This window comes from Roseimicrobium gellanilyticum (assembly GCF_003315205.1).
In the GTDB taxonomy this organism is placed as follows: domain Bacteria; phylum Verrucomicrobiota; class Verrucomicrobiia; order Verrucomicrobiales; family Verrucomicrobiaceae; genus Roseimicrobium; species Roseimicrobium gellanilyticum.
The window spans coordinates 346,029-403,699 of the sequence record NZ_QNRR01000003.1 but is presented as its reverse complement, the minus strand read 5'-3'; the positions used below and the strand labels follow the sequence as shown (position 1 = coordinate 403,699).

Below are 57,671 nucleotides of genomic sequence, written 5' to 3'. Positions count from 1 at the left end.
GCTGATCCAGCAGTGTAGCCACGGTGGGCGTGGGGCTGGGGAAATCCGTGGGAGTGCCGTTGACGGTAACTTGCATGAAGTGGGGATGAAGGTAGTTGCGCAAGATTCAGGAGAAGGTGTCTGAACGCAACGCAAGACTATCCCCGGGGCGCTTCTTTTGGATTGTAGCCCACGGCCAGGACGGTGAGGTCATCCGAGGCCTCGTGGCCCATGGCATGATGTTGCACGTCCGCGATGACGGTTTGCGTGAGCATCTCCACGGGGACATCCATGCTTCTTTCCAGCAGCGCTTCCAGACGGGCCGTGCTGTAGAGCTCGTTCTTCTGATTGAAGGCTTCAGTCACTCCGTCCGTGTAGAAGAAAACGCGGTCTTCGGGGTCGAGCTGTGTGGTGGCGGTTTTGAATTGGATGTCTTTCACCAGGCCCAGTGCCGGATTGCGTGCGCTTTCGATCTGCGTCGGCGGCTTCCCATGAGCGAGTCGGAAAGGAGGCAGGTGGCCCGCATTGCACATTTCCAACGTGCCGGTCTGCACATCGAGCATGGCGTACAGCAGCGTGACGAACATGCCGGTGTGCGTTTCCGCACAGAGTGCGTTGTTCACCCGTGCCATCACATCGGTCACCGTGCGTGTGGCATCCGCATGCGCCTGGAAGAGCGTCTGCGTCATCGCCATGAAGAGCGCAGCAGGCACACCCTTGCCCGAGACGTCGCCGATCAAAATGGAGAGCCTCCGGTCATCCAGAAACCGGTAGTCGTAGAAGTCGCCACCGACCTCGCGAGCCGGCTGGATGATGGCGTGCAAGGCCACTCGTGCGTGACCTTCCCACCCTGCTTTGTCCCGCCACTCACGCGGCAGCATGCTCATCTGGATGCTGCGGGCGGCATTGAGTTCCCCTGCCATGCGTTCCTTCAGCGTGGTGGTGTAGCGCAGCTCCTCCATGCGCATGCGGAGGTCCCGCGTCATCTTGTCGAAAGCTGAGGCCAGCTCCCGTACTTCGTCGATGTTGGAGCGCGCCTCAAGACGCTGGACCAGGTCGCCATCGGCAATTTTGCGGGCAGCACTGGCCAGCTCCGCCACAGGCTCGCTCACCGAGCGGGCCACGAGCCAGAGCACGGTGAAGAGGAACAGCAGACCCAGCACACCGATGATGAGCAGGTAGTTCAGCAGCCGGTGCGCATTCGCAAAAACCTCGCGCTCGGGGTAGACTAGGGCCAGCATGAAGTTGGCTGCGGGCACCGGAGAGTAGGCCACGCGTACAGGCCGCTTCTGCAAAGGATCGGTGGCGGCGATGAATCCCTCACTGCCAGGCATGAGCGCGGCTGCGAGCTCAGGATTGAGCTGCTCCAGCTTGGTGTTCATGATCTTGGCCCGGTCCGGACAGCCAAGAATGCGGCCCTCGGGACTGAGCAGAATGGCGTAGCCGGTCTCCGCGACCGTCAAAGCATTCAAATCTCCGAGCAGAGCCTCCAGGGAAATGTCGATCGTGGCCACACCCCAGAACTCGCCGGATGCGCCATCCGCGCTTGGCTTGCGAAAGGGGACACTGCGCGTGGTCATGATGACATTGCCGCCACCCGTATCGAAGTAGGGCTCTGTCCAGATCGCATGCCCGAGGCGTTTGGGATCATTGTACCAGGGCCAGTCGAAGTGATTGTAGCCAGGCGGGATCAGATTCTCGAATGTGGCCTGCCCATCCTTCCAGTAGGCGTAGGGACAGTAGTTCGTGACACCGGGGATGAACGTGTTGGGTTCAAAGGCCAGGCAGCTTCCGTAGATGCCCGGCGTCTTGGCCAGAGACTCGGTGATGTATTTCTGAACGGTCGCCTGATCCTTCATGGCACCGCTTTCGAAGAGGCGCGCGTGCATGTGAGGCACTTGGGCGGCCGTGGCCAGTACCTGGTCCAGCTTCGCGGCATGAATGCGCGCCATGCCCAGCGCCTCTGCCGTCGTGGACTGGATCGAATTGCTGAAGGTCAGGTACGTCACCAGCCCGAAGGCAAGGACGAGGAATGCCGCAGCTGGAATGCCAATCAGGCGGGTGAACCGCGACCTCAGCGAGCCTTTGAGCAGATTGGCAAACACCGTCGCGAGGGAGGATTAGGCAGCCGCTTGTGAGAGCGGCTGCATCTGGGCAAGAGCAGCGGCTCGTGACTCATACACCGTGAGGATGCGATCAAAGCCGATGGTCTCGAAAACCAGACGCACATTGGTCGTCAGTCCACAAAAAGCACACTTGCCACCAGTGGCTTCCTTGCGCTTCGCAACAAGGAGGAACACGCGCAGGCCGGCGCTGTTGATGTACTCCAGTGTGGTGCAGTCCACGAGGAGTTGGTTTTCGCCCGTGTCCGCAAGAGCCACGAGAGTGTTCTCCAATTCTCCGGCGTTCAGCGTGTCCACATGGCCACCAAGGCAGGCGATGGAAAGTCCAGGCTGGGTTTCAATGTTGAAGGTCATGGCAGGAGCGGGTGGGAGAATTCAGGCGACTTTTTTTGAGATCGTCAGGCGATTGCGTGTGCCAACGCGCTGGTAGTTCACAGAGTCCATCAGACTCCGGACCAGGTGAATGCCGAGCCCCCCGGGGTCGCGTTCATGGAGCGGCGCATCCACATCCGGGACAGGCATGGTCAGAGGGTTGAAGGCGCATCCGTCATCCTCCACCTCGGCGCGCACCTCGTCCTTCACGGTGCTGAGGCGCAGCACGATTTCCTTGGGGGGAGGGGGCTGCTTTTGGGAGTGGGTCACAATGTTCGTGACCAGTTCGTCCAGCGAAAGATTCACCACAAAGAGCGCATCTTCCGGAATGCCATGCCACTGGCCAAACTCACGCACAATCTTCCCGACGAGGACAGTCTCGCCAAGGTTCACATTGAGCCGGGTGCTGAGATTTCCGGGACGCATGGACAAGTAATAAACTCCCGTTGAATGATTCGCGCAAGCCTCTGTTTTTTGGCGGGAAGAATTGCTCAGAATTGCCCTCAGCCTTGAATGCCTTTCGGCCGACTGGGAATTCGAATATGGGTTGAGCAAATATTTACAACGGTGAACGCCAAACTTCCTTGTCGGAATTCGGGTTTCCTGATAGCACCGTAAAATTGCCATCGAAAAATTGGGAATCGGACCTTGCTGAAGTGTTCCTTCGCCTCGGCGGGCGCTTATCCAGAACTCAGTCACATCTAGCCCATATGACGAGCCATACCCCTCGCTCCCGTCCTCTCTTGGCCGCCTGTCGCCACCCGTGGACGGGTTGGCTCCAACTGGTAGCCTGGACCTTCCTGGTGCTCGCCCCGCTTCCTTCCACACTGGCCAGTTGGTCGGATACGGACACGGATGGCTACAATGACCTCTGGGTCGACCCAAACACCAACCAATACACCTACTTGGCAGACCTGAATAATCAGGGCACCGACGCCGACAACGATGGCGCCACGAATAATGAAGAAGCGACTGAAGGCACAGATCCCTTCAACATCGACACGGACTATGATGGCATCACGGATGGTGATGAGCTCCACCTCGTAAAGCCCATTCTGGGCGTATCCCTGACCAACTGGGACAGCGACGGGGACACCATCAGCGACTACGACGAGTGGTACAGTTTCTCAGGAGTCACCTATCCGGGTGGGCAGCTTCCTAGTCATCCCGGTGCCAGCTATTCAGACTATGATGGTGATGGATTCAAAAATCCCGTGGATCCCTATCCGACAGACCCTGCCAACTACTCACCAAACAATGGGGTTTACTGGTACGGAGATGTCTTCGGCGATGCGGACGGAGATATCATCCCGAACTGGGAGGATTACTATCCATATAACTCCAGCAATTTTCCAGATGCTGACAGTGACGGCATTGCTGACTCCTTTGATCCATTTCCATCGGACAGCAGCAATTACAGCTGGTACAACAGCACGTATTGGTACGGCGACGTTCTGAATGACTCTGATGTGGATGGCATACAGAACTGGCAGGACTACTACCCGACGGATCCGTACAACGGGGGGCCTGGTCCTGATTCCGACGGAGACGGATTTAGTGACAGCAACGATCCGTTTCCCAATGACAGCTCCAACTACAGCTATATCAACAGCATCAGTTGGTATGGCAGCATTCTTCAGGATGCTGACTATGACGGGACTTACAACTGGCAGGATCCCGAGCCCTATGGCCCCGATGTGGACGGGGATGGGATCCTCAATAGCCAGGACCCCTATCCAAACGACTACGGTAACTACAGCATATATAATGGGGTCTACTGGTACGGCTCTGTGTTGGGTGATTCGGACAATGACGGAATACCAAACTGGTCCGACCCGGAACCTTACTCGGTAGTATATAACTACGACTATGATGGTGACGGATTGCTCGATTCGGTTGACCCCTTCCCGTACGATTCAACGAACTACAGTTGGGTGAACTGGACTTCCTGGTACGGATACGTTCTCGATGACTGGGACTCCGACGGCATTGTAAACTGGAGTGATTCCTGGCCCTCCGACCCATACAACGGGGTGCCTCCTGATCCAGACAGCGATGGCGATGGTCTGACGTTGAGCCAGGAGAGCTTCTACGGCACGTATGACCACGACACCGACTGTGATGATGACGGGTTGACGGACTACGAGGAATTGATCGTCTACTCGACCGGTCCCACCAATGCCTATTCCATCAGTCAGGGACGAGGTTGGGGGGACCTCTACAATGACTATCAACTTGTCGATGCCACGGACTCAGATGCGGACGGCATCCCTGATCGCATTGAGGTCCACTATGGCATGCTGCCGTACGACGCTGCTGACGCAGCCGGCGACCTTGACGGCAACGGCGTCACCAACCTTGCGCAGTATAACGCAGGCCTGGCACTGAACGTCGACATGGCACTGTACGACGCTGATGGTGATGGAATGACTGACATTTTCGAAGACTACTACTGGCTGGCTAAAAACAACTTCGCTGATGCCGTCGAAGATGCCGACGGCGACGGAGTATTGAACTTTGAGGAGTGCAAACTGCTTCTTTCGCCTCAAGATGCAGATACCTTCAACGGCGGCCACAGTCTTGGGGATCTGGCCATCCTGATGGAGGCCATGCTCTACCCGGAGGGAGGGGCACCCACGACCGATGCCAACAGCAATGGCATCTATGACTGGATGGACGCGGCTCTGGTGGGGGCGAGCCCGAGGTTCACGCGCGTGGCGGTCGCAGATCTGGACGGAGATGGCATGCCTGATACGTGGGAACATCAGTACGGACGCTGGAGGTATCCCTCGGTGGGCCTGTACGTCCGGCATGATGATGCTACAGCTGACCCGGATGAGGATGATGTGAACAACCTGGCGGAGTATCAGCTCGGAACCCATCCCTTGATTGCGGACAGCGATCTGGATGGAGTGAGCGATGGCGATGAGGATGCTGATGGCGACGGTCTGACAAACAGCGAGGAATCCCAGCACGGAACCAACCCGCACCTCGCGGACACCGATGGCGACGGAATCTCGGACATTCAAGAGATCGAAGAGGGCTCTGATCCGACTGACGCTGAATCCAACAACCGCCTCTTGGGGCTTCGTATCTACACGCGTCTTGAATAACGCCCATGCTAAATGGGCGAATGCCATGACCTGGAACACCACCATGAAAAACGAGATGGGTAAATTCCAAACAATCGGATCCAAAAAAATAGGCGCACCGCGGCTTCTGCTGTGGTGTCTCGTTGTGTTCTCTGTCTTTGTGTGCAGTGCGCACAACCTGGCAGCGCAGTGCACTTGCGAGAGTATTCTCATCCAAGGGACGATATTCGAGGGTTCAGGCCAAGCCAACTTCGGTGGGCTCACCATCGCTTCTGGCGTAGAGATGCCCCCTAGTGAGACGCCTGGAACTCGATACGAGGCTTATCAGGTGAAGCGCGGGAAATACTCTCTTTCCCTGAGTGTCTCGGATGGCAGTGGTAGCGGCCCTTGTGAAGGAACCAGTGCCAGCGTGAGTCTGCATTCATGCCCGAACGTATTGCTGTTGAGCAAGCGCAGCACAGATCAGTTCTGGCAACCAGGTGTTTCTCTAAGTGCTTGGGCAAACTCCGACTACAACTCGGAGGCTTGTCCAGACACTCCCGGGGACCCTGGGCAGGAACCCACTTATGAGAAGCGGTATTACTACCTTGAGTACTACCGTTTCGGGATCCGCCAGGTGACCTTGAATGTCACAGAAGAGAACTACCAGAGTCAGGCTGACGAATTGCGCGCATCTCAGGACTACTTGGGGGAGGATATTCCGTCGGGCGACAGCCATACATTTCATCTGATCGACCGCAATGTTGAAGAAGCGGTGGCATATGACACTCGCGAGCCACACGATCCCCCGGGTCCTGAGCTTGATCCACGATTTAGTCGCTGGGGCCAACAGCATGAGGAAGATGTAATGACCAGCCCAGGCTATCCCCCCACCGATCCCCAGCCTCATTCCAGTAGTGCGTCGCCGCGAAGTGATTCCCTGGAGATGGTGGTTTGGATTCCTGATGCGTCAGACGACCATGATCCGGGCAATGGATCGCCGTCAGGGCCTGGCGACAGTGGTGGTGGTGGCGGCGGTGGCGGCGGTGGCGGCGGTGGTCCTCCCGAAGTCCCGGTGAATATTGCGTTTGGCGTAGGGCGCAATGAGACGGGCTACGCCAAGGGGATGTTCTCGTTTTCGGGTCGCTTGGATGATCCAAATTTGCTCGCCTCGGGCAATTTCGTGTTGAGCATGCCGTTTGACGTGTTCGGACAGCCTCCCTCCTTCACGGACATGGCAAATCCCGTGCCAGGCATTTCGCGACGCATTTCCGGGAATGGCATTGTGGTGGAAGAGCAGCGCAGTGGCGGTAGTCAGGTGATCATCACTGTCAAGAGCTCTACAGGGTTAGCTGGAGATCCACCCTTAGGTGTGCATGTGCTGCAGCAGGTGGCGGAGACCGGAACAATGCCGCCGGGCATCATCTATACCCAAACATACAATGGTGTCACGAGGACGTGGGAGTTTTACGGAAAAGCAGGTGGCGATGGAAGTCGCGTTTGGCGGGAAGTTGCTCCGGATGGAACCATCTCCACCGGAGTGGAAAGTCCATGGGACGGCGGCATTCGCAGTGTGCAACGCGAAAAACTCAAGCGTGAGGAGAATGAGGAAGTGCTGCTGTCTAGCGAAACGCTGACCTACCGCATGTATTCTTGGGGCCAAGGTCTGATCCAGACTTCGGTCAAAGCAGATGCGCAAACAACACTGACCAGTTCCACCGAATACTTCGACACGGGTAGCCCGACCACTATTGGGAAGGTGAAGTGGAGAATTCAGGCAGATGGGTCTTGGATTGCCTACGAGTATCATCCTGAAACCGGGAATCTCCTTCGGACTTTGCACCCTTGGATGAATGAAGTTCTCCACCCATCAGAAGCAAACTACGGGAACAGCCGAGCGGTAACTTATCAGCGTATCAGTGCCACGGAGGCTTGGGAGATGGAAAGTATCAAGGCGATTGTCGTTTCACGCCAATGGAGGCGCGAATGGAACGACCAGATTGATCCCCTTGCGCACGCTACGCGATGGGCTTCTGACCGGAGACGTTCCGCTAATCCCGACACCTATGTGTACGAAATATTTGATCTATACAACCTTGGACCTTGGCGACAGGCAACACTCAGCCAGCAGATCCCATTCCTAACTGGTGATCAAGCTCCGCCGGGATGCGAAATGGCCGTAAGTTATGTGGATCCGGAAAATCCAGAAAATACATACAAGCAATCTTTGACCTCTTTTGGCGGGAGCTTTGGCCAGGCGCTCGCTGCGCTCATGGGTGCCGCCGGCGGTGCCCACCTTGATTATTCCAGCAATACGTGGCGTATGCGCAGCCATCAAATGCCCCCAGGATTCAATGTGGAGTATCGTTCGGACATACCGGGCCAGCCAGCACGCGTACATATCGAGTGCGGTCAGGCGGGAGAGGGGGACACTCTGACCTTGGCGGTAAATGGCACTGCCTATACCATCACCGTTGGGATCCAGACCGGAGCCGGCCTTTATCCAGCGGACTTGGCAACGGCGGTGTGTGACGCTCTCGTGACGGATCCCAACAGTCCCTATACTAATACAGGCGTGCTTTATGCATACCCGTCAGGCACCCAGGTGGTTTTGTACACGGCTGCGACGGGAGTTAATCAGGCGATTGATGTCTCGTACACGGGTATTTCCTTCAGCCTCAACTCCCAAAGCCAAGGTTCTGACTTCGTGGAAGGCACTTGGGAGACAATCGCTACCGGGACATGGAGCGACGTGCCCAACTCCACCCCGCCTTCACCGAACGATCCCCCTCACACTCCGCCGAACCTCGACCTGTTCAATGGTGTCTTCAAAATCACCATGAATCAACGGTTCACGGCGGATTACAGCAGGTGGGATGGAACCATGAACCTGCATGATGCCAGCCAGGCTCATTTTGGTCTGGGAGATCTGCGTCGCACGGTGGATGCCACGGGAAAAGTTACCGCCTACAGCTATGACCGGGGCACTTGGGATGAAACGGCCAAAACGTTCGATTGGAGTCCTCCTGCTGCAGGCCATCTTCCAGGGAATGCCCGTCGGATAACTGAACGGCACTACGCAGCGGACCCGGTTTCGTTTGAACTCTTGGATACGTCCCCAACTGTGCGGGTAACAGAGATGGACTACCAGGGACTAATCCGAAATGAGCGCGTCATGCACGGGGCCACTCCAATCTCCACGACCGTGCATGACTATCATTCAGAAAGCCGGGACAGGCTGAGCAGCATGCAAGATGGGGTCGCGATTTATCGGGCCACACAAGTCGATGCGACGACCTTGGATGAGACGGATGAGATGGGGATCACTACTCGCACGGTGTCAGATGCAGTGACGGGTGAAGTGTTGAGTACCGCAAAACTGGGACACAACGGAGCTCCCGACATTCTACAGACTGAGGTAGAGAGTGGGTTAACGCATACGAGCACCGTGACGGCAGGCCCTCTAAAGCGTATTCGCACCTCGGTTTCTGACCTTGCCGGACGCCTCGTGTCAATGATGAACGATGGAGCGCCAACTTCGACAATATCATACGAATTGGGCGGGCGTCGAATCATTGAAACCTATCCGGATGGCAGCTCACGAATCACTGAGAAGTATCTGGACGGACGAGTGAAGAGCATTACGGGTTCATCAGGAGTGGCGGAATACCACGCCTTTGCGATCAATGGAGATGGATCGGTCACGGAAACCATTCGCTACGGTTCTGTGGACAGCCCGAGATGGAGAAGTGCTACCAGCAATGGCTTGGGTTGGTTGCTGAATGAGCGACGGCCCAGCCCTGCAGGCGGAGGCGCGATCCTGCTTACCACTCACCACTACAACACGAAGGGACAGCGGATACGCACCGAAATATCCGGGCAAGCGCCGCAGCTTTTTGTTTATGACGCTTTCGGGAGGTTGTCGGCCAATGGTATGGACTTCAACGGCAATGGTGTTTTGGAAGCTAATCTCGCCGAGCCGATCACTGCGACACAAGTAACCTATGAGGAGGAGCAAGGGACGTGGTGGGAGGTCACTACCACCATACAGACGCTGAACGAGGCAAACCGAAGCAACTTTGTTTCACGAGTTCTGCGAAGAAAGATCACGGGTGCTACTTCGACGATGTTGCAGGAAATCTCCTCCGACGGAACGGTCACAGCTACAGCCACTGTAGTTATTCCGGACAGCAAAATACAGACCACGGCTGTTTCTACGAACCGCTCAAACCGGACTGCCTTGAGCACCACGGTGAATGGGTTGCTAGTGTCCAGTACGTCCATGGAAGGTACAGGTGCCACTACCTACAAGTATGACGGTCTTGAGCGCCTTATTGAAGTTGTCGAGCCTGCAGGCGTCAAAGTTACGCGCGAATTCGATAATCTGGTGGATGGCACGGCTCGTGACCGAGTGAAGGCGGTGAGAATTCAGCCTTCAGGTGCTTCTGGATATACGACAGTCGAAGCCTACGAGTATTATCCAGATGGCCATGCCAATGCACGTCGCCTGAAGCAAGTCACTGATCGTGGTGGAAGTACAACGACCTACGAGTATGATCAAGCAGGCAGAGTGTTGCTACAGGCGGGCAACGCAACATATCCCATCCGCTTCGAGTATGACCAGTTCGGGGATTTGTGGAAGATGCGCACCTACCGGGGTGGTGATCCTCAGGGAGTCCCAGATGTAACGACTTGGCAGCGTGACTCTGCGACTGGCGTGCTGACTGGGAGAGTTGATGCGAAGAATAAGTCGGTAAACTACACTTATGGCGTTGGTGGCCGTCTACAGGAGCGCCTTTGGGCCCGCGAGATCTCGCCAGGGCAGAGAGTCAAGACCACCTATGCTTATGATGCCGCCGGGCGACTGACGCAGACCAGCTACAATGACGGCACGCCCTCAACGCTAAAGGCATATTACTCAGACGGTCAGTTGCGCTCACTTACTGATGCGAGCGGATTGCGGACCTTTGCATATGCGGGACCCGGAGGCATTGCCAGTGGCGAAAGCATCAGTGGTGGGCTGCTGGACGGAGCGGTATTGAGTCAACAGTTTGATGGCTTGAGCCGCCGCCGGGCTTTTTCCTGGAGTTTTAGCGGTAGAAACAGACAGATTGCCTACGGTTACAATGCCTCTGGACAGGCGGAGACAGTGGGAGCCTTTGGGCGGGAGGTGACATATGCCATCGACTCAGTAACAGGACACCCTACGACAGTCTCCTACGGGAGCAGTTCCTTGAACGGCATGACCCTCTATGACGATGAGGAACGGCTTGAATCCATCATATGGAGGTGGGGAACTGCAGGACCCGTGGTGAGCCAGCATTCATATAGTCATGACAGCTCCGGCAGGCGGAGTGCGGCGGCTCGAGAAACCGGGGAGGTTTGGGGTTACGTCTATAACTCCCGGGGAGAAGTTACGGGAAGTTCAAAAGCCGTCAATGGAACACCCAAACCCGGATATGTCTTTGGCTATAGCTACAACGGAATTGGTGGCCGTACGGTGGTGACAGAAGACACCCCTGCCGGGGTGGTCAGCCTCGTTTGGAACTCGGACGCCAGCAACGCTCTGGTAAACCGAGAGCATCCAGCGAGCAAGTGGGTGCTTGGCAGAACAAATCCTCAAGCCTCCGTGAAAGTCAATGGCTTACTCGCTGACCAGAATACCAGTACCGGGGACTTCCACGCCGGAATCACGGCAGAGACAGCCCCCTCTGCGGCTTTCATTCCCATAGAGGTGGAGGCGGTACTTGGGGGTGCCGGAAGAAATGGAAGTGATCTGAAACAGAAACGCCAAGGGCACCTGTGGTTTGCTGCGACTCCTGAAGCCTACATATATGACGCAGATGGCAACTTGGCCAGGGATGGACGCTGGCGCTATGAGTGGGACGCTGAGAATCGTCTGGCGGTGATGGAGACTATCCCTGAGGCGGCAGCCGCAGGAGTGCCTTCCCAACGTCTGGAGTTTGCGTATGACGCAGAGGGGCGCCGCATCCGCAAGCGCGTGCTTGGCTTGCAGACGGCGAGTTGGGTGGAGCAGGCCGACTGGAGATATTTGTATGATGGCTGGAACTTGGTGGCGGAGATCAATATGTCAGCCGGATCCGGTTCCATGCGCTGTTATGCATGGGGCGTTGACGTGAGCGGCAGCGGGCAGCAGGCTGGCGGTGTGGGAGGCCTGCTCATGGTGGAACAGGTGCCAAGTGAAGGCATCCAGGGCGCAGTGTGGTTCCCCTGCTATGATGGAAACGGGAATGTGGCAGCATATGTGGATGCTGTTTCGGGGCACATTGCCGAGCATCGTGACTACGACCCGTTCGGAAACGAGATAGTGGGCGATCTGGGCCGTGGCAACGGGTTGACTTGTCCGTTTGGATTTTCGACGAAGTACACGGACGTAGAAACCCAGTTGATATACTACGGCTACCGGTACTATGCACCAGCGCTCGCGTCGTGGATCAGCCGCGACCCGATCGGTGAGGGCGGCGGTGCAAACCTCTATGCGATGGTGTCCAACGATGCTCTCAACCGGATTGACTTGTTCGGCCTGGTTGAAAAGGAAAAGTGGAGCAGCGCTACAGCCGTGAAGTGCATTGAGGAATTCATGAAAAACACCGAGAGGAGGATCGGGGAGTGGAGCACAGAAGCTTCGCTCGATCCCAAAAAGCCCAACACGTCGTGTTGTGGTTTCGTTGCGGACGTCATTGCTTGCACCTACAAGAGGGAAAACGGTGCGGACAGCAAAGTGGCCGCGGCTGTGTGGAAAGCTCGAGGAAACGGTGGCGAAATTGCCAAAGTTCTCAAGGAACAGGATTGGATTGCAGTGTATTACAATCGGGACATCAATCATCCTACATTGACGGGTTCCGACGTGCCCCTCGACCAAAGGGAGGCGTATGATCGCGGGCGACGTCGAACCATTATTGACAACGTGGACAACGTCATGAATGGCAATTACTATCTGGAAGGGCAAAAGAAGTTCACCGTGAATAAGAACAATTGGATTATCAATTACGATCCGGTGCCCGAGGCGATCTACGCGCCCTTGAAGGACAATTGGTCAAAACGATACAGTAATTGGAATCCCGGACCCACGCCTCGAGATGGGAGTGGGCTCGCAAAGCTTGCAGGACTTGAGTTTGGCTTCATCATGACCGCGTTTACGCATCACAATGCCATGGTTTCGAGAGGCACAGTGTACGAAGTACATGTCGGTGAGGGCGATCCTGACAAGGTTTATGACAAGGGGCCGTTTGAATCATGGTACCCGACGGGTTCCGGGCGGCAGGGGTTGATCTTTGTGCCGCCAGACAATGGTATTTGGAAATGAACCCGAACTGTTCATGTCATGAGTTACCGTCTTCTTTTGCTTGCTGTCGTGTGTTCTCTAAATGTCCAGGCGGCAGATGCCTTGCCCAAAGGGGAAGCCACTGCCAAATCGCCGCGGGAAAGAGACGTCCTGGAACTTCGCGCCGCTGACAATGCGACCCTCGTGGTGGCGCTTGTTACCGAGGACAAGATTCGTCGGGTTGTACTGTTCGATCCCTTTGGTGAGGCCACCAAATCTAGAAACGTGGGAGAGAACTTCCTGAATCTAGGTGACCTTATATCACCAGACGGCAAATTCATTGTGATGCCGCGTGGTCACGCTGAGCCCATAGAAGTTTACAAGCTCGATTCGTCGATTTTCGAGGCCATCGAGAAGGACAAGCCTCACTGGAGATTTCAGGTCGTAACAAAGTTACAGCGCGCTTCGACGGTTCAGAACTACATCGGATGGAATGGGATGGTGTTCTCCATCAATGCCGAGTATGGGGCGACCACTTCAACGGTGGTTTGTGATGTGGAATCGAAGGCCATCAAGAGCAGTGCTCCGTTGGTGGCGGAGGAGAAATGACAGTCGGTCATCTTGCTGTCTGTCGAGACTGTGAATAGAAGCAAACGGACTGTATTCGTTCTTGAAGGCGAGTGCGAGCTGTCGGAAAGCCAATTTCAGCGATGAATCGGCTGCCGCCGAATGAAAGCAAACTTGGGGGGGCTACTCCAAGCTGAAGACCTCCGCTACAGCCAATCGCGGACTTGCCAAAACTCTCCCAACTCTGCGCCTTGACGGTGCGAGACCTGCTCCTATGCTCGCGGCTCTCGTTCTTTCCGTTCCCTTTCCGCTGACACTTTCCCTTCCATGAACATCCACGAATACCAGGCCAAGGAGCTTTTTGAAAAATTCGGCGTCGCCACTCCCAAAGGAAAGGTCGCCAGCACGGCGGCGGAAGCGGGTGCTGCTGCGCGCGAGCTTGGCGGTGAGGGACTTGTGGTGAAGGCACAGATCCATGCCGGTGGACGTGGCAAGGGTACTTTCAAGAATGGATTCAAGGGCGGCGTGCATGTCATCAACACCGCTGCGGAGGCGGAGGACATTGCAGGCAAGATGCTGGGCCAGACCCTCGTGACCCATCAGACCGGCCCCGACGGCAAGCTGGTGAGCAAGGTGCTCGTGGCGAAGTCCGTGGATATTGCCAAGGAATACTACTTTGCCATCCTGCTGGACCGCGCGAACAGCCGCCACTCCATCATCGCCAGCACTGAAGGCGGCGTGAACATCGAAGAGGTTGCCGAAAAGACTCCTGAAAAGATCATCAAGGAGGGCATCCACCCCACCCTTGGCCTGCAGGCCTACCAGTGCCGGAAGGTGGCAGCGGCTCTCGGATTGCGTGGTGCGCTCATGAACCAGGCGGTGAAGCTCTTCACCGCGCTCTACAATCTCTTCATCAAGGTCGACTGCTCCATGGTCGAGGTGAACCCGCTGGCCATCACCACGGACAACCAGCTCGTGGCCCTTGATGCGAAGTTCAACTTCGATGACAACGCGCTCTACCGTCAGAAGGACGTGGTGGCCATGCGCGACAAGACGGAGGAAGACCCCCGTGAGGTCGCCGCAAGCGAGTACAACCTGAACTACATCGGTCTGGATGGAAACATCGCCTGCCTGGTGAACGGCGCAGGTCTGGCCATGGCCACCATGGATATCATCAAGTTCTCCGGTGGCGATCCTGCCAACTTCCTCGACGTGGGTGGCGGCGCTTCCAAGGAGCAGGTGACGGCTGCCTTCAAGATCATTCTCGGAGACCCGAATGTGAAGGGCATCCTCGTGAACATCTTCGGCGGCATCATGGACTGCAACATCATTGCCACCGGCATCATCGCCGCTGCGCAGGAGACCAGCCTTTCCATCCCGCTCGTTGTGCGCCTTGAAGGCAACAACGTGGTCGCCGGCAAGAAGACGCTGGCAGACAGCGGCCTTGCCATCACGAGCGCGGATGACCTCGCTGATGCCGCGAAGAAGATCGTCGCGGCGGTTGCGGCAGCTTAACTCCCAATTTCCACCCGGTTCCAGCCATGCTCAAGGTCACCGAGTTCGCATTCACTGGCTATCCTGTCACGGATATGGCGCGCTCGCGGGCTTTCTATGAGGGCGTGCTGAATCTGACCCCGGCTTCCGTGTTCGATCACGATGGCAAAAGCTGGGTGGAGTACGAAGTGGGCCCGCATGTGCTGGCCCTCTCCAATATGGCGCCGGATTGGAAGCCCGGCACGGAGGGTGGTGGCGTGGCTCTCGAGGTCGAGGATTTTGATGCTGCCATCAAATGGCTGAAGGAAAAGAACGTGACCTTCTTCTTTGATGTCGCGGAGTCGCCCGTGTGCCACATGGCATTGATCTCCGATCCAGACGGCAACTCCATCTGCATTCACAAGCGCAAGCCGGGTCATCACTAACCTCGCCCAGCCATGAAGTTCACCGAAATCGCCTACTCCTGCTACGCCGTCAGCGACATCGCGAAGGCGCGCGCTTTCTACGAAGGCGTGCTCGGACTGAAGGTGACGATGGAGTCCGACATGGGCGACGTCGACCATTGGGTCGAGTACGACATCGGTTCCGGCACGCTGGCTATCGGCCGGACGGCAGGATGGAAACCGAGCGCCGACGGTTGCAGTGTGGCTCTCGAGGCAGTGGACCTGGATGAGACCATCGCTGAACTCAAGGGTGCCAATGTTCCCTTCAAAATGGAAGTCATTGAGACACCGGTCTGCCACATGGCCATCGTCTTGGATCCCGATGGCAATCCTCTCATCATCCACAAGCGGAAACCCGGTCATCATTGATTTGAGTACAAGCATTTTCTACGACATCACTCTCACAGACATTCCCCATGGCCATTCTTGTTGATTCAGACACGCGCATTCTCGTCCAAGGCATCACTGGTGACTTTGGCTCCCGCCACGCCAAGGCATCCCTCGACTACGGCACCAAGCTGGTGGCTGGTGTTACTCCCGGAAAGGGCGGCCAGAGCTTTGACCACGGCTCGCACAAGGTGCCCGTGTACGACACGGTTGCCGAGGCGGTGAAGGAAAGTGGGGCCACCGTGAGTGTGATCTTCGTGCCGCCACCCTTCGCGGCGGATGCCATCCTGGAAGGTGTGGACGCGGGCCTCGACCTCGTGGTGGCCATCACGGAAGGCATTCCGATCAATGACATGGTGAAGGTGAAAGCTGGCATGGCAGGCTCCAAGACCCGTCTTATTGGCCCCAACTGCCCCGGCCTCGTGACTCCTGGTACGGGCAAGGATTCCCACGGCGGCTGCCGCATCGGCATCGCCCCTGGTTACATCCACAAGCGTGGCAACATCGGTGTGGTGTCCCGCTCTGGCACCCTCACCTATGAAGCGGTGTGGCAGCTCACGACGCGCGGTTACGGCCAGAGCACCTGCGTGGGCATCGGCGGTGACCCGGTGAATGGCACCAGTCACCTTGATGTGCTGAAGCTCTTCAATGAGGACCCTGAGACCGAGGCGATCATCATGATTGGCGAAATCGGCGGAAACGCGGAAACGGAAGCTGCCCGCTGGGCCAAGGACAACTGCAAGAAGCCCATCGCAGGATTCATTGCAGGCGCCACGGCTCCTCCCGGACGCCGCATGGGCCATGCCGGTGCCATCGTCGGTGGCGCGGATGACACCGCCCAAGCCAAGAAGCGGATCCTCGCCGAGTGCGGCATTGCCGTCTCCGAGACGCCTGCGGACATGGCGCTCACCCTGTTGCGTGCCATGGGCAAGGCCTGAGGATGGTGACGAGCGCGGACATTCAGCCGCGCTTGCCGTCCTCCCCTTCATCCTCATCAAATTCATCATCCAGAAACCCCGGTCCGTTCTCGGTCCGGGGATTCTTTTTTAGGTACTCAATCGTGGCGGGATGGGTGTCATCCCACCACGGATAGGGAGCCCAGTCGATCGGCGAGCCGTCGCATCCCGGCGTGCCGCACTCCAGCCAGAGCCGTCCGTCATCATCCTTCCACACACGTGTAGCGAGGCCCGTGAAGCTCTGGCTGCAGTGGAGGCACCATTTGCTCTGCTCCAGATTCTCCCAGTCGCCATCGTGCTCGTTCAGCAGGTTCAGCTTCTTGTTGTGGGGCAGGTCGACGTAGTTCATGCCGTGGAGGAGGAAATGGTGGGGGGAGTGGACCCTGCAAGGCTGGAGAAGAATGAGGCAAGGGCAAGTGGCGGCCTTGTAACGTTTGCTCCAGAGAGCTTATGATTTGGCAATGGCCTCGAATCACGACGCTGCACAAAAACCACCCCGGCATGAAACGCTCTTCCTAACCACGCGATGGTCCGTGGTGCTGGCCGCGCGCGAGGTGGAGAACGACCAGGCGCTGCACGCCATGGAAGTGCTGTGCAGGACCTACTGGCAGCCCCTGTATATTTATGCCCGGAGGCGTGGGCACACCGCTCAAGATGCCGAAGATGCCACACAGGGCTTTTTCGCCAGGCTGCTGGAGAAGGGATTCCTTCAATCAGTGCAGCAAGAGAGGGGGCGATTCCGCCAGTTCATGCTGATGGCCTTTCAGCGGCACCTGGCAAATGAGTGGGACCGCTCGCGTAGATTGAAGCGTGGCGGCGGACAGCATGCGGTGCCGCTGGATACCGTCCTGGGGGAAAAGCTCTACCGTGAGGAGACACCACCCCATGCTTCTGCGGATGACGCATATGACCGCCGCTGGGCATTGACCCTCCTGGAGCAGACCTTGGGGAGGCTCCGTGCGGAATACGAGCGTGCGGGGCGGGAGCAAGATTTTGTTGTGATGAAGCCGCAACTCGTGGCTTCCAGGGGAGAGGCGTCCTATGCATCGCTGGCCTCACAGCTGGACTGCACGGAGGGGGCTGCGCGCGTGGCGGTGCATCGTCTGCGGAAGCGGTTTCGCGAGATCTTCCGCGAGGAGATTGCGCAGACCGTGGCGAATGAGGCGGATTTGGAAGATGAAATCCGGCATTTGATAGCTGTGCTCGCCCAAGGAACACCGAGCGCCTCATGATGCGCTCGCAAAAAGCTGCTGCATCCCGCAATTCGTGTAACGTTTGAACGTCGGCACTTAGGAAACGAACATGAGCGATACGCCCTCCCACTCATGTCCCAAATGCGGAGCTCCTTTGCCTGCCTCCGCTCCTGAAGGGCTGTGCCCGCGCTGCTTGATGGCGTTGAATCTGGAAGAGCCCACGTTGCTCACGGGAGAGGCTGAAACACAACCCGTGGCGCCGCCGGCCGCAGCACCTGCGCCGGAGGAACTGGCGCCACATTTTCCGCAGCTCGATATTCTGGAGTGCTTGGGTCGGGGAGGCATGGGGGTGGTGTACAAGGCACGGCAAAAGTCGCTCAAACGTTTTGTCGCATTGAAGCTGCTGGCTCCTGAAAGGGTGCAGGATCCTGCTTTCGCTGCGCGCTTCGCCCGGGAGGCTGAGGCATTGGCCGCACTCAACCATCCGCATATCGTCACAGTGCATGATTTCGGACAGGCGGGGACATTTTTCTACCTGCTGATGGAGTACGTCGATGGCGTGAATTTGCGACAGGCCATGCGTGGGGGGAAGTTCACTCCTGAGCAGGCTCTCGCAGTCGTGCCGCCCATTTGCGAGGCTCTGCAATATGCGCATGAGCACGGCATCGTACACCGCGATATCAAGCCGGAGAACCTCCTGCTGGATAAAAGCGGACGCGTGAAAATCGCGGACTTCGGCATCGCCAAGATGCTTGATACTCCTGCTGATGAAGTGCTGCCGGGCGACTCCCAGCCCGCGGGCACACCGCAGTACATGTCTCCTGAGCAGCGGGAACAGCCCCAGCGTGCGGACCATCGGGCGGATATCTATTCCTTGGGCGTGGTGCTGTATGAGATGCTCACGGGAGAGCTTCCATCCAGGGGGATTGAGCCGCCTTCGCGCAAGGTGCAGGTGGATGTGCGACTGGATGAGATCGTGCTGCGCGCGCTGGACCGCTCTCCGGAGTTGCGCTGGCAGACGGCAGAGGATTTGCGCACGCAAATCATGACCTTGGGAAAGGGGAACCCGCAGCCCGCGCCTGCTCCTGGCGTGGCAGGCGCCGTCGCAGCCGGTGTTGCTTCCATCCCGCCGACTGTCCCTCCGATGCCTCGGCAGCAGCAGACTGTGCCATTGCAGCGATCAACGTATCCGCGTGTCGGTGCTGCCCTGGTGCTCGCGAGTTTGTTAGTGCCGTTTCTGCTGATGATAAGCCTCGTTACCGTGCGCACGGTTTCCTTCCAGTCTTCTGAGGCAACCTTTCACATCAGTGGCAGCACCGACCACAGCCACAGTGGTTTCCACGTCACGCCTCCAGAGGCAAGGATGGGCGACCGGGTCTCCAGTGCGCCCTGGGTTGTTCTCATGTTTCCGCTTTTGGGAGTTGGTTTCTTGTTTGAAGTGGGCTCCATCATCACGGGTACATTGCTCGGGTGGTCTCACCTTGCTGTGCAACGCCGGCGAGGCCCACCCTTCGAGCGGATGGTATCCGGCAAGTTTGCCGCTCTCGTGTGGCCGTGTCTGATGGGCGCTGTCGTGGCCATCTTCGCAGCCCTTCTTGTGGGTGCTGTGATTGGCACAAGAGCTGGCACGCTACTGTTGGCTTTGGCCGCGTCGATTGCCACCGTGTGGTGGATCTTGCACACGACCAACCGGTGGTTGCATTCGGGAACCCCCACGGTGCGGCCACCCTCACTACCGGGAGCCGGCTCTGCCTCCATCACAGAATCACGCAGGAGCTGGAAGCTGGATCTTTTGCTGCCCGTCCTGGCTGGCCTGCTCACACTGGCGTTTGCGGCGTTGTGGCTCTTCCTGGTGAAGTACTACATTGATTTCCATGTCAAGCCTGTGGGGTACGGCCTTGGCCGCAGTTTTGTGGACGGTGCCCCTGGGATCATAGTGGCACTTACTCTGATTTCAGGAGGAGTGATTGTTCTGCTGCTGCGACTCAAGATGCGAGCCTCCGCCGGGCCCGCAGAACGTACGAGCATACTTGGCTACGTGACCTGGGCTGTTGTCGTAGTGGTTTGTTTTTTTGGACTCACTGGACTCGTTCGCACCTATGCGCAATTTCCCACCTTGGTGGAGGTGAATCCGGTGCCACTTCGCCAGACCGGGAATGTTATTTTCATGCAGGTGCGCACGGATACCATCCGCCAGCCACTGGAGATCCGCGCGGTTCTGAGTGGTCAAGAGGTGACAGGATCTGCGGTGAGCTCTGCGGAGCGACAGATCACGGAGCTCTATCACGGAAAATACAACGGGCTGCGTGTATTCCCACGCGTGACACCGGGAAATCATCCCACCCATGTCCTTTCCAGTGGTCCTCAAACCATGGAGTTGGCTTTTGTCCTGCCGTCGATCGAAGTGGCCGAGGCGGTGATGCGCAACTTGCCCACGCCGCGAGTGGAAGTGGGACCGGAAATCAACAGTGCGGAATGCAGACTCTTCTCCGTGAAGGCTACCGATGGTGTGGAGTACACGGCAACGTTGTACATCACACCGCTGCTCACTGGAAGCGATCCGAGATGGGTCTTGATCGATCGTGATCTGAATAAAGCAGACTCAGATTCCCTGGAGACGACATGGAACGTCTTCGTTGGGAAGACTGGAGTGGCCCGATTGCAGGTGGGCGGAGACCAGTCCCAAGCAACCACGCAGCGCAATACGGATGTTCCCGGTCAGCAGAACATCCAGGTCAGTGCCAGGTTGAAACGAGTCAATGAGAAGCAGGTGGAAGCCACGATTACGGTGGGAGGTGCCGGAGGCAGCAGCCGTATGAACGCGGATTTCACCCAGCTGGCAGCGGAGTTCCGCGCAACCTCCATCGACTCGGCAAGGCCTGGCCGTGGGCGCGCGACGCAACTCTTCCGTCTCGGTGGTCAGCCAGTGGTGCTCACAATCGCTGACCGTTTCGATGGCCCTGATACAGTGATTGCGAAGCCCCCTGGAGTGACCACTCCTGCCGCGAACAATATTCCAGGGCTCGAAAAGCCCCGGGGTGTCATGGATGCTGCGACAGCCTCGCAGTTGAAGGTGGAGGTAGCGGCGGGCCCTCAGACGACTTCGAAATTCATCACTGACATCCTGGAGGTCATGAAGAAGGCAGGCGTGTGGAATGTTGCGGTGTCCAGTCGCGACACCCCGGGGCTGCAGGTGAAGTTGCGTTCTTCGGAGGCCCTGCCTGAGGGGGCGCTGGATTCCTTGATGAAGGAGCTGCGCAAGATTGGCGCCATGGAGTTGGTGACGGTTTCACCTGAACAGGCTCAGGGGGGAACCAGAAGTGACCCGGGCGTCCATGAACATGATGCCGGCAAAAATCAGACTCTGCGGGAAGAGGGTGAGTATGCGCTCAATGACCGGCTCACGCTCACCATTCGCCCGCTCGACAAGAGTGTGGCAGGTCAGCCGGGGCAGCGAGGGGTGACTGTTTCCTTGAGGAATCCGAACGGCACGAAAGCGGATCGTGGCTACTCTCCCATCGCCAGTGAAGGTGAGCCGTACGTGGTCTTTTGGAACGCCGAAACCCAGTGCCTGTGGCTCGGGTCACCGAGCTATTTGGGATGGCAGGAGCTAAAGGATAACATCGATGACAATCACAAGGGGTGGGTGGTGCCAGATGACATTCCCAGAGAGATCAGTGGCGTGATGCCGGAGCCTTTCCGTGAAGAGGTCTCGAAATGGTACCCAAGAAAGAGGACTCCACCCCTCCCAACTGCTCCGAAGTGACAGCCACACGCGACTGTGCGAGCATCTCGCATGACTCCCAGACAAGTGCTTCAGCAATGGATCGAGGCCTTCAATGCAGCCTACGCAGATCAACTTGCGGCGCTCTACCATGAAAATGCTGTGAACCACCAGGTGGCGAATGCTCCGGTGGAAGGCAGGGAGGCGATTCGAGAAATGTTTCGTGGCGAGTTCTCGCGGGCAAAGATGGTGTGCATACCCGACAACATCTTGTGCGATGGCGAGTGGGCCGTGCTGGAGTGGAAGGATCCGCTGGGGTTACGTGGGTGCGGCTTTTTCCATGTGGTGGAGGAGCGCATCAAGTTTCAGCGTGGGTATTGGGACAAGCTGTCGTTTCTTCGAATGCATGGGCTGCCGATTCCGTCGGAGTCCTAGCCAGGAAGTTTCGGCGGTAATTTCGTAACAATTCACCCCGGATGCTTCTGTAGAGATTTGGCTGGTCTTTGTTCGAAATCACAAAGACCCGGCCTTTTCGTGCGTTGTGCCCATGGAGTCCAGGAACCGAACGTTGAGCCACATGTTCTCATGAAACCGCTGCTTGCCCTCATTGCCACCGTCGCCTTGCCCATCGTGGCCGGAGCCCGCACCTGGACCTCGACTGACGGCCGCAAGCTGGAAGCGGACCTGGTCAGCGCCACTGCCACAGCGGTGACCGTGAAAAACGCTGCAGGCCAGACCTTCGCCATTCCCCTGGAGCGGCTCTCTGAGGAGGATCGGAAATGGGTGCAGTCCAACTCCACTGCAAAACCGGGAGCGGCCCCAGGTCCGGGCACGTCTGCATCCCCGACTTCCAATGCACCGCACAAACCGATTGAAGGGCCCTATGCAGCGCTCATCACAGGCGACTGGGCTCTCTCCAAGCATGAGGACCTTCCCTTTGCCCTGTATGCCTCCAAGGAGCTGAGCGCAGCCCAGAAATATCCCTTGGTGCTGGCCCTGCACGGCAAGAGCCAGAATGATGAAAACGGCAAGCAGGTGGGTGGATGGATGAAGACCTTCGCCAAGACAGAAAACTACGCAGCGCGGCCCTGCATCATCGTGGCGCCGCTATGTTATCAACCTTTCGGCGGTACCGGAGGCGGGTGGTATGACAAGCCGGGCACGGAGGCAATCGACCTCGTGAAGAAGCTCATGAAGTCCCTGCCCATCGATGAAAAGCGTGTGTATGTCATCGGCTACTCCATGGGAGGATTCGGCACCTGTCATTTGATGAATTCCGAACCGCGTCTCTTCACGGCCGGAGTGGCAGTGGCAGGCTGCACCGGCGTGGATACCGCAAACACTTTCAAGAAGCGTCCCCTTTGGCTTTTCCACGCCAAGGATGATGAGGTGGTGAAAGTTGAGGGCTCACAGGCACTCGCGAAAGCGCTGGAACGCGCGGACAAGACTTTCAAGTACACCGAGTTTCCCACCGGAGGTCACGGAATCATCGGGAAAGTCTTTGATGACCCCGAGGTGCACAAGTGGCTCTTCAGCCAGGCGGAGAAGTAACAAGTGCGTTGGTTGCTGAACCACGTGCTGTTTAAGTAAAAACTTTCTCGACGCCGTGTCGCCGTTCGTGCAGGCTGGGCCGCATGTTTGTCCGGCTGGGTTCTGCGTATCATCCGCACCGCGCCCATCTCGTGCGCGGTGTCTTGGAGGCTCACGGCATTCCTGTGGAAGTCTGGCACGAGGAATCTTGTCACCTGTATTCCCCGGGGTGGCAACCATGCTCAGTAATGATTCCCGAGGAGGAAGTGGACGCAGCCATCGAGGTGATGAATGCAACGCCAGAAGAACTGCCTGAGGAAGGCGGAGCAGACGTGCCACCGCCGCTTCTCAAGTATCCAACGTTTCTGGATTGGGCTGTCACAGGTGCGGCATTGCTCTTGTTCTTTGGTATCGCAGTGGTTCTGGCCACCATGCTGGAGGAGTTGGGACAATCGCGGTACGGCGGGTACTATGAATCGGGACAGTTGGAACCACGGGACATGCTGTTGTATCTGGTGGTGGTGGTGCCTGTCGGAGCGCTTGCCGTAGCGGTGCTGCTCAAGGTTTTCATGGCACCTTTGGTGATCTGGGATGGGGACAGGTGGATGGGGATGATCGCATACCTGTGGGTACGGTGGATCTTGTTTGTGGTGGTGCCCATCGCACTGGCGGTTGCCTTTGGAGCACTGCGCCCTGAGGAAGGCTGATCCAGCGGCTGCGCGGGTATTTTCCGCTTCACCCTCGCGTTTGACTTGCCCCTCTGAATCGTGACACTGGGGCACTATGACGCTTCACGGACAGTCCATCATCGCAGGCAAGACGGTCGATTCCACAGGGGAGGCCTTTACGGCCACCAACCCCGCCACGGGCAAGTCGCTGGAGCCGGTGTTCCACGAGTCTCCGGTCGATCAGGCGGATGCCGCGCTGAAGGCGGCCGATGCGGCGTTCGACGAATTCCGTGCGAAGTCGCCCGAGGAGCGCGCCAGTTTTCTGGAAGCCATCGCAGATGGCATTGATGCCCTGGGTGATGCCCTGCTGAAGCGCGCCAATGAAGAGACCGGCCTGCCCATGGTGCGTGTGACGGGCGAGCGCGGTCGCACGACCAGTCAGGCCCGCCTTTTTGCCAAACTCGTCCGTGAAGGCACGTGGCTGGAGGCTCGCATCGACAAGGCCATCCCCGACCGCGCGCCTCTGCCGAAGCCGGACGTGCGCCGCATGATGGTGCCGGTGGGTCCGGTGGTGGTGTTCGGCGCGAGCAATTTCCCCCTCGCCATTTCCGTCGCTGGTACGGATACGGTGAGCGCTCTTGGCGCAGGTTGCCCGGTGGTGGTGAAGGCGCATCCCGGACATCCGGGCACCAGTGAAATGATTGGTCGCGTCATCACCGAAGCAGCGGAGAAAACGGGCATGCCTGCAGGTGTGTTCTCCATGGTGCAGGGGAAAGGGAGCGAGATCGGCATGGCGCTCGTGAAGCACCCCCTGACCGCGGCAGTGGCCTTCACCGGATCGCTCAAAGGTGGCCGCGCACTTTTTGATGCGGCGGCGTCACGCCCGAATCCCATTTCCTTCTACGGTGAACTCGGCAGTGTGAATCCCGTCTTCCTTCTGCCTGGCGCCTTGCAGCAGCGCGCGCCACAGATTGCGGAAGCGTTTGTCACCTCACTCACCATGGGTGTGGGACAGTTCTGCACCAATCCCGGTCTCGTCTTCGGCGTACAAAGCGATGAACTGAAGCAATTCATGGAGAAGACCTCCTCCCTCATAAAGGGATGGCAGCCTGCCTCCATGCTGCATGCGGGCATCTCGAACTCCTTCGATACTGGCGTGGCCCGCGTGATTGCCACCCCTGGTGTGGATCTCGTGGCCCGCTCGCAGACACCCGCCAGCAAGGAGGCCTCCCAAGCCACGGCCGCGCTCTTCAGCACGGACACAGCGGGTTTTGAGAGCCAGGCATCCCTGCGTGAGGAAATCTTCGGCCCTAGCAGCGTGGTGACTCACGTGGGCAGCAAGGAGGAGTTGGAGCGCATCGCCGAGAGCTTCGATGGCCAGCTCACCGCCTCCATCCATGGCACGGAGGACGACCTGCGCGAGCACGCCCGCCTCGTGCGCATCCTCGAACGCAAGGCAGGCCGCATCATCTTCAATGGCTTCGGCACCGGCATCGAGGTGTGTCCCTCCATGCACCATGGCGGTCCGTATCCATCATCCACGCACAGCCACTTTACCAGCATCGGCACCGCAGCCATCTACCGCTTCGTCCGCCCTGTGTGCTACCAGGGCTTCCCGGATGATTGCCTGCCCGCTGCCATCCAGAACAAGAACGTTACCGGTGCGTGGCGCATGGTAGACGGGGAGATGACGAAGGGGGATGCTTGAAGGGAGCTGTGAGTCAGTAGTCAGTAGTCAGTAGTCAGTAGTCAGTAGTCAGTAACTACAGGTGGGAGCAACTCACAAGCCAGGCCTGTGTTCATTGCTTCTCTCTACTTACCACTCACTACTTACTCCTTACTGTGCACTGAATACTGACTTACTGATTACTCCGCTACTCCACCTTCCCCGCAGGGCGCACGCCCGTACCCGTGCGTCCCTGCAAGGAGTCTCCCAGGTCTGCGCGCATCGTTTCTGCGAGTGCGCTCAGGCGGGCAACGACTTCGGGATTCTGTTCAGCGACGTTCTTCACCTCTCCGGGATCCTCAGAGAGATTGTACAGGGACAACGGAAGCTTCTCGACGCGATACCCATGGCGTGAGGCAATGCCTTCCACACCGGACTTGGTGATGGAGTCCGGCTTGAGATTCGCCCAGTTGGAAGGCTTGCCATTGCGCCCCGGCTCGGCGGCCACGGTGAGGTAGGGGTGGGGGAAGTGCAGCTTCCATGGTCCACTGACCACTGCGTGCAACTCCGTCCCACTGTAGATGAAGAGAGCCTCGTGGGGTGACTTGGCGCCAGGTTGGTTGGTGAGAACTGGCAGGATGTTCTTGCCGTCAATCTTCACAGACGGCAGGGGCTGGTCCAAAAGGGTGGCGATGGTCGGCACAAGGTCCATGGCAGAGAGCATGTCCTCACACACCCGCCCGGCGGGAATCTTGCCTGGCCAGCGCAAGATGCAGGGAGTGCGTACGCCACCCTCAAACGCCGTAAGTTTCCCTTCGCGATAAGGCCGTGCGTTACCCGCGTGGGAGCCGTAGCTGAGAAAGGGACCGTTGTCTGAGAAGAAGATCACCAGCGTGTTCTCCTCCAGGCCCTGTTCCTTCAGGGTTGCGAGCACTTCGCCGATTCCGGCATCGAGTTCCAGTAGAACGTCGGTGTAGAGTCCGCCGCCCGACTTTCCCTTGAATCTGTCCGAAGCGAAGATGGGTACGTGTGGCATGACATGGGGCAGGTAGAGGAAGAACGGTTTCTCCTTGTTCTTCTTGATGAAGCCGATCGCTCGATCCGTAAACTGCCGGGTGAATTGCGACTGGTCGGGATCGGTGGCGATCACCCGCTCTCCCTCGATCAGCGGTAGAGGAGGCATGTTCTTGATCGTGGGGTGAAACGGACCATTGTCGTTCGAGTAGGGCAGGCCGAAGAATTCGTCGAACCCGTGATGCACCGCGCCAAGACTGCCCATGCCGAGATGCCATTTGCCGTAGCACCCCGTGGCGTAACCGCGTGCCTTGCAGAGTTCGGCAAGAGTGGTCTCGCTCGGATTGAGGCCATTCTTGCTCGTATGGTTGAGCGCGCCCTGGAGCCCCACACGGTTGGCGTAACACCCCGTCAGAAAGGAAGAACGCGAGGCAGTGCAGACGGCTTGTGAAACGTAGAAGTTCGTGAAGCGTGTGCCTTCGCTCGCGAGTTTGTCGAGCTGGGCAGTCTGATAGGTGCGCTCCTCTCCTGCGAGCCCGAAGCACGTCGGGTCCGCATAACCCATGTCATCCGCCACAATGAGCACGATGTTGGGCGGTGGCTCGGCGGCCATGGATGGCGCCGCCACAAAAGTGGCGAGACAAGCGACAATCGTGGGAAGGAAACGGGAAAGCATCGCGGGAGGAAACGTGAAGATGCGGTGCACGCTTGCATGAACTGAAAGTCCCCATCATGCTCGTGCCCACATCTCATCTTATGTTCTCCCTTTCTGGCAAGACAGCAATCATCACGGGTGCAGGCAGCGGCATTGGCAAGGCCATCGCGGTGGCCTTTGCAAAACAGGGTGCGCATGTGGAGGTGCTGGATCTCAATGAATCCACAGCTGCTGAAGTGGTCTCTGAAATCAAGAGCACCGGAGGCAGCGCCGCCGCCAGTGCCTGTGATGTGGCAGACGCTTCATCCGTGGAGGCCGCGTTCGAAGCCGCCTGGAAACGCCAGCAGCACCTCGATATCCTCGTCAACAACGCTGGCATCGCCCACGTGGGGAATGTACTCAACACCTCCGAGGCCGATCTCGATCGCATCTACAACGTGAATGTGAAGGGCGTGGCGCACTGCCTGAAAGCCGGAGTGCAGCGCATGCTGACCAGCGGAGGCGGCGTGGTGCTGAACCTCTGTTCCATCGCCGCGCTCATGGGCATCGGCGATCGCTTTGCCTACAGCATGAGCAAGGGCGCCGTCCTCGCCATGACCTACAATGTGGCGCAGGATTACATGAAGCAGAACATCCGCTGCAACGCCCTCTGCCCCGGCCGCATCCACACACCATTTGTGGATGGGTTCATCAAGAAGAACTATCCGGATCGAGTCGACGAGATGTTCGAAAAACTCTCCAAGACCCAGCCCATCGGTCGCATGGGGACACCAGAGGAGGTTGCTGCTGCGGCTGTGTTTCTATGTAGTGACGAGGCAAGCTTTATCACCGGCGTGGCTTATCCGGTGGATGGGGGCACGTTGTACCTTCGGTAGCAGGCACAAAGGCAACAGGCACAGAGGCACAAAGTGTGAGCATCCAGTGCGCGCACCGTCCCTGGGCTATGAGCGTGGCTTGGATTTCAGCTTGGCAATCAGGGACGAGAGCATTCGTTCCACCTCAAGGATGCGGGCGTCGACCGAATCGGCGTTGTCGAGGTCCGTAAGATAGCCAAGCCGTCTTGCTATCTCCATATGGGTCTGAAGTTCGTAAAGCGAACCGCGAGCGATTAGGAGGAATCGAATGTAGTCTTGTGTGGATTGTCTCCCGTACCCCTCGGCAATGTTCGCCGGAATGGAAACTGCCGCTCGCCGAGCTTGGTCTGTAAGCCCATAAGTTTCAGCCTTTGGAAACTGACCAGTCGCGGCGTAGACGGACGTCACGACCTCGATTCCTTTCTGCCACACCAATAGCTCACGGAAGCTCTTCATATCACTTTGTGCCTCTGTGCCTGTTGCCTTTGTGCCTTGTCTCAGTATGTGGCACGGCCCCCAGTCAAATCAAACACCGCTCCAGTACTAAACGAGCAGTCCGCCGAGCACAGCCAGCCCACGAGCGACGCTGCCTCTTCCACCTTCCCGAAGCGGTTCATCGGAATCTTCGAGCGCATGTAGTCGATGTGCTGCTGGGTCAGCTGCTTGAGGATATCCGTCTCAATCACCGCCGGCGTCACGCAGTTCACACAGATGTTGGAGGTCGCCAACTCCTTGCCGAGCGACTTGGTCAGGCCAATCACACCTGCCTTCGCAGCACTGTAGTGCGCCGCATTGGGATTGCCTTCCTTGCCGGCAACGCTGGCGATGTTCACCACCCGGCCATATCCATTCTTCAGAAGATACGGAATGGTGGCGCGGCACACAAGGAAGACGCCGGTGAGGTCGATATCTACGACGCGCCGCCAGTCCGTGACATCCAGTTCCCACGTCTTGGCATTGGTTCCCGCGATACCAGCGTTGTTCACGACGACCGAGATGTAACCAAAATGCGCTGCCGTGGCGTCCGCCGCCGCTTGAGTGGAACTCTCCGAGGTGACATCGACCTTCGCCGTATGCACATCACCCAGGGAGGTGAGCTTGGCCTTCGCGCTTTGCAGCGCAGCATCATCCACGTCCCACAGAGAGACAGAGGCTCCGGACTGGAGCAGTCGCTGGGCAATGGCGTACCCGATGCCACGGGCGCCTCCGGTGATGACGGCAGTTTGATTGGTAAGGTCGAGATTGTTCATGTGCGAAACGAGCTAACGGAGCAGCGGGCAGCGGTTTGCATGCGCAGGTTGCCTGCATTCCTACTTTTGAGACGAGGTGAAGCGCCTCATGAAGCCAGTCATCTCAATGATTGTCCCTCGGCACCGCCGCGCCCACATTCCGGTAGCACGTCGCAAAATCCAGACACATGCCGGTGCTGAGCTGGCCGCTGCATTTGCGGTGGATTTCCTGCCAGGGGGTCTGGTTCTCCAGCACAGGCGGCTTCCAGGCGGCGCGGCGGGCGTTCCATTCCTCCTCGGGCACCAGCGCATCGCAGCGGCACGTGTTCAGGTCAATCACCATACGGTCGCCCGTCTGTAGCAAAGCAAGCCCACCACCGATCGCGGATTCTGGCGACGCATTGAGCACGCTGGGGCTGGCACTGGTGCCGCTCTGGCGTCCATCGCCGACGCAAGGCAGCTCGGTGATACCGCGCTTCACGAGGTAGTCGGGGGGCGTCATGTTCACCACTTCAGGAGCGCCGGGATAGCCGATGCTGCCGCTGCCACGCACGACGAGAAAGCAGTTCTCATCGATATCGAGTGCCGGGTCATTGATGCGCTCGTGATAGTCCTCCGTGCCTTCGAATACAATCGCGCGGCCTTCGAAGCGATTCTCACTGCCGGGCTTGGAGAGATAGCGACGCCGGAAATCCTCGCCAATGACGCTGGTCTTGATGAGGGCACAGTCGAAGAGATTGCCACTCAGCACCAGAAAGCCTGCCTTCTCACGCAACGGGGTGGCGTAGGGGCGGATGACATCGGTATTCACGACTTCCACCTTCGAACAGTTCTCACCGATGCTCTTGCCGTTCACCGTGATGGCACCCTCGTGGATGCGGCCTGCGCGGATGAGCTCGCCGAGTACTGCAGGCACACCGCCTGCGCGGTGGAAGGCTTCTCCGAGCCACTTGCCCGCAGGCATGCAGTTCACCAGCAGAGGCACATCATAGCCCACCTTTTGCCAGTCGGTGGTATCGAGCTCCACACCCATGTGGCGGGCGATTGCGACAAGGTGTGGCGGGCAATTCGTGCTGCCGCCGATGGCGGAGTTCACGACAATGGCATTCTCAAACGCCTCGCGCGTCAGCACTTTCTGCGGAGTGAGATCTTCGCGCACCATCTGCACAATCCGGAGGCCGGTTTCATAAGCGATCTGACCACGCTCGCGATAGGGCGCAGGAATGCTCGCGCATCCGGGCAGGCTCATCCCGAGCGCCTCGGCGAGGCTGTTCATGGAGAGCGCAGTACCCATCGTGTTGCAGTGGCCTGCGCTGGGCACACTGGCACAGGAGCGATCCATGAACTCTTCGTAGTCGATCTTCCCGGCGGCGTAGAGTTTCCTCGACTCCCACACAATGGTGCCGCTACCCGCGAGGTTGCCCTTGTGCCAGCCATCGAGCATGGGGCCGCCACTGAGGATGATGCTGGGAAGATTCACCGTGGCAGCCGTCATCAGCGCTGCGGGCGTGGTTTTGTCACAACCCGTGGTGAAGATGACGCCATCAAAAGGATTGCCGTGAATCACCTCCACCATGCCCAGGTAGGAGAGATTGCGATCCAGAGCCGCCGTGGGACGGCGTACCGTCTCCTGAATGGGATGCACGGGGAACACAAAGGGAATGCCGCCCGCGTCGCGCACGCCAGCCTTGGCACGTTCCACCGTTTCAAGGTGGATGCGATTGCATGGTGCGATGTCGCCGCCGGTCTGCGAGATGCCAATCACCGGGCGGCCACTCTGCAGTTCCTTGCGCGTGATGCCATAGTTCACCAGCCGCTCCACGTAGAGCGCGGTCATGCCGGGGTTGTCCGGATTGTTGAGCCAGAGTTCGCTGCGAAGACCGTGAGGGGTGGGGTGAGCCATGAGGAAAGAGTCAACGGTCCCAAGGTCACCGGTCAAGCACCAATGAGCTGGCAATCCCAACAGCTCAGAGCTTCAGTGCCCGGGTTGCCGCGTAGCAGGACATCTTCGCGGATAGGGGGTGTTTCTCTGGCGCCCAGGCATCTTCATAGAAGCCGGTGATCGAGAATCCGGCGGCGATCTGGCCGCCGATTTGGTCCTCCAATGTGTGTCCGAATCCCAACGGCTCACCCGCATCCGTGTAGCGTTTGCGCTCCTCTTCGGTGAGTTCCAGGTCGGAGTACGGCGTGCGGTACTTGATCTGGAGCACGCCTTTGGCTTCCAGCTCCGGATCAAGTATCCAGGTGATGGGGTTGCAGAAGCCGGAAAGCATCACGCCGCCCTTCTTCAACACGCGATAGGCTTCACGCCACACGGGCTTGATGTCTGGCACAAAGCAGTTCGAGCAGGGATGGACAATGAGGTCGAAGGTTTCGTTCTCGAAGACCGAAAGGTCCGCCATGTCGCCCTGCACGGTGCGGAGGGTGAGCCCTTCGCGTTTCGCCACCAGATCATCCTGGGCAAGCTGGGAGGGTGAGTTGTCGAAGACGGTCACGTCACCGCCAGCCGCAGACAGAGTAGGACCCTGCTGCCCGCCACCAGCGGCGAGACCGAGCACCTTCTTCCCTCCGAAAGGTGGGAACCAGTCGGCTGGTACGGGCTTGAGTGGCGTTAGCACAATGCTCCAGTCGCCCTGACGTGCCTTGGCAATCGCTTCTGGGGAGACAGGAATCGTCCATTCGTCGCCTTGGGCCACACGCCGATTCCAGGCTTCACGATTGTAGGCAAGAATGTCGATCGACATGCGCTGAGGCTAACCACACTTCCGTGTGTGAACCATCGAATTCGACTGTGCAAAGCCAAAACTGCAGGCGCTCACTTGCCTGCGGCCCACTTCACCGCACTTGCCACGAAGGCATCCATGCCCGGCGTTTGCTCCGGATGCGGGCTGGAAACGATCACACGTCCCTTGCCAAAAATGCCACGTGCCCACGCGGGACTGTCGACCATAATGCCCTTTGGCGAGTTGTTTTCCGCGAGTTCAGTGCGGAAGGAGGCGAGCGTTTCGTAGTCGGGAATGTCATCACGGCCCGCGGGCTTGATGATGGGACCATTTGCATAGCGCACCGATTGTTCTCCAGTGGTAATGCCGGTCACCGCCGGTGCGATGTCATGCACCTGGATCTTCACGTCGCCGATGCCGCGCTTCCATTTGTTGGAAACGGTCATGGCATCGAGGACGCCGAGGCTCCAGTCGAAGCCCGAGCACGCGAGATAGGCTCCTGCGCAGATGCCTACATAGCCTCCTCCATTCTCTACGAACTTCCGGACTTCGACCTTGCCTGCTTCGCCGAGACCCGCAGCCTGCTTGCTGCCGCTGCCCCCGGTGAAAATGACCACGTCGTGGTCTTTGAGCGCTCCTGAGGCAATGTCGGCGCCCTTTAGGACGGTGAGTTTGAATGACGTGTCCTTCCCGAGGAGTTCGGTCACACGCGGCACGCCCTTGCCAGTGGAGCCGGCATCATCGTAGAGGGCGACGCGGATGGGCGCTTTACCTTCCTCAGCAGAAACGGACGCCATGAAAGCCACGAAGGTGACGAGAACGAGGAGGGCCTTCATGGGGTGAGGTGGGGTGTGGGGTAACTTGGAGAACGCGGGGCGAGCTACGCCGACCGCAGGCCAGAGCCGCTGGACCTGTCACATGGGAACTCGGTTTGCTCCGCAGTCTTTCAGGCGTTGTAGCCAATCCACGCGAGGAACTCGCGGTTGCCGTCGGTTCCTTGGATGGGGGACTCCATGAGCCCGCGCCATTCCCATCCAGATTGGGAGCGGGCGAAGTCCTCGATCTTTTTGCAGGCCTTCTCATGCAGCGCCTTCTCGCGCACGATGCCACCCTTGCCGATTTCCTCCTTGCTCAACTCGAACTGGGGTTTGATGAGCACCACCGCCTGCCCACCGGACTTCAGCGTTTGGAAGGCGGGCGGCAGCACCAGGGTGAGCGAGATGAAGGAGACATCCGCCACGATGAGATCCACGGGATCTGGCACATCCTCCTTGTTCAGATGGCGCACGTTGTAGTTTTCACGAGAGACTACGCGCGGATCGTTGCGCAGCTTCCACACGAGCTGGTTCGTGCCCACATCAAAGGCATGGACCTTCACTGCGCCGCGCTGCAGCAGGCAATCGGTGAAGCCGCCAGTGGAGGCTCCTACATCGAGGCAGGTCTTGCCAGTGACGTCGATGCCGAAGTGCTCCAGAGCGCCTTCCATCTTGAAGCCTCCGCGGCTCACATACTTGGGCTGGGCCTTGATGCGGATCTCAGCATCTTCAGGCACCAGATGGCCTGCTTTGGTGATGGGCTCGTCGTTTACCAGCACATCACCGGCAAGGATGAGGCGCTTGCCTTTTTCCCGTGATTCACAGAGACCACGTGCCACGAGCAGGTGGTCGAGCCGCTGCTTCATGCGCCGTGGTATCCTTCCGCGTGAGTGACTTTGAAGATGAGGCTCAGGCCTCGGGAGGCATGTCCTGGATGACTTCGTCACCCACTTCGATGGTTACGCCCGAGGGGACAGTGTCCACAGGCAGGTCAGCCACGGAACCTTCTTCGCTCACTTCCGTCACCTTGATACGACCGATGATGGCGCTGCCGCGGCGGATGGCGAAGGTCATGTCCTTTTCCAACTTCCGTTTCGCGCCAGCGTTGATGACAACGAAACCAAACTCCTTCTGGTATTCCGTCACCTTGGCGAGCACCGGAGCGGAGGCGATCATGCGCTGGCGGGGGGTGGCGGGAGGCGGCGGCGTGAGGTCGGCGGGATTCATCCCGGGAGGCAGCGAGATGGTGCCGGGGATGGAGCCCGCTGGAGTACCTGCGGCCCCATAGCCGGGAGAGGGAGGAGTGGCTGGGCGGCCAACAGGGGGAGGAATGTTTCCGGCATTTCCCTGGCTGCGCTGCATGTCCTGCAGGAGTTGCTGTTCCCTGTCAGCAATCAGGCCCTGCTCAGCGATGTTCGGAGCGGACCTGGGAGTGGCGGTGGCTGCATCGCCGTCGTGCTCTCGCCGGAGCATTTCCATCTGATTGCGGGCGCCACGTGCCTCAGAGCGGGCGTCCAGTACCAGCCAGCCCATGAAGCCGAGCAGGGTGCAGGTGAGAATGATGGCGACGATTTTCATGTAGGATGCAGCAGGATCTCTGGGGGAAGGGGGGTGGATTGGACCCGGGAATAAAGAGGGCGTTGAATCAATGTTGCCCTGTTTCAGTCCCGGTGAAAATACCAATCTGCGGGGATCAAAGGATGGACCCGGGCTCGTAGGCGGCGGCAGTGGGGTGCTTTCCAGCCAGGGTAGCGACCTTCTCCGCAAAGTGATTCACCTGCGCGGCGGCATCCCCGGAGTTCGCGCGTCCCTTTTCGAAGACGGCGTCGAACTGGTCCGTGGAGAGTCCCAGACGCTCGTCTGCGGCGAGGCGATCGAAGAGGTTGTTTGTGCTCACTTTGCCAGTGCGCAGGTCCTTGGCCACCGCCACGGCATGTTCCTTGATGGCCTCGTGAGCTTCCTCGCGGCCAGCGCCAGTCTTCACGGCTTCCATGAGAACCGTGGTGGTGAGCAGGAAGGGGAGGTAACGCTGAAGCTCCTGGGCCACCACAGCCTCGAAGACCTCCATCTGGTTCAGCACGGTGAGCAGCGTTTCGAGAAGGCCATCCATCGCCAGGAAAGCATCCGGCAGCATCACGCGACGCACCACAGAGCAGGAGACGTCGCCTTCATTCCACTGGTCTCCGGCGAGTCCGGCGGCCATGGCGAGGTAACCCTTCAGCACCACGTGCAAGCCGTTGATGCGCTCGCAGGAGCGGCTGTTCATCTTGTGCGGCATCGCGGAGGAGCCGACCTGGCCCTTGGCGAAACCTTCGCTGGCCAGCTCGTGGCCCGCCATGAGGCGGAGGGTACGGGCGAAATCTCCCGGACCGCTGGCCAGATCACACAGCGCGCTGATGACGCGGAAGTCGAGGCTGCGGGGGTACACCTGGCCCACGGCATCCAGCGAGCCGGGCAGTCCAAGGTGGGCCACGATCTTCGCATCCAAGGCACGGGCCTGCGCGGCGTCTCCTCCGAAAAGGCTGATCTGGTCGAGCCGGGTGCCCACGGCGCCCTTCAGGCCGCGCGCGGGGTAGGTGGCGATGACGTTCTCAAGCTGCTGCAAGCCACCCAGCATTTCCTCGCCGAACATGGCGATGCGCTTGCCCACGGTGGTGACCTGCGCGGCCACATTGTGCGTGCGGGCGGTGAAAGGGATGTCGCGGGTCTCGCTGGCGCGGGCCGCAAACTTCGTGAGTGCGGCCACAGCCTTGTTCCGGATGACTTGTAGAGCGCGGAAGACCTGAAGCTGCTCCACATTCTCCGTGAGGTCACGGCTGGTCATGCCCTTGTGGATGTGCTCATGCCCGGCGAGGTCGCAGAATTCCTCGATGCGGGCCTTCACATCATGGCGCGTGACGCGCTCGCGCTGCATGATGCTTTCCAGATTCACCTGGTTCTTCACGCGCTCGTAGCTCTCGATGACGCCATCCGGGATGCTGATGCCCAGATCCTTCTGCGCCTTCATCACGGCGATCCAGAGTTCGCGTTCCAGCCGGACTTTGCCCTCGCCGGACCAGATGGCCCTCATGGGGGCGGTGGCGTAGCGTTCGGCAAGGACATTGGAGATGACGTCTTCAGGCATAGTGGGAATTGGGGCAGTCATCATGCGTCATCTGGCGCTTTTCGCAAATCAAACGCCAACCCAGGGGCAAGCACTTCTTGCCCCTTGTCCCTTATCCCTTGTCCCTCTGTGCTTTACTTCTTCTTCGGCAGGGCACGGGTGGCACCGCCGCTGATGCCGCCATCCACCAGCAGGGTCTGGGCGGTCACGTAGCGGCTTTCTTCACTGGCCAGGAAAACGAGCGGTCCTTCGAGGTCATCCATGGAGCCGGGGCGCTTCAGCGGGATGCGGTCGCTGAGATACTCCACCCACTCGGCATCCTGATACATCACCGCATTCTGGGCAGTCTTGAACCAGCCGGGGGCCAGGACATTCACAGTGATGCCGTGGACGCCCCAATCGTCAGCGAGGGCCATGGCCATCTGTTTCACACCACCACGGCTCGCGCCGTAAGGAGCGAGTCCAGCATAGCCTGCCACACAGGTCACTGAGCCGATGAGGATCACGCGGCCGTATTGGGCGGGGATCATGAGTTCCTTCGCGGCTTGTTGGGCGAGGAAGAAGGACCCGCGCAGGTTGGTGTCGAGAATCAGATTCCAGTCATCCCAGGTCACGTCCACAGCGGGCTTGCGCACATTGCAGCCGGCATTGCACACCAGGATGTCCAGCTTGCTGAAGCAGGCCTTCGCCTCCTGCACCGCGTTTACGATGCTGTCCAGCGAACGCACATCCAGCTCCAGCGGCAGTACCTTGCGGCCCATGTCCTCGATGCGCTTCTTGATGTCATCCAGCGACTTCAGCGTGCGGCTCGTCAAAACCAGATCCGCACCAGCCTGCGCCAGCGTGAGGGCGAATCGCTCTCCCAAGCCACGCGAAGTTCCGGAAACAAAGGCGACACGATTCGCGAGGGAGAAGGAAGGAGTGTTCATGTTGGGGAAGGAAGAGGGGAAGGACGTTGGCGAAGTCACCCTTGAATGCAAGCGGGGATCGCATGGGACAGTCCCGGAGAGATTTGAAGCTACCGCTTCAAATCACCGTAGCTGATCAACTGGATACCCCTCGCCTTGATCACTTCACGCACCTTCGGACTGGTGAAGGTATCGGTCACCCCCTGCCGGTCCACGGCCACGTTCTCATAGCCGATGTGATGAATCGCCCGCACCTCAGGCACATCCAGACCGGGGTGATCCACAAAGAGGTGGGTCTTCCCTGCCTCCAGGCCTTCGAGCATCTTGATGAAGCTGGCGATCTTCTCTTCAGAGGTCCCTTTCGGCCCCTGATAGCTGACTCGTTTCATTCCCAGGCTTCCAGGTCCAAGAGCAAGCTTGTACTCGCTCGCCAGTCGCTGGGCCATGGCTGAGACCTCGCTGTTGAGTTCCGAACATCCCATGTGATGCGTCACATGGCTGATGCGCGGAATCTTTTTCAGCGCCAGTTCAATCTGGGCGCGAAACTCCTTTTCAATCTCTTCGAGCTTCCACTTGTTCTCCGCGAGCGATCGTCCCGGATAGTTCTTGTTTGGGAAGATCATGGGGAAGAAAAAACCATCCGCATCACGCAGGCTGGGGCACTCGGTGAGAGGCCGCCACTTCACGTTGTCCCACTCGCTGCTCAGGCAAAGATGAATGCCCACATCCACCTCGGGACGCTGCGTGAGCATCGCCACCGCCTCGGGAAACCAGGGTGACGGCACGATGATTTCCACCGAGGTCGCAATGCCCTCTTTGTACGTCTTCAGGATGGCCTCATTGCCCGCATGCGAATACCCCATGTCATCCGCACGGACAATCAGACGCGGCGGTGCAGTTTGAGCATGAGCCACACTCAAGCTCACCGCCACACAAAGGAGCAGAAGGAACGTTTTCATAAGGCGAACGTGTTGACCTGGATGGCGAGGAGCCCAGGCTACGGACTGAAGTTTCACTACAGCCGACCGCATTCGACAAGACCAATAAAAACATAAACACCGCCCGGCATGCGGGCGGTGTCCCCAGCAACGAGGAAATACAAACGAGCTATGCTCGACTACTCACCAGCGGAATCACCTTCACTGCTGCTGCCGCTGCCGCCACTGCTGCGGCCGGTGCTGGTGCCGTTTTTCTCCGCGAGCTTCTCCTTCACGGCGACCTCGACTTCCGCATAGAGGGTGGCGTCACCCTTCAGGGCTTCCTTGCAGGCATCGCGGCCTTGGGCGAGTTGCGTGCCCTTGTAGCTGATCCAGGAGCCACGTTTCTGCAGGATGTCGAACTCGAGCGCCAGATCCAGCAGCGAACCGACACCGCTGATGCCTTCGTTGTACATCAGGTCGAATTCAGCCTCCGTGTAGGGCGGGGCCAGCTTGTTCTTCACGATCTTCACCTTGGTGCGGTTGCCGCTCACGGTACCGTCCGAGGTCTTGATGGCGCCGATGCGGCGGATGTCCACACGCACGCTGGCGTAGAACTTCAGGGCCTTGCCGCCCGGCGTCGTTTCGGGGTTGCCGAACATGATGCCCACCTTCTCACGAATCTGGTTCGTGAAGACGCAGCAGGTGCGCGCCTTGCTGATGATGGCAGTGAGCTTCCTCAGTGCAGCGCTCATGAGGCGGGCCTGTGCGCCCACGGTGGCATCACCGATTTCACCTTCCAGTTCCTGGCGCGTCACGAGGGCGGCCACGGAGTCGATGACGATGACATCCAGGGCATTCGAGCGGACGAGCGTTTCGCAGATGCGCAGGGCTTCTTCACCACTGCTGGGCTGGGAGACGAGGAGTTCTTCCATCTTCACGCCGAGCTTGCGGGCATAGCTGGGGTCGAGGGCGTGTTCCACGTCGATGAAGGCCGCCAGACCGCCAGCCTTCTGAGCTTGGGCGATGACCGTCAATGTCAGGGTCGTCTTACCGGAAGACTCCGGGCCGTACACTTCCACAATGCGGCCGCGGGGGAAGCCACCCACACCGAGGGCCTGGTCGATGAGGAGGTTCCCCGTGGGGATCACCGTGATGTCGACCTTGGAGCTCTCATCCATGCGGAGAATGGCGCCTTCGCCATAATCCTTCTGGATCTGCTGGATCGCCTGGTCGAGGTTCCGGGCTCGCGCCTCCGCAATCTTGTTCTGGGCGGAGGATTCAGAGGAGGGTGCTTCTTTGGGTGCGCGGGCCATGATGTGTCGGATGAATGTTCAGTGGACGAATTCTTTGGAATTTGCCGATGATGTTCGAATGAACAGAAAAGGCAAGGGCAAATTGCAAATATTTACCCCACCTCCGGAAACGTCTGGTCCCGAGAAAGGGGAAAGGCCGAGCATTACCCGAGCTGCCCACGGCTGGCAATGGCAGCCGAGAACTTTTTGGCAGGGGGAGCCACCGCGTGGGACCAGCTACTCCTTCCCCAGGCCCCCCTTCATCGGGTAGCCGTACTGGATGCTGTGGAGAATGTTCTCATGGCCAATGCTCAGTGTGGTGGGCCAGCAGCGCACCTTGAGCTTCCGGGCATTGGTCCGTTCCGGGTCCTGCGCCAGAATCATGGAGAGCTGGTACTGCTCACGTATGCGGGAGATTACCTTCGCATCTTCATCGCCGCAAAGCCCTACCACTACCAGATCGCCATCCGCCTTTTGCATCTCCTCCAACCGCTGCAACTCGCGGATGCACGGTCGGGAGGACGCATTCCAGAAGCAGAGCTTCAGCTCCTTCTTGGAAAAGTCCCGCAGGCGCATCGCATTGCCCTGATCATCCACGAAGTTGATGGGAGGCAGGCTGTTTCCCGGGCGAGTGACCAGTGCGGGAAGCCGATTTCGCGCGGCGGGGGCGGGTACGATCTGCTTGTCCAGCACAGCCGCGAGTTCACCGGGGTCCACGGGACCATCCATGTCCCAGACCCGCTGTCGGTGTGCATTCACAAAATATGTCGCCGGCGTGCCGCTTGCATGGAACACTTCAGACCAGCCTCGGTTCAGATCCTCCACCACTTGAATGTGCACCGGGGACTGGCCTTTCTTCTGGCCAATTTTTTCGTGGGGACCCGCGAGGCCGAGTTTCTCCTCCATTTCGTAGCGTGATACCTTGAGGCTTCCCTGCGGCACCACGACCATGAGCGAAAGAGAAAATTGTTTTTTCTTCATCATGCCCAATGCCTCGTGGATGACCTGCATGGGCTGCTCCGCGCTCCAGTCCATGAAATGCACAAGATGATTGGTGGTCAGTTCACCTCCTGGCCAGTCCGGCACCGAGGCATCGATATGGGCAAAGATGAGATCCTCCAGAATCGCTTCTCCGGTGAAGTCCGGCCAGATGTTGGGGATCTTGAACTCCTTCCAGTGCGCGTCGATGAAAATAGGCGGGAGTTCCACCGGAGCGCACGCCCCGCGGGTGTTATCCGCTCCCCACACATCATCTTCCACCACACCCCTGAGATCCCTCCGGGAGCCATAGATGGTGAGGCACACCGTGGTGCTGCGCGGCAGCGTCCATGCATGAGGAAACATGAAATGTTCTGTCTCCTCCCCGGAGAATTTTGGCATGCCTTCCCACGGCAGGGTCCACAACAGCCCGGATGTGGCGAGGGCCTTCTGGAAGGGCACTTTTTCCCACATGCCCCACTGCAGCTTTTCGATCCGGCCTCCAGGTATCCAGCTATGCAGGGCGGTGTAGCTGTCGCCGCCGTCGGCACTCCCGATGTCCGCGATGGGGGCCATGCGTTTCCCACCGGAGATGGCGCCCCGCACAATGATCCCGCTGCTGTTGACCTCCAGGATCTTGTACGCCACCGCAAGATTCGTGTCGAACCTGCGCAGAGCCACTCCGATGCGTCGGAGCGCTCCTTTGCCGATGCCCGGGGATTCGCCATCCTGGAACAGCTTGGGAACCATCTGCTGCACCGCGGGTAATGATCGATTGCGGGCATCACGCGCGGCTTTCCACGCCTCATCATGGATGCCAAATTCCGTCGGTGCGCCGGTGACATGGAGATCGCCGTCGACAGCCGTGAGAGTGACCATTCCCGAAGCCAGCTGGAAGCGCATCTTCTGGGTCACGACAATATCATAGGAATCTCGAATCGCTCCAAAGGCCACTGATGCCAGGAGCTTGGCATCGATCCTCAGCGTCACGAGTCCGGCACTCCACTCCAGCCGCGCGTCCAGAATTCGCAGCGTGAATTCGGCGACGCTGAAACCAAAAATCAGGACATCCACATTCACCGTGAACCTCACGCTGAAACCGCGCAGTGGCGCCAGCGCAGGTTCGAATTTCCCTCCCACGAACTCCTTGCTCACGGCCAGCGCGAAATCCTGATTCCCCAACCAGGCACTGTTCAGGCTGTCGACGTTTCCCGCAGGCACTCCGTCCGGCGTGAGAGATACCGGCATGGCGAGCACCTGGCTGGAACCGCTGCCCAGTGCCTTGAAGGCTGCAGAGAAGCCAAAGTCACTCGTGACATCCACGAAGTTGGGCCGGAAACGCTCGCGCACCAGCAAGATGATTTCCTTGGTAATGGCAGCCGTTACGACGTGCGCGATCGAGGTTGCTGAGATGAAGGAAATCTTGCTGTCGTCCTCCGAGGGCACGACCTTGAGCGAGTTTCCTTCACGCTTCATTTCGTAACCGATGCGCACCTCTCCGTGAATGCGCTCCGGCAGCAGAGGGCTGGGGCTGTCCGCGAGGTAGCGCGCGCGAATGAAAACATGCACGGTGACCTTGTTCATGTCGCCGTTGGCCAGGCTGATGGACGGGGCGGAAATCTGCACCTCAGCCAACCCCCTCGCCATGCTGCCGGCAGCTTCCGTGGCAGAGGTGGCAGCACTGTGCCAGTTCACAAAATGCTCCATGAGTCCCGCAGCTGTTTCTGGCGGCAGGCCGTTCAAAAAGCTTGAGAGGCCGGAGTCATTCGGGTTGGGAGCGTTTTCGGCGTTTCCCTCCCCACGATTCTGGAACCACACCGCGATCTGCAGCAAGGCAGGGTCAATGTGAAACGGCAGTGGTCCCAGTCGGATTTTGTCCGTGTGGGGAAAGGTGGCCAGCTTGGAGTTGGGGTTTTGCTCCCGTTCCCAGCGATTTTGGTGCATGGTGGCCAGCAACCCATTGATCCGCTGTACGCTGATCTGCAGCGCCGCATCGAACTGTCCCGTAATTGAATTGGCCATGGCGGGTTATACGACCTCGATTTTTTCAACGATGACCAGGGTGTTGTTGAAGGTCCGGAAGCCGCTGCGTTCCATGCTGTCTGCCTGCGCGGTGTTGTCCTGCTGATAGACGGTGCAGCCAGCCACACCGTCTACCACGGGCACCATGCCCGCATTGTCCTTCACGTCGAAAGCAATGAGAAGATCCTGAGCCGGGTCCAGCACGTAGTCGACAGTGCGCACCGTGGGTCCAGTGGCGGACAGGTCGAAATTGGTCTCAATCGTTTTCAGATCCGTGTGAGAGTCAAAATCGTCTCCGCTGCGAGCGGGTTGGGAGACAGTAACTCTTTTGAATCCCAGACCATTGGGAGCGGCGCGAAAGGTGACGCGCAGTCTGTTGCCTCCCGCACGCAGCTGTTCGCTGGGGAAGCGTTGGATGAGACAGTCTCCCACGTTGGATGACTCCCTGGTCGGCGGAGGCGCGGGCGTGGCGGGGAAGACCAGTACAGGGTTTTCTACAGGGGGTGGGGGAGTCGTGGTCTCGACGTTTACTGGCGTCGGAGGTACGAAGATCGAGGTGCCGGAGGTTCCGGCCTCGACCAGTCGACTGGCGATCTGATAGCTGAAATCCGTGGCAGCAGATGGCGTGACGTCCTCGTGCGCCTCTGCGCGGGCAATGTCCGTGTCTACAAAATCCGTGGTAGTGCCAGCTCGGAAGCGGTGAACCACGTTGCGGTTGGCTCTGGAATTGGCGTCATTCGTCCAGGTGAGACGGACCTTGTTCGCCTCAATCGCAACGGCCTTGAGATTTGATGGAGCCAGGAGGGGAATGTCCACCTCCAGTTGATTGGACTTTGCTGCTTCGTCATTCTCTCCATTCAGAGCGATGACAGTGTAGAAATATTTGGCCAGTTCCGGGCGGCCTGTATCAGCATACTGGGTTTGTGTGCTGGGGGCCGTGGAGATCTGTTCGATATCCTCTCCCTCCTCACCGCGTGAGATTTGGTATCTCATCGTTCCCACGGGACCGGCGGTCCAGGTGAGCGTGACGGTGGTGCCGTCAATCGTATGCGTGAGCGTAAGCTCGTGTTTGACGCCAAACTTGCCGCATCCCGCATACCCAAAGAGCAGCACGACAGGGACCAGGATAAAGGGTGCCAGCAGGGCGAGGTAGAACCACTCCATGATACGCGATGGGGGAAAACGCTGTGTGTTCTGGACTCGCACGCATCATTTCAGATGCGCTTATGCGCCGCAAGAAAATATTCCATACCATATTACAATGGCGCAAATGGAGTAACATTTCCGCCACTCACTGAAGGCATGTTCAGTCCGGAAATGCGCGGGCGTTCGAATAAGTAGCCCGGAATTGTTTATCGACGGTCCTACGCACCCAGCATGCTGTTCAACCCGTTGAAGTAGCTGGCAAACCCACTCACGATTCGGTACGCAACGTAAAACACGACGATGACGTAGAAGATGCGTGGCAGCCATTCCGCTGCCCGGTTTTGCGCTTGGGAGGCAAGCTCGGATTCCGCTGCGGCCCAGCGTCCCATTTCGATGTCGAGCGTACCGGTTTCCTCAGCGGTGGCGATGGATTGCATGAAGGTGATGGGAAAGGCCCCTGTACCGCGCATGGAAGGGGTGAGTTGCTCACCCTTTTCCACCTTCGCTGCCGCTTGTTTGCCGGCGTCCTCCAGCACGGCACTCTGCGAGGCATCGCCAGCCAGCCTCAGTGTGTCCGAGATGCGCAGGGCGGCGAGCAGGCAGGTCTGGAACACCTGACAGAAACGGGCCAGCGCCCAATGGCGGCGGACACCGCCCACGAGGGGTATCGAATTCAGCAACCCGTCAATTGCCGTGGACGTCGTTGCAGCTTTCAAGGCCATCTTCGCAGCTATCCCCACTGCCAGGATCAACGTCCAGGCGATGATGAGCCGGTTTAGAAAGTCCGGGAGCAATCCTCCGAGCCCTTTTCCCTGCATGATCCCGCCGAAGTCCGGAACGAAAAGACCGAGGTGCAGGAGGATGAAGGGATAGATGAGCGCTCCAATCGCCTTGTCCCGGCTCCGCTGGCGCAGGTCATAGTAGCTCGCCAGGTGTTCGAAGGAATTCTCCAGCCTGCCTCCCTTTTCTCCGGCTGCGAGCAGGCTGGTTTCAAGGGGACGCGTAGCCCCATTCTTCGCCACAGCCTCCGCCACGCTCAGTCGGGCGGCGAGCCCCTGTTTCAGACCTTCCAGCCAGCTCCGCACCGGTGCTGCAGGGCCCTGCTCCAGGAGGAGATCCACCGAGCGATCCAGGTGCACTCCCGCGCGCAGGAGTTTGCCCATCTCATGAAAAATCTGCGCGCGCTGGCGGTTGGTCATGTGCGGATGGAATCACAACGACCTGGGGAAACCAATCCCAGACTTTGTTGTCCGGGTGGATTTCCGGTTCGGTCTACAGCTTCCGGCGCTCGATGTTCTTGAGTGACTCTGCAATGGAAAAAACGGCAAGCACGACCTCCAGCGCCACACGGGTGATGAGGGCGTAGATGACGAAGAGAATGGGGGCGAAAAAGATCGCCACCACCCCTGCGAAGAGACCGCCACCCTGGCCCACACTGAAGGCGGCAAGCACCCACCTCGCCGCCAGAAGACCGGAAATCACCAGGCCCATGATGTAGAGCCAGCGGGCAATCTTCGGCGTGATGGCCGTGCGGAAGGAGAGGTCCAGCAGGGCATCAAGTATGTCCTTCTTTTCCTCGGGGCGTGCTTCGGAGATTTGGGGATTGGTCTCATCCATGGGGAGCGGCATGAAGAGGTGTTAGGGCACCACGGTCAGGTCAATTGATGAAACGGATGCAGAGAGGGTATTTGTACGAGTTTCCCTTGCTGGCTTCGATGGAGGCAAGGACGGCAAAGACGACCGCAAACACACCCACGGCGATGAGCAGGGGAATGCCGATGCAGAAGAACGCCAGAACCAGCGAAACAAGAGCATAGATGGTGACGGAGATCTGGAAATTCACCGACTCCTTTCCTTCCCGATCCACCAGGGGCATGGTCTCGCGCTTGCTGAGCCAGATCACGAGAGGCCCGATCACATTGCCGAATGGAACCAGGTAGCCGGCGAGGCTGGCGAGGTGGCACCACATGGCCATCTGCCTTTCCTCAGCGCCGGGGAAGTTGGGTGGGGGCTGGGGTGGTGGAGGGAGAGCCTGACCCGAGGGGTAAGAAGGTGGCATGGGCGGCTGGGAACCCGGCTGCGGCGGAGGCGTGGGAGGCGTGTCGTCCATAGCTGCACAGCACCGTAGCGGAAATGCCACCCCGGGGCAAGGGCGGCAGTCCGCCCGGGGGCCACATTTTCCTATGCCGTCGGGCGATCCCGCGCTAGTCTGCGCGCCCTTTTCCAGACACGCTCATGACCTCCGCGCAAATCCGCCAAGCCTTCCTCGACTTCTTCAGGGACAAGCAGCACACCATCGTGCCCTCCTCCAGCCTGATGCCGGATTCGCCGAACCTTCTGTTCACGAATGCAGGGATGAACCAGTTCGTGCCGATTTTCCTGGGTCAGATCGAGTGCCCCTACAAGCCGGGTCGTGCAGCGGACACGCAGAAGTGCATTCGCGCCGGTGGCAAGCACAATGACCTGGATGACGTGGGCTTGGACACCTATCACCACACCTTCTTTGAGATGCTGGGGAACTGGTCCTTCGGCGACTACTTCAAGAAGGAGGCGATCGCATGGTCCTGGGAATTGATCGTGGAGCGCTTCAAGTTCCCGCCGCAGCGTGTGTACGCGAGCATCTACCAGCCGGACCCCGGTGACCCCTCCGAGCGTGACCAGGAAGCGTGGGATCTGTGGGCGGAGAAGTTCCGTAGTGTGGGTCTCGACCCGGACATCCACATCGTGAACGGGAACAAGAAGGACAACTTCTGGATGATGGGCGAGACCGGCCCCTGCGGTCCGTGCAGCGAAATCCACATCGACCTCACGCCGGAAGACCGCACCGTGGAGCTGGAGAAGCGCGGCGCAAAGCTGGTGAATGCCGGCGTGCCCGAGTGCATTGAGATTTGGAACAACGTGTTCATCCAGTTCAATGCGAATCCGGATGGCACCTTCACGCCGCTGCCTGCGCAGCACGTGGATACCGGCATGGGCTTTGAGCGCTTGTGCTCCATCATCCAGGGCACGAAGAACTTTGCCGACTTCAAGAACGCGAAGATCAGCAACTACGAGACCGATGTCTTCCGCCCCATCTTCGATGAAATCGAAAAGTTGAGTGGCAAGAAGTATGGCAGCACGTTGCCGAAGACTGGCTCGACCGGCGATACGGAGCAGGAGAAGGAAGACGTGGCCTTCCGCGTGATCGCGGACCACATTCGTACCCTCAGCTTTGCGATTGCGGATGGCATCCAGCCTGGCAACACGGATCGCAACTATGTGCTTCGCCGCATTCTGCGTCGCGCGGTGCGCTATGGCCGTGCGCTTGGGTTCAAAGAACCCTTCTTCTACAAGCTGGTGGACGTCTTGGCCCAGCACATGGGTGATGTGTTCCCTGAGCTTCGTGAGCGGAAGCAGTTCGTGAAGGATGTGCTCAAGCGCGAGGAAGAAGCGTTCAACAGGACGCTGGACAAGGGGATTGCGCTTTTCGAGGCGGAAGCAGAAGAAGCGAAGTCAATCACCGGCGCCTTTGCCTTCAAGCTCTACGATGAGCAGGGTTTCCCGATCGACCTCACCGAACTCATGGCGCGCGAACGCGGTATGAAGGTGGATGTGGAGGGCTTCAAGGCGCTCATGGAAGAGCAGCGCGACCGTGCTCGCAGGGCCCAGAAGAAGCAGGTCATCACCCTCAGTGAAATCGAAACCAAGGAGCCCACGAAGTTCATTGGTTACGACAAACTCACTACGCCTGCCACGGTGTTGGAAGTGGTCTCCATGGGAGACAAGACTGCGGTCGTGCTCGATCACAGCACCGCGTACGCGGAGATGGGGGGGCAGGTTGGCGACAGCGCCGTGCTCATCCATGGCGCGAATTCCTGGCGCGTGAGCAACACGCAGAAGTCTGGTAACACCTGGCTGCATTTTGTGGAAGGAGACGAAGCGCCCGTGGAAGGCTCCAAGGTGGAACTGGAAGTGGACAAGGTTCGCCGGGATGCCATCGAACGTCATCACACGGTGACGCACTTGCTGCATTGGGCACTGCACGAGGTGGTTTCCAAGGAGGCGACCCAAAAGGGCTCCTTCGTAGGACCAGACAAGCTGACCTTTGACTTCAATAACGCTGCACTGACGCCCCAGCAGGTGCGTGACGTGGAGAAGCTCGTGAATGAGCGCATCGTGGAGAACAGCCATGTCTCCTGGCAGGAAGTGCCCTACTCGGAAGTGAAGGCGCGTCCGGAGATCATGCAATTCTTCGGAGACAAGTACGGCGATACCGTCCGCGTTGTTCAGATCGGCGGCCAGCCTCGCGCGCTGAATGGCTACAGCATGGAACTCTGCGGTGGCACCCACACCCGTGCCACGGGTGAGATTGGTCTTTTCCGCATCGTCGGGGAGGGCGCGGTGGCTGCCGGCGTGCGCCGTATCGAGGCCACCGCGGGTCTCACCGCCTATGAGCAGTCCCTGCAGGACAGCTTGCGCATCGCGGCACTCGCGCAGCAGCTGGGCACACCCATCGCGGACCTGGAGAAGCGCATCGACGGCCTGATTTCCCAGCAGAAGGATCTTGAGAAGCAACTCAAGGCGTTGCAGCAGAAGCAGGCTGCGGCGGCTGCGAATGAGCTGCTCGGCAAAGCGACCACCGGTGCTTCCGGTGTGCCTCTGATTGCCGCCCAGGTGGCAGGCACCGGCGATGAACTTCAGGGTCTCGCCGAGGCACTCAAGGGCCGTTTCCAGGGCGTGGTGGCCCTCGTGGGTGCTGCGGGTGATCAAGTGGCCCTCGTGGCCTCCGTCTCGCCGGAGCACACCAAGGCCATCCAGGCCGGCAAGATCATCCAGACCATTGCCCCCATCGTCGGTGGCAAGGGCGGCGGTCGCCCCGACTTCGCCCGTGGCGCCGGTAAGGACGCCTCGAAGATCGCCGACGCACTGGCCAAGGTAAAGGAACTGGTGGGCTGAATCCGACAACAACGTAGAAGGCTTCTCCAGAAGCCTTTCATCAGATTGCATGCTCCTGAGGAATTCTCCCCTCAGGAGTGTGGCCAGGTGTCTCAGAATACTCACCTCTCGGTAACGCGTCCCCTCCAAAGGCTTCTGGAGACGCTTTCTCCATTCGAGCGGTCACTTCCTTCCGCTCGTCTTCACCACGTAGGTTCTCATCATGGAAGGCGATATGCCCATGACCTCGCATGTTGATTGCCTCATGTGGGGCCAATTCTCGATTCCGCCCCAATCGTTGAACAACCTCTCCACCACATAATAGCTGAAGGCCTTCAGCTTGGGATACTCCGGTTTCCGATATCCCACTTCCACGTATTTGCCGCCCTTGGCCCCGACGTCCCATGCTCGGCGCAGGAAGAAATCACGGGTGGACTCCAATCGCTCCAGTTGCGGCCAGGAGTGCCATCCCAAGCAGTGATGAAGAGACTCAGAGCAATGGAACGCGAACAGGACCTTCGTTTTGGAACAGAGGTCGGGAAAGAGCTGCTGATTGAAAATTGGCGGTGTCCGGGACTCTTCGTGGACGGGGCCGGAATAGAACACCTCATCGGTATGACGGCATCCCCAGAGGACCAATTCTTCAAGCTCCGGCATGGACCGGACGTGGTCTTCCAGGGCTTTTCCAATCTCGGAATTGTAGATCACCAGGCGTCTGATTCTGGGCGGGAGGCGCTTGATGCGCTTGAGGTCCACCCCACTGAAAGGAAGAACCAGGGTGCCGGTACAATCGATGTTGTTGATGATTTCATGCAGGCGGGGAGTTGGTTCCACGCCGAAGAGATCCACCAGATCAAATTCTGTGAACAGCGTTGCAGTGATTTTCCCGCGAGTCCCTGGCCGGTCGGACGTGGAACTGGCATTGACATAGTTCAGCATGCTTTCGGTCGCGGGCTTATCATCCACCAGAGGTGTGGTGACAAATTTCAACGGTGGCATGCACTGGGAGTCATCAGTCCCTGAAGCGATAACATAGGCGAGGGGATCGTACAGGGTCATATAGGACCGATGGACCTGCTTGGTGAGTTGCGGATCCTTCATGCGAACGGCACCGTGAAATTCCGTTCTCCTCACGATGTAAGGCCCTGAGGGCGGTTCCCAGAAACAGAGGGGAACACTGGAGACGAATTCCGGTGGGTGGATTTTGGATGCTTCCTGGGCAGGTGCGGGAATGCTCAACATCATCCACAGCGGCAGCAGCACCCGGAGAGGGATTGCTTGGGCCATGGATGTGACCGGGGTAGGGTGGGGCAGAGGCATGGGACGTGCGCTGGCGAAGGAGAAGGTACGGGTGGAATAGCGAACGGTTTTTGATAAAAGTTGCAAAGCAACACAGCCTCAAAGGAAGATGGGGTGGGGGCCCTCTAGCCGCTCCCTTTGCTGCTCAATGTTGGGGCGTGTTTCGCGAATGGCTGTGCGCTCAAGCCCTAAGGAATGTGGCAAGATCCACGTTTCTCATTCCTTACCCTGCGAACGTCTCGTCACGTCACACGCCATGAACGCGCTCTCTTCCTACCTCGTGGGCATGCTGGCCACGGTGGCTACCGTGGTTGCCCTTGGGCAAAACGCAGCCCCGACCCCGGCCCCGGCACCTTCTCCTGCGCCAGCCCCTGCTGCTCCCCCCAAACCCTCCGAGCCCGCCCCAGCCCCCGCGCCTGAAGTTCGCAAGGCGGAAACGGCGAACAAGCCCAAGGTGGCCGCTCCCGCCACCGCACCCGAGAAGAAGGCTGAGGAAAACAAGCCAGCCACCGCCAAGCCAGCGCCAGCACCCGCTCCTGCTGCCGAAGTCGCAAAGCCCCAGCAGCCAGCACCCGCCCCTGCACCAGCACCCGGCCTTCCCGCTCCTCCCCAGCCACCCGGTGCGCGCAAACCAGAAGCGGACAACCAGGCGAAGACCAAGGACATTGCCGCCCAGCCCAAGCCGGTGCCTGCCAACCCTGAGCCTCCGAAGAAGAAGACGATCGAAGAGGTCACCAAGAATTGCGAAGACGACAAAGGTCTTTTCCGTGTGTACCGCGACAAGGACAACGGTACCGTCTTCCTCTACATCAAGAAGAAGCAACTCGACCAGGAGTTCATCTACTTCTCCCATACCGTGGATGGTGTCGTGGGTGCCGGCAGGAATCGCGGTCAGTTTGGCGATGAGACCGTGTTCACCATGCATCGCAACTATGAGAAGGTGGAGTTCGTTGGCCGCAACACCGCATATTACTTCGATCCTGAGCATCCGCTGGCTCGCGCGGCACGTGCCAATGTGAGCGATGCCGTGCTCGCCTTGGAGCCCATTGTGGCGGAGAACGACGAGGGCATCCTCATCAACGCGGGCAATCTCTTCCTGCGTGAAACACTCCGCCAGGTGAAGCCCAGCTCGGGCAACGATGGCAAGTCCCTTCTCGGCAAGCTTTCCGAAACAAAAACGAAGTTCACCCGCACCAAGTCCTTCTCGCGGAACACCCTCTTCGTCGTGGAGTACGTGTATGAGAATCCTTCGCCGCCCAGACGTGATGATGAAAAGTCTGCGCAGGACGTGACGGACCCGCGGTACGTGAGCGTGAAGGTGCAGCATACGCTCATCGCGATGCCGGAGAATGACTACCAGCCGCGCTTCGATGACCCCCGCGTGGGCTACTTCATGACGCAGCTCACGGACCAGACTTCCACGGAAGCCACACCCTGGCGCGACTTCATCCACCGCTGGCATCTGGTGAAGAAGGATCCGAACGCGCCCGTGAGCGAGCCGATGGAGCCCATCACCTGGTGGATTGAGAACACCACGCCGCACGAGTTCCGCCCCATCATCATGGAGGCTGGTTTGAAATGGAACCAGTCGTTTGAGAAGATTGGCTTCAAGAACGCCGTGGTCATCAAGGAGCAGCCGGACAATGCTGAATGGGATGCCGACGATATCGACTACAATGTGCTGCGCTGGACCTCCTCGCCCAAGCCGCCCTTCGGTGGTTATGGACCGAGCTTTGTGAATCCTCGCACGGGCCAGATCCTGGGTTCGGACATCATGCTGGAGTTCGCCTTCGTGAAGAACCGCATCTTTGCCCGCCGCCTCTGGAGCGAAGTGGGCATCGTGGGCACGGATGCTGCACAGGGTGGTGGTGAAGACGAGCATGCCTGCATGGCGGGCAATCTCACGCAACAGGGCCTGATGTTCGGCACGAACATGATGCGCCTGCGCAAGGCAGATCAGGTGGACTTCGATGCGATGATCAAGGAGAGCCTCACACAGCTCATCCTGCATGAACTCGGACACACGCTGGGACTGAACCACAACTTCCGCGCCAGCCAGATGCTGAGCCCGGCCGATTTGCAGAAGCGTGAACTGACGCAGAAGACGGCGCTCAGTGGCTCTGTGATGGATTACATGCCCATGAACCTCGGCCCGGACAAGGCGCATCAGGGTCAGTACTACATCACCGACCCGGGGCCCTACGATCACTGGGCCATCGAGTACGGTTACAGCGTCGCAGCGCCGGATGCAGAAGGGGAGAAGCAGCGTCTAGCGGCCATTGCCGGGCGCTCGCATGAGCCGCAACTCGCCTTCGCCAACGACGCGGATGACATGCGCGGAGCGGGTAAGGCCATCGACCCACGTGCCATGATCTATGACATGAGCAGTGACCAGATTACTTATGGTACACAGCGCTGTGAACTCGTCCGCCAGGCGACGGGCAAGCTGCTCGAAGAGTATCCGAAGGACGGCACGAGCTGGCAGGAGCTGACAAATGCGTATGTCTCACTCACGTCCGATGCAGGCAATGCACTCGCCGCCATTTCCCGCTACGTCGGCGGCGTGTATGTGGAGCGTCCTTTCGTGGGACAGGTGAAGCAGGGGGCGCCACAACCTCTGCGCCCCGTGGAGGCGGAGAAGCAACGCGCGGCCATGCAGACTCTGGCGAAGTATGCCTTTGCTCCCGATGCGTGGACGGCGCCTGAAGTGCTCATCTCCCACATGCAGCAGCAGCGCCGCGGGTTCGACTTCCGCAGTGAGGGTGAGGATCCGAAGCTTCACGAGCGCGCACTGAAGATTCAGCGTGGCCTTCTGGATCACCTGATGCACGTGAATACGCAGAACCGCATCCTCGACAGCTCTCTGTATGGCAACAAGTACCCGCTGCATGAAGTGATGTGGGACCTCACCAAGGCCATCATCCATGGAGAGGGTGAGAGAGGTGAGATCTCCACGCAGCGGCAGAACCTGCAGATCGACTATGTGGATCGCCTGCTCGGCATCGTGCAGGGTCGCGGACACCTGCCGGCGGTGCAGAGTGTGGCACTGGCACAGCTTCGTCAGATCCAGACCTACTTCACGGCCCTTCAAGTTAAGGCCCCTGCAGCCAACATCGCCCACATTGAGTTTGTGAAGTACAAGATCGCCCGTGGGCTGGATGAGCAGGGGAGGTAGTAGCAGAAGAACGTGGAAGGCTTCTCCAGAAGCCTTCATTGCGCCGCTCTCTCAGTGAACTGGAATGCGACAGGGCGGCGAAGTCATCGATGTGAATTGAGAGATTGCAGGATCTTCTGACGTGAAAGGCTTCTGGAGACGCCTTCTGCACTGGAGCGCCTGCTCACACCGCGTCCGTGTTCACCACATCAAAGCACGCAATCTCCGGTGGGCAGAAGAAGCGCACGTGGTGCTCAATGGTGCCGATGCCGCGATTCACGTAGAGCTTGAGATCTTTTCTGGGGCCCACGTTGTAGAAGCCTGCCTGATAACGCTTGCCCCAGCTTGGCAGGATGAGCGCGCCCCATCCGGGCACGCGCACTTGACCGCCATGGGTGTGACCTGAAAGTTGAAAGGCCACACGAGGATCGATGGCGAGGTTGTCCGCGAAGTCTGGCTCATGCACCAGGGCGATCACACGGTCATCCTTGCGCAAGCCGTCGGCCGCGTTCCGCCAGTTCGGGGTCCCGGCCCAGGCACTCTGCAAACCCGCGATCACCAGCTCTCCGCCCTTGCACGTGACTCGTGTGTGGTGATTCTGCAGGACCGAGATGTGCTGGTGATTCAGCGCGCCTGCCACGCGCGTGCGGCTGTCCCAGTGGTCATGATTGCCCAGGCAGGCATACACGCCAGTGGATGCCTCAAGGTCACCGATGATTCGTGCAAAGTCATTGATGCGGCTGCTGGTGTTGGAGATGTAATCCCCCGTGAGCAGCACGATGTCCGGTTTGAGCGCGTTGGCCTGGCGTACACATTCCTGGACGAAATCCTCCTCGTACAGGGGGTCGAAGTGGAAGTCTGTGAGGGACACCGCGCGAAAGCTGCGTGGCGCCCGTTCCCCGAGGGCGAGCTTCAGATCATGGTGCTCCACCTTCAGACGGTGCCTCTCCAGGGAGGTCCCATAACCGTACGAAGCGCCTCCCGCCAAAAGAACGGGAGCGTAGAAGTGCCTGAATCTCTTGAGGAAAGAACGCCGGTTCTCTGAAATCATGTGTGAGGGGGCAACCGTTGCCGGGGAGGAAACTGGTACCTCCAGCACGGGAGATGCCAAACAAATAGAATGTAAAGTCTGCAGCGGCGGCATGCATTGGACAGGCCTTCGGGGAAAACGTTGAAGACCCACATCCTCCTCTGCCAGCAGGTTGCTGCCAGGTAGCGCCTCCGCTAGTCCATCCGGTTCACCAGCTCGCCGATGCCCTCAATGCGGATGCGCACCTCGTCATCGGTCTGCAGGCAGAAATCATCGGGTGGCACAATGCCGGTGCCAGTCATCATGAAGCAACCCACAGGGAAGGATTCCTCCTTGTAGAGCCAGCCCGCGAGCTCTTCGAGATCCCGTTTCATCTGCGCGAGCGTGGTTTCGCTGGAGAAGACCTTTTCGCAATCACGGATGATGTCGCATGCGATGGAGGTCGTCTCTGCCAATGGCTTCTCTGCAATCAGGATGCCTGGGCCCAGGGCCGCACAATTCTTGAAGACCTTGGCCTGCGGGAGGTAGAGTGGATTCTCGCCCTCGATGTCCCGGCAGCTCAAGTCATTGCCACAGGTGTAGCCGATGATTTTGCCGGCCTTGTTGATCACCAGCGTGAGTTCCGGCTCGGGGACGATCCACTTCGAGTCCTTGCGACGATGCAGGACGCCATGCGGTCCCACGACGCGCTGCGGTGTGGCCTTGAAGAAGATTTCGGGACGGTCGGCTTCGTACACCTTGTCATAGAAGGTGGCCCCCCCTGCGTCCTTGGACTCCTCCATGCGCGCCGTCTTGCTGCGGAAATAGGTCACGCCACTGGCCCATACCTCCTGGGTGCCGATGGGCGGGAGCAACTCCTGATGCGTGACGCCATCGGTCACAATGCCCTTCGAGGCCTGATGACGGAGCCACTCGGGAAGGTCTTCCTTGTTCAGAAGCTCATCCCAGCTCGGGACATCGATGATGAAGCACTTTTCATCGAGCTCGAGCACCGGTCCGGCGTGGGTCTTGTAGATGATCATGAGAACCTCACGCTAGACGGCACTCGCATCGGCACAACCCCAAAGTAGAAGGCCTCTCCCCATGTAGAAGGCTTTCCCAGAAGCCTTGCTCAGGAAAGTAGAAGGTCTCTCCAGAGGCCTTGTTCCGACAAACTCGCATACCGAGGGCGCGTTTCGGAACGAGCACGAAAAAAGCCGCACCTGCTCAGGTGCGGCCATCTCTGAAAGGCTTCTGAAGAAGCCTTCCACTTGGTTGGTCAGCCCTACTTCTTCCCCTTCTGCACCGCCGCGGAGAACCAGTCGCCGCCACCCATCCCGCCCATACCACCACCCGAGCCACCACCGCGAGAGCCGCTGCCGCTGCTCTGGAAGCTGCGATTGCCACCGCCGCCACCTTGACCGGGGCGTCCACCTCCCTGTCCGCCGCCACCGCCTGAGCCGCCCTTCTTGCTGCGGTCGAAGTCAGGGTTGGACTTCATGGAGAGGGCGATGCGCTTGCGCTCCAGATCCACTTCGATCACGGTGACCTGCACCTTCTGCTGCACTTTCACCGCCTCGCTGGCGTCCTTGATGAAGTGATCCGCGAGCTGGCTCACGTGCACGAGGCCATCCTGGTGCACGCCGATGTCCACAAACGCGCCAAACGCGGTCACGTTTGTCACGATGCCGGGGAGCTTCATGCCCACCGTGAGGTGTTCGGGCTTCTCCACGCCTTCCTGGAACTTGAAGACCTCAAACTGCTTGCGCGGGTCACGACCGGGCTTGGAGAGCTCGGAGAGAATGTCCTGCAGGGTCGGCAGACCGACTTCTTCGCTCACATACTTGCGGGCATCGATCTTCTTGCGGAGGTCTTCCTTGCTGAGCAGGTCGCTCACATCGCAGGAGAGATCCTTCGCCATGCGGTTCACCACGTCATAGCGCTCGGGGTGCACGGCGCTGGTGTCGAGAGGATTCTCCGCGCCACGGATGCGCAGGAAGCCTGCGGCCTGTTCGAACGCCTTGTCACCAAGACGCGGCACCTTCTTCAGTTCGTCGCGAGACTTGAAGGGGCCATTCTCATTGCGGAACGCCACGATGTTCGCGGCGAGCAGCGAGTTCAGGCCGGACACATACGAGAGGAGCTGTTTGGAGGCGGTGTTCACCTCCACGCCCACCGCGTTCACACTGCTCATCACCACGTCATCGAGGCTGTCCTTGAGCAGGGTCTGATCCACATCGTGCTGGTACTGGCCCACCCCGATGGATTTCGGATCGAGCTTCACCAGCTCTGCGAGAGGGTCCATGAGACGGCGGGCGATGGAGACGGAGCCACGCACGGTCACGTCATGATCGGGGAATTCTTCGCGCGCCACTTCGCTGGCGGAGTAGATCGAGGCGCCGCTCTCATTTACCATGAGAATGGGGATGTGCTTCGGCAGACCGATCTTCGCGAGGAACATCTCCGTCTCGCGGCTGGCAGTGCCATTGCCCACGGCGATGGCTTCGATGTTGAAGCGCTGCACGAGATTCGTCACCAGCACCTTCGCGGCGATGAGGCTGTTGCCTTCACCCAGGAGGTACATCACGTCGTTGTGCAGCAGCTTGCCCTGGGCATCGAGGCACACGATCTTGCAACCGGTGCGGAAGCCTGGGTCCACACCCATCACGCGCTTCTGTCCCAGTGGTGCCGCGAGGAGGAGTTCGCGCAGGTTGTCTGCGAAGACCTTCACGGCTTCGGCGTCTGCTTTCTTCTTGGACTCAAGGCGGGCTTCCGTCTCCATGGAGGGAGAAAGAAGGCGCTTGTATCCATCCAGCACGGCTTCACTCACCTGCTTGCTGCACGCGGTGTTGCCTTTCACGAAGAAGGGCTCGAGCAGGCGAATGGCGTCGCCTTCGGGAGCAGTCACACGCATGATGAGAAAACCTTCCTTTTCACCACGGCGGATGGCCAGCATGCGGTGGGAGGGGATGTTCTTCAGAGGCTCGCTCCAGTCGAAGTAGTCGCGGAACTTGGCCGCTTCCTTGTCCTCTTCCTTGCCAAACATGACCTTGCTCACCACGGTGCCTTGCTCATTGATGAGGCGGCGGATGGCAGCACGGGCTTCGGCGGAGTCGCTCACGCGTTCGGCAATGATGTCGCGGGCCCCGGCCAGGGCATCGACGGCCGTGTTCACCTTCAGTTCATCTTCCACATCAGTCTTGATGTAGTTCACTGCTTCAGTGGCAGGGTCAGCGGAGCCGTTGGTCTGGTTCTGCTCCAGCCAGTCGGCCAGTGGCTCCAGTCCCTTCTCCTTGCCGATGGTGGCGCGGGTGCGGCGCTTCGGGCGGAAGGGGGCGAAAAGGTCTTCCAGCACGGCGATGGTGGTGGCTCCCTCGATTTTCGAGCGCAGGGCGTCGGTCATCAGCTTGCGCTCGTCGAGCGACTTCACGATGGCCTCGCGGCGTTCGTCGAGCTGGGCCAGGCGCAGCATGCCGTCACGAATGCCGGTGATGGCCACTTCATCCAGCATGCCGGTGGCCTCCTTGCGATAGCGCGCGATGAACGGAACGGTGCCCCCTTCGGCAATCAGCTTGGCAGTCGCGGTGACCTGCAGGGGTTTGACGTTCAGTTCACGGGCGATCGTCTCAACGTGTTTCAGATTCATGGATGGTCAGCGTGCAGAGATGCAGGGTCGGATTCTTTGGGGGATGAGGATCTCAAAGGGGTAGCGGACACGCCGGAAGCGGCAAGCAAAAGGTGCAGAGGGGCGATTTTCGCTTGCGCTGGCTGGCTGCTTCCGCAGGAGAAAATGAAGAATTTTCCTTGATGAAAATTGCGGGAGGACTCCAGCATGGCGGCCATGCAACCCAAGCCGGCGTGGAAGACCTATCTGATGGTGACTCTTGCGATCTTTCCCACGCTCCTAACCTGGTTGTTTTGGGTTACGATCATCGCACCGAAAATCAGCCATCAATGGGACAAGATTGCTGCCGATGCTTCGTTTCAGGATATGTCACACGCTATACGATTGATGGCGTACTGGTCCATTGTTTTTGGCTGTGGTCGCGACTCTCGTGACCGTGGAGTTTACTTTGAAGAAATGGTGGCCTAGATGGCGGCTGACAGTTCTTTCGGCTCTCGTGATTCTCATCAACGCATTGCTGCTCTTCACCTTCTGTTTGAGCTCCGTAGTCTCC

General features: G+C 59.0%; 44 protein-coding genes (2 of these 44 cut by a window edge). 18 read left to right on the top strand and 26 right to left on the bottom strand.

Annotated features, from left to right (window positions below):
- The 4 genes from thiS to DES53_RS32940 all read right to left on the bottom strand — a co-directional run.
- A protein-coding gene (thiS, locus tag DES53_RS11615) for a sulfur carrier protein ThiS (protein WP_113958426.1) crosses the window boundary here: on the bottom strand, positions 1–76 show its beginning. The gene continues 128 nt to the left of window position 1, outside the view; only the first 76 of its 204 coding nucleotides appear in the window; its start codon is at positions 74–76; its stop codon lies beyond the left edge, outside the window.
- A gap of 61 nt (positions 77–137) precedes the next feature.
- A complete protein-coding gene (locus tag DES53_RS11610; protein ID WP_113958425.1) occupies positions 138–2,084 on the bottom strand; it encodes a SpoIIE family protein phosphatase in 1,947 nt (648 codons plus the stop codon).
- Between the two features lie 15 nt (positions 2,085–2,099).
- Positions 2,100–2,456: an STAS domain-containing protein gene (locus DES53_RS11605; RefSeq protein ID WP_113958424.1), complete on the bottom strand. Its 357-nt coding sequence runs from the start codon at positions 2,454–2,456 to the stop codon at positions 2,100–2,102.
- Between the two features lie 21 nt (positions 2,457–2,477).
- Positions 2,478–2,900, bottom strand: a complete 423-nt coding sequence (locus tag DES53_RS32940; RefSeq protein ID WP_170157033.1) for an ATP-binding protein — start codon at positions 2,898–2,900, stop codon at positions 2,478–2,480.
- A 317-nt stretch (positions 2,901–3,217) separates the two neighbouring features.
- Here DES53_RS32940 and DES53_RS11595 point away from each other — a divergent pair, with 317 nt between their 5' ends.
- The 7 genes from DES53_RS11595 (at position 3,218) to sucD (ending at position 16,659) form a co-directional block, all read left to right on the top strand.
- Positions 3,218–5,587: a hypothetical protein gene (locus tag DES53_RS11595; protein WP_147263352.1), complete on the top strand. Its 2,370-nt coding sequence runs from the start codon at positions 3,218–3,220 to the stop codon at positions 5,585–5,587.
- Positions 5,580–12,872, top strand: a complete 7,293-nt coding sequence (locus tag DES53_RS11590) for an RHS repeat domain-containing protein (RefSeq protein ID WP_170157032.1) — start codon at positions 5,580–5,582, stop codon at positions 12,870–12,872. Before DES53_RS11595 ends, DES53_RS11590 begins: the two co-directional genes overlap by 8 nt.
- A gap of 18 nt (positions 12,873–12,890) precedes the next feature.
- On the top strand, positions 12,891–13,439 hold the full coding sequence (locus DES53_RS11585; protein WP_113958420.1) for a hypothetical protein: 549 nt from the start codon (positions 12,891–12,893) through the stop codon (positions 13,437–13,439).
- A 285-nt stretch (positions 13,440–13,724) separates the two neighbouring features.
- The gene (gene sucC / locus DES53_RS11580) at positions 13,725–14,912 is read left to right on the top strand and encodes an ADP-forming succinate--CoA ligase subunit beta (protein ID WP_113958419.1); all 1,188 of its coding nucleotides are present in this window, start codon (positions 13,725–13,727) and stop codon (positions 14,910–14,912) included.
- A 26-nt stretch (positions 14,913–14,938) separates the two neighbouring features.
- Positions 14,939–15,316 carry a VOC family protein gene (locus DES53_RS11575; RefSeq protein WP_113958418.1) on the top strand — a complete coding sequence of 126 codons (378 nt, stop codon included), beginning with the start codon at positions 14,939–14,941 and terminating at the stop codon, positions 15,314–15,316.
- Between the two features lie 12 nt (positions 15,317–15,328).
- Positions 15,329–15,703, top strand: a complete 375-nt coding sequence (locus DES53_RS11570; RefSeq protein ID WP_113958417.1) for a VOC family protein — start codon at positions 15,329–15,331, stop codon at positions 15,701–15,703.
- A 47-nt stretch (positions 15,704–15,750) separates the two neighbouring features.
- Positions 15,751–16,659 carry a succinate--CoA ligase subunit alpha gene (sucD, locus tag DES53_RS11565; protein ID WP_113958416.1) on the top strand — a complete coding sequence of 303 codons (909 nt, stop codon included), beginning with the start codon at positions 15,751–15,753 and terminating at the stop codon, positions 16,657–16,659.
- A gap of 22 nt (positions 16,660–16,681) precedes the next feature.
- On the opposite strand, the gene DES53_RS11560 is transcribed toward sucD, so the two are convergent.
- Positions 16,682–17,026 carry a hypothetical protein gene (locus DES53_RS11560; protein WP_113958415.1) on the bottom strand — a complete coding sequence of 115 codons (345 nt, stop codon included), beginning with the start codon at positions 17,024–17,026 and terminating at the stop codon, positions 16,682–16,684.
- A gap of 112 nt (positions 17,027–17,138) precedes the next feature.
- Here DES53_RS11560 and DES53_RS11555 point away from each other — a divergent pair, with 112 nt between their 5' ends.
- From DES53_RS11555 to DES53_RS11530, 6 genes are all read left to right on the top strand, one after another.
- Entirely contained in the window at positions 17,139–17,909 is a 771-nt protein-coding gene (locus tag DES53_RS11555; protein ID WP_113958414.1) for an RNA polymerase sigma factor, read from the top strand.
- A 157-nt stretch (positions 17,910–18,066) separates the two neighbouring features.
- Complete coding sequence (locus DES53_RS11550) at positions 18,067–21,636, top strand: serine/threonine-protein kinase (protein WP_170157031.1); 3,570 nt, start codon at positions 18,067–18,069, stop codon at positions 21,634–21,636.
- A gap of 30 nt (positions 21,637–21,666) precedes the next feature.
- Positions 21,667–22,029 carry a nuclear transport factor 2 family protein gene (locus DES53_RS11545; RefSeq protein ID WP_113958412.1) on the top strand — a complete coding sequence of 121 codons (363 nt, stop codon included), beginning with the start codon at positions 21,667–21,669 and terminating at the stop codon, positions 22,027–22,029.
- A 150-nt stretch (positions 22,030–22,179) separates the two neighbouring features.
- A complete protein-coding gene (locus tag DES53_RS11540; RefSeq protein ID WP_113958411.1) occupies positions 22,180–23,145 on the top strand; it encodes a carboxylesterase family protein in 966 nt (321 codons plus the stop codon).
- A 227-nt stretch (positions 23,146–23,372) separates the two neighbouring features.
- Positions 23,373–23,831, top strand: a complete 459-nt coding sequence (locus DES53_RS11535; protein ID WP_113958410.1) for a hypothetical protein — start codon at positions 23,373–23,375, stop codon at positions 23,829–23,831.
- Positions 23,832–23,907: 76 nt separating this feature from the next.
- Positions 23,908–25,500: an aldehyde dehydrogenase (NADP(+)) gene (locus tag DES53_RS11530; protein WP_113958409.1), complete on the top strand. Its 1,593-nt coding sequence runs from the start codon at positions 23,908–23,910 to the stop codon at positions 25,498–25,500.
- A gap of 166 nt (positions 25,501–25,666) precedes the next feature.
- Here the strand turns inward: DES53_RS11530 and DES53_RS11525 are convergent, their stop codons facing one another.
- Positions 25,667–27,148 (bottom strand): sulfatase family protein, encoded by a 1,482-nt coding sequence (locus DES53_RS11525; RefSeq protein ID WP_113958408.1) that lies wholly within the window; start codon positions 27,146–27,148, stop codon positions 25,667–25,669.
- An 80-nt stretch (positions 27,149–27,228) separates the two neighbouring features.
- On the opposite strand from DES53_RS11525, the gene DES53_RS11520 reads away from it, so the two are divergent.
- Positions 27,229–28,002, top strand: coding sequence for an SDR family NAD(P)-dependent oxidoreductase (locus tag DES53_RS11520; RefSeq protein WP_113958407.1), 774 nt, complete (start codon positions 27,229–27,231; stop codon positions 28,000–28,002).
- A gap of 66 nt (positions 28,003–28,068) precedes the next feature.
- Here the strand turns inward: DES53_RS11520 and DES53_RS11515 are convergent, their stop codons facing one another.
- The 16 genes from DES53_RS11515 to DES53_RS11440 form a co-directional block, all read right to left on the bottom strand.
- Complete coding sequence (locus tag DES53_RS11515; RefSeq protein ID WP_113958406.1) at positions 28,069–28,437, bottom strand: four helix bundle protein; 369 nt, start codon at positions 28,435–28,437, stop codon at positions 28,069–28,071.
- Between the two features lie 41 nt (positions 28,438–28,478).
- Positions 28,479–29,231: an SDR family oxidoreductase gene (locus tag DES53_RS11510; protein WP_113958405.1), complete on the bottom strand. Its 753-nt coding sequence runs from the start codon at positions 29,229–29,231 to the stop codon at positions 28,479–28,481.
- 103 nt (positions 29,232–29,334) lie between these two features.
- A complete protein-coding gene (locus DES53_RS11505; protein ID WP_113958404.1) occupies positions 29,335–31,113 on the bottom strand; it encodes an IlvD/Edd family dehydratase in 1,779 nt (592 codons plus the stop codon).
- A 64-nt stretch (positions 31,114–31,177) separates the two neighbouring features.
- Complete coding sequence (locus tag DES53_RS11500; RefSeq protein WP_211325522.1) at positions 31,178–31,954, bottom strand: class I SAM-dependent methyltransferase; 777 nt, start codon at positions 31,952–31,954, stop codon at positions 31,178–31,180.
- A 71-nt stretch (positions 31,955–32,025) separates the two neighbouring features.
- Positions 32,026–32,769, bottom strand: a complete 744-nt coding sequence (locus tag DES53_RS11495) for a BPL-N domain-containing protein (RefSeq protein ID WP_113958403.1) — start codon at positions 32,767–32,769, stop codon at positions 32,026–32,028.
- 110 nt (positions 32,770–32,879) lie between these two features.
- The gene (locus tag DES53_RS11490; RefSeq protein ID WP_113958402.1) at positions 32,880–33,614 is read right to left on the bottom strand and encodes a TlyA family RNA methyltransferase; all 735 of its coding nucleotides are present in this window, start codon (positions 33,612–33,614) and stop codon (positions 32,880–32,882) included.
- A gap of 43 nt (positions 33,615–33,657) precedes the next feature.
- Positions 33,658–34,326, bottom strand: coding sequence for a hypothetical protein (locus tag DES53_RS11485; RefSeq protein ID WP_113958401.1), 669 nt, complete (start codon positions 34,324–34,326; stop codon positions 33,658–33,660).
- A 115-nt stretch (positions 34,327–34,441) separates the two neighbouring features.
- Positions 34,442–35,872 carry an adenylosuccinate lyase gene (gene purB, locus DES53_RS11480; protein ID WP_113958400.1) on the bottom strand — a complete coding sequence of 477 codons (1,431 nt, stop codon included), beginning with the start codon at positions 35,870–35,872 and terminating at the stop codon, positions 34,442–34,444.
- A 113-nt stretch (positions 35,873–35,985) separates the two neighbouring features.
- Positions 35,986–36,780 (bottom strand): SDR family NAD(P)-dependent oxidoreductase, encoded by a 795-nt coding sequence (locus tag DES53_RS11475; RefSeq protein WP_113958399.1) that lies wholly within the window; start codon positions 36,778–36,780, stop codon positions 35,986–35,988.
- A gap of 89 nt (positions 36,781–36,869) precedes the next feature.
- Positions 36,870–37,718, bottom strand: coding sequence for a polysaccharide deacetylase family protein (locus tag DES53_RS11470; protein ID WP_113958398.1), 849 nt, complete (start codon positions 37,716–37,718; stop codon positions 36,870–36,872).
- A gap of 158 nt (positions 37,719–37,876) precedes the next feature.
- The gene (recA, locus tag DES53_RS11465; RefSeq protein ID WP_113958397.1) at positions 37,877–38,992 is read right to left on the bottom strand and encodes a recombinase RecA; all 1,116 of its coding nucleotides are present in this window, start codon (positions 38,990–38,992) and stop codon (positions 37,877–37,879) included.
- Between the two features lie 216 nt (positions 38,993–39,208).
- Positions 39,209–41,971 (bottom strand): TlpA family protein disulfide reductase, encoded by a 2,763-nt coding sequence (locus DES53_RS11460; protein ID WP_113958396.1) that lies wholly within the window; start codon positions 41,969–41,971, stop codon positions 39,209–39,211.
- A gap of 6 nt (positions 41,972–41,977) precedes the next feature.
- Complete coding sequence (locus tag DES53_RS11455; RefSeq protein ID WP_113958395.1) at positions 41,978–43,135, bottom strand: fibronectin type III domain-containing protein; 1,158 nt, start codon at positions 43,133–43,135, stop codon at positions 41,978–41,980.
- Between the two features lie 200 nt (positions 43,136–43,335).
- Positions 43,336–44,316 carry a type II secretion system F family protein gene (locus DES53_RS11450; RefSeq protein WP_113958394.1) on the bottom strand — a complete coding sequence of 327 codons (981 nt, stop codon included), beginning with the start codon at positions 44,314–44,316 and terminating at the stop codon, positions 43,336–43,338.
- A 73-nt stretch (positions 44,317–44,389) separates the two neighbouring features.
- Positions 44,390–44,746: a DUF4282 domain-containing protein gene (locus DES53_RS11445; RefSeq protein ID WP_113958393.1), complete on the bottom strand. Its 357-nt coding sequence runs from the start codon at positions 44,744–44,746 to the stop codon at positions 44,390–44,392.
- A gap of 28 nt (positions 44,747–44,774) precedes the next feature.
- Positions 44,775–45,176, bottom strand: coding sequence for a magnetosome magnetite crystal formation protein family (locus tag DES53_RS11440; protein WP_170157058.1), 402 nt, complete (start codon positions 45,174–45,176; stop codon positions 44,775–44,777).
- Positions 45,177–45,352: 176 nt separating this feature from the next.
- On the opposite strand from DES53_RS11440, the gene alaS reads away from it, so the two are divergent.
- Positions 45,353–48,052: an alanine--tRNA ligase gene (gene alaS / locus DES53_RS11435; RefSeq protein WP_113958391.1), complete on the top strand. Its 2,700-nt coding sequence runs from the start codon at positions 45,353–45,355 to the stop codon at positions 48,050–48,052.
- Positions 48,053–48,214: 162 nt separating this feature from the next.
- Here alaS and DES53_RS11430 read toward each other — a convergent pair whose 3' ends face one another.
- The gene (locus tag DES53_RS11430; protein ID WP_147263351.1) at positions 48,215–49,318 is read right to left on the bottom strand and encodes a hypothetical protein; all 1,104 of its coding nucleotides are present in this window, start codon (positions 49,316–49,318) and stop codon (positions 48,215–48,217) included.
- A 268-nt stretch (positions 49,319–49,586) separates the two neighbouring features.
- Between DES53_RS11430 and DES53_RS11425 the strand changes: the two genes are divergently transcribed.
- The gene (locus DES53_RS11425) at positions 49,587–52,505 is read left to right on the top strand and encodes a zinc-dependent metalloprotease (RefSeq protein ID WP_170157030.1); all 2,919 of its coding nucleotides are present in this window, start codon (positions 49,587–49,589) and stop codon (positions 52,503–52,505) included.
- 163 nt (positions 52,506–52,668) lie between these two features.
- Here the strand turns inward: DES53_RS11425 and DES53_RS11420 are convergent, their stop codons facing one another.
- The 3 genes from DES53_RS11420 to DES53_RS11410 form a co-directional block, all read right to left on the bottom strand.
- Entirely contained in the window at positions 52,669–53,535 is an 867-nt protein-coding gene (locus tag DES53_RS11420; RefSeq protein WP_170157029.1) for a metallophosphoesterase, read from the bottom strand.
- 173 nt (positions 53,536–53,708) lie between these two features.
- Positions 53,709–54,536 carry a fumarylacetoacetate hydrolase family protein gene (locus tag DES53_RS11415; protein ID WP_113958387.1) on the bottom strand — a complete coding sequence of 276 codons (828 nt, stop codon included), beginning with the start codon at positions 54,534–54,536 and terminating at the stop codon, positions 53,709–53,711.
- A gap of 242 nt (positions 54,537–54,778) precedes the next feature.
- Positions 54,779–57,139 carry a Tex family protein gene (locus DES53_RS11410; RefSeq protein WP_113958386.1) on the bottom strand — a complete coding sequence of 787 codons (2,361 nt, stop codon included), beginning with the start codon at positions 57,137–57,139 and terminating at the stop codon, positions 54,779–54,781.
- Between the two features lie 186 nt (positions 57,140–57,325).
- Between DES53_RS11410 and DES53_RS11405 the strand changes: the two genes are divergently transcribed.
- Together DES53_RS11405 and DES53_RS33855 are read left to right on the top strand one after the other, a co-directional pair.
- Entirely contained in the window at positions 57,326–57,586 is a 261-nt protein-coding gene (locus DES53_RS11405) for a hypothetical protein (protein WP_113958385.1), read from the top strand.
- Positions 57,587–57,614: 28 nt separating this feature from the next.
- On the top strand, positions 57,615–57,671 hold the start of the coding sequence (locus DES53_RS33855; RefSeq protein ID WP_281270147.1) for a hypothetical protein. 69 nt of this gene lie beyond the right edge of the window; the window shows 57 of its 126 coding nt (coding positions 1–57); the start codon lies at positions 57,615–57,617; the stop codon falls past the right edge of the window.

What these genes read in the sequence shown, in the direction of transcription:
- DES53_RS11605 (WP_113958424.1), bottom strand. Translation starts at nt 2,456, where the DNA reads ATGACCTTCAACATTGAAACCCAGCCTGGACTTTCCATCGCCTGCCTT.
- DES53_RS32940 (WP_170157033.1), bottom strand. Translation starts at nt 2,900, where the DNA reads ATGCGTCCCGGAAATCTCAGCACCCGGCTCAATGTGAACCTTGGCGAG.
- DES53_RS11585 (WP_113958420.1), top strand. Translation starts at nt 12,891, where the DNA reads ATGAGTTACCGTCTTCTTTTGCTTGCTGTCGTGTGTTCTCTAAATGTC.
- sucC (WP_113958419.1), top strand. Translation starts at nt 13,725, where the DNA reads ATGAACATCCACGAATACCAGGCCAAGGAGCTTTTTGAAAAATTCGGC.
- DES53_RS11575 (WP_113958418.1), top strand. Translation starts at nt 14,939, where the DNA reads ATGCTCAAGGTCACCGAGTTCGCATTCACTGGCTATCCTGTCACGGAT.
- DES53_RS11570 (WP_113958417.1), top strand. Translation starts at nt 15,329, where the DNA reads ATGAAGTTCACCGAAATCGCCTACTCCTGCTACGCCGTCAGCGACATC.
- sucD (WP_113958416.1), top strand. Translation starts at nt 15,751, where the DNA reads ATGGCCATTCTTGTTGATTCAGACACGCGCATTCTCGTCCAAGGCATC.
- DES53_RS11560 (WP_113958415.1), bottom strand. Translation starts at nt 17,026, where the DNA reads ATGAACTACGTCGACCTGCCCCACAACAAGAAGCTGAACCTGCTGAAC.
- DES53_RS11555 (WP_113958414.1), top strand. Translation starts at nt 17,139, where the DNA reads ATGGCCTCGAATCACGACGCTGCACAAAAACCACCCCGGCATGAAACG.
- DES53_RS11550 (WP_170157031.1), top strand. Translation starts at nt 18,067, where the DNA reads ATGGCGTTGAATCTGGAAGAGCCCACGTTGCTCACGGGAGAGGCTGAA.
- DES53_RS11545 (WP_113958412.1), top strand. Translation starts at nt 21,667, where the DNA reads ATGACTCCCAGACAAGTGCTTCAGCAATGGATCGAGGCCTTCAATGCA.
- DES53_RS11540 (WP_113958411.1), top strand. Translation starts at nt 22,180, where the DNA reads ATGAAACCGCTGCTTGCCCTCATTGCCACCGTCGCCTTGCCCATCGTG.
- DES53_RS11535 (WP_113958410.1), top strand. Translation starts at nt 23,373, where the DNA reads ATGATTCCCGAGGAGGAAGTGGACGCAGCCATCGAGGTGATGAATGCA.
- DES53_RS11530 (WP_113958409.1), top strand. Translation starts at nt 23,908, where the DNA reads ATGACGCTTCACGGACAGTCCATCATCGCAGGCAAGACGGTCGATTCC.
- DES53_RS11525 (WP_113958408.1), bottom strand. Translation starts at nt 27,148, where the DNA reads ATGCTTTCCCGTTTCCTTCCCACGATTGTCGCTTGTCTCGCCACTTTT.
- DES53_RS11520 (WP_113958407.1), top strand. Translation starts at nt 27,229, where the DNA reads ATGTTCTCCCTTTCTGGCAAGACAGCAATCATCACGGGTGCAGGCAGC.
- DES53_RS11515 (WP_113958406.1), bottom strand. Translation starts at nt 28,437, where the DNA reads ATGAAGAGCTTCCGTGAGCTATTGGTGTGGCAGAAAGGAATCGAGGTC.
- DES53_RS11510 (WP_113958405.1), bottom strand. Translation starts at nt 29,231, where the DNA reads ATGAACAATCTCGACCTTACCAATCAAACTGCCGTCATCACCGGAGGC.
- DES53_RS11505 (WP_113958404.1), bottom strand. Translation starts at nt 31,113, where the DNA reads ATGGCTCACCCCACCCCTCACGGTCTTCGCAGCGAACTCTGGCTCAAC.
- DES53_RS11500 (WP_211325522.1), bottom strand. Translation starts at nt 31,954, where the DNA reads ATGTCGATCGACATTCTTGCCTACAATCGTGAAGCCTGGAATCGGCGT.
- DES53_RS11495 (WP_113958403.1), bottom strand. Translation starts at nt 32,769, where the DNA reads ATGAAGGCCCTCCTCGTTCTCGTCACCTTCGTGGCTTTCATGGCGTCC.
- DES53_RS11490 (WP_113958402.1), bottom strand. Translation starts at nt 33,614, where the DNA reads ATGAAGCAGCGGCTCGACCACCTGCTCGTGGCACGTGGTCTCTGTGAA.
- DES53_RS11485 (WP_113958401.1), bottom strand. Translation starts at nt 34,326, where the DNA reads ATGAAAATCGTCGCCATCATTCTCACCTGCACCCTGCTCGGCTTCATG.
- purB (WP_113958400.1), bottom strand. Translation starts at nt 35,872, where the DNA reads ATGCCTGAAGACGTCATCTCCAATGTCCTTGCCGAACGCTACGCCACC.
- DES53_RS11475 (WP_113958399.1), bottom strand. Translation starts at nt 36,780, where the DNA reads ATGAACACTCCTTCCTTCTCCCTCGCGAATCGTGTCGCCTTTGTTTCC.
- DES53_RS11470 (WP_113958398.1), bottom strand. Translation starts at nt 37,718, where the DNA reads ATGAAAACGTTCCTTCTGCTCCTTTGTGTGGCGGTGAGCTTGAGTGTG.
- recA (WP_113958397.1), bottom strand. Translation starts at nt 38,992, where the DNA reads ATGGCCCGCGCACCCAAAGAAGCACCCTCCTCTGAATCCTCCGCCCAG.
- DES53_RS11460 (WP_113958396.1), bottom strand. Translation starts at nt 41,971, where the DNA reads ATGGCCAATTCAATTACGGGACAGTTCGATGCGGCGCTGCAGATCAGC.
- DES53_RS11455 (WP_113958395.1), bottom strand. Translation starts at nt 43,135, where the DNA reads ATGGAGTGGTTCTACCTCGCCCTGCTGGCACCCTTTATCCTGGTCCCT.
- DES53_RS11450 (WP_113958394.1), bottom strand. Translation starts at nt 44,316, where the DNA reads ATGACCAACCGCCAGCGCGCGCAGATTTTTCATGAGATGGGCAAACTC.
- DES53_RS11445 (WP_113958393.1), bottom strand. Translation starts at nt 44,746, where the DNA reads ATGCCGCTCCCCATGGATGAGACCAATCCCCAAATCTCCGAAGCACGC.
- DES53_RS11440 (WP_170157058.1), bottom strand. Translation starts at nt 45,176, where the DNA reads ATGCCACCTTCTTACCCCTCGGGTCAGGCTCTCCCTCCACCACCCCAG.
- alaS (WP_113958391.1), top strand. Translation starts at nt 45,353, where the DNA reads ATGACCTCCGCGCAAATCCGCCAAGCCTTCCTCGACTTCTTCAGGGAC.
- DES53_RS11430 (WP_147263351.1), bottom strand. Translation starts at nt 49,318, where the DNA reads ATGGCCCAAGCAATCCCTCTCCGGGTGCTGCTGCCGCTGTGGATGATG.
- DES53_RS11425 (WP_170157030.1), top strand. Translation starts at nt 49,587, where the DNA reads ATGAACGCGCTCTCTTCCTACCTCGTGGGCATGCTGGCCACGGTGGCT.
- DES53_RS11420 (WP_170157029.1), bottom strand. Translation starts at nt 53,535, where the DNA reads ATGATTTCAGAGAACCGGCGTTCTTTCCTCAAGAGATTCAGGCACTTC.
- DES53_RS11415 (WP_113958387.1), bottom strand. Translation starts at nt 54,536, where the DNA reads ATGATCATCTACAAGACCCACGCCGGACCGGTGCTCGAGCTCGATGAA.
- DES53_RS11410 (WP_113958386.1), bottom strand. Translation starts at nt 57,139, where the DNA reads ATGAATCTGAAACACGTTGAGACGATCGCCCGTGAACTGAACGTCAAA.
- DES53_RS11405 (WP_113958385.1), top strand. Translation starts at nt 57,326, where the DNA reads ATGGCGGCCATGCAACCCAAGCCGGCGTGGAAGACCTATCTGATGGTG.